Source organism: Thalassospira mesophila, assembly GCF_002115755.1.
Taxonomy (GTDB): domain Bacteria; phylum Pseudomonadota; class Alphaproteobacteria; order Rhodospirillales; family Thalassospiraceae; genus Thalassospira; species Thalassospira mesophila.
The window spans coordinates 57,672-115,342 of record NZ_JFKA01000005.1; the positions used below are offsets into that span (position 1 = coordinate 57,672).

General features: G+C 52.8%; 50 protein-coding genes and 1 tRNA gene (2 of these 51 cut by a window edge). 27 read left to right on the forward strand and 24 right to left on the reverse strand.

Annotated features, from left to right (window positions below):
* From TMES_RS12450 to TMES_RS12485, 8 genes are all read left to right on the forward strand, one after another.
* A protein-coding gene (locus tag TMES_RS12450) for an ABC transporter permease (RefSeq protein WP_085582998.1) crosses the window boundary here: on the forward strand, positions 1-356 show its final stretch. 505 nt of this gene lie to the left of the window's left edge; the window shows 356 of its 861 coding nt (coding positions 506-861); its start codon lies off the left edge, out of view; the stop codon is at positions 354-356.
* A gap of 451 nt (positions 357-807) precedes the next feature.
* Positions 808-2,109 carry a sn-glycerol-3-phosphate ABC transporter substrate-binding protein UgpB gene (gene ugpB, locus TMES_RS12455; RefSeq protein ID WP_085583563.1) on the forward strand — a complete coding sequence of 434 codons (1,302 nt, stop codon included), beginning with the start codon at positions 808-810 and terminating at the stop codon, positions 2,107-2,109.
* An 81-nt stretch (positions 2,110-2,190) separates the two neighbouring features.
* On the forward strand, positions 2,191-3,069 hold the full coding sequence (locus TMES_RS12460) for an ABC transporter permease subunit (RefSeq protein ID WP_085583000.1): 879 nt from the start codon (positions 2,191-2,193) through the stop codon (positions 3,067-3,069).
* A 14-nt stretch (positions 3,070-3,083) separates the two neighbouring features.
* Positions 3,084-3,938 carry a sn-glycerol-3-phosphate ABC transporter permease UgpE gene (gene ugpE / locus TMES_RS12465; RefSeq protein ID WP_085583002.1) on the forward strand — a complete coding sequence of 285 codons (855 nt, stop codon included), beginning with the start codon at positions 3,084-3,086 and terminating at the stop codon, positions 3,936-3,938.
* A gap of 71 nt (positions 3,939-4,009) precedes the next feature.
* Positions 4,010-5,080, forward strand: coding sequence for a sn-glycerol-3-phosphate import ATP-binding protein UgpC (locus TMES_RS12470; protein ID WP_085583004.1), 1,071 nt, complete (start codon positions 4,010-4,012; stop codon positions 5,078-5,080).
* Between the two features lie 167 nt (positions 5,081-5,247).
* The gene (locus TMES_RS12475) at positions 5,248-5,721 is read left to right on the forward strand and encodes a GAF domain-containing protein (protein ID WP_211275918.1); all 474 of its coding nucleotides are present in this window, start codon (positions 5,248-5,250) and stop codon (positions 5,719-5,721) included.
* Between the two features lie 69 nt (positions 5,722-5,790).
* Positions 5,791-6,342: a single-stranded DNA-binding protein gene (gene ssb, locus TMES_RS12480; RefSeq protein WP_085583008.1), complete on the forward strand. Its 552-nt coding sequence runs from the start codon at positions 5,791-5,793 to the stop codon at positions 6,340-6,342.
* Between the two features lie 208 nt (positions 6,343-6,550).
* Entirely contained in the window at positions 6,551-7,024 is a 474-nt protein-coding gene (locus TMES_RS12485) for an NUDIX domain-containing protein (RefSeq protein WP_085583010.1), read from the forward strand.
* A 69-nt stretch (positions 7,025-7,093) separates the two neighbouring features.
* On the opposite strand, the gene TMES_RS12490 is transcribed toward TMES_RS12485, so the two are convergent.
* The gene (locus TMES_RS12490) at positions 7,094-8,080 is read right to left on the reverse strand and encodes a histidine phosphatase family protein (protein ID WP_085583012.1); all 987 of its coding nucleotides are present in this window, start codon (positions 8,078-8,080) and stop codon (positions 7,094-7,096) included.
* A gap of 261 nt (positions 8,081-8,341) precedes the next feature.
* Positions 8,342-8,932, reverse strand: a complete 591-nt coding sequence (locus TMES_RS12500) for a YchJ family protein (RefSeq protein ID WP_245835388.1) — start codon at positions 8,930-8,932, stop codon at positions 8,342-8,344.
* A gap of 583 nt (positions 8,933-9,515) precedes the next feature.
* On the opposite strand from TMES_RS12500, the gene rpoH reads away from it, so the two are divergent.
* The gene (gene rpoH, locus TMES_RS12505) at positions 9,516-10,385 is read left to right on the forward strand and encodes an RNA polymerase sigma factor RpoH (RefSeq protein ID WP_085583016.1); all 870 of its coding nucleotides are present in this window, start codon (positions 9,516-9,518) and stop codon (positions 10,383-10,385) included.
* Positions 10,386-10,484: 99 nt separating this feature from the next.
* Here the strand turns inward: rpoH and TMES_RS12510 are convergent, their stop codons facing one another.
* Positions 10,485-10,937: an NUDIX hydrolase gene (locus TMES_RS12510; RefSeq protein WP_085583018.1), complete on the reverse strand. Its 453-nt coding sequence runs from the start codon at positions 10,935-10,937 to the stop codon at positions 10,485-10,487.
* Positions 10,938-11,210: a hypothetical protein gene (locus TMES_RS12515; protein WP_085583567.1), complete on the reverse strand. Its 273-nt coding sequence runs from the start codon at positions 11,208-11,210 to the stop codon at positions 10,938-10,940.
* A 198-nt stretch (positions 11,211-11,408) separates the two neighbouring features.
* Between TMES_RS12515 and TMES_RS12520 the strand changes: the two genes are divergently transcribed.
* Entirely contained in the window at positions 11,409-12,278 is an 870-nt protein-coding gene (locus TMES_RS12520) for a DUF502 domain-containing protein (protein ID WP_085583020.1), read from the forward strand.
* Between the two features lie 92 nt (positions 12,279-12,370).
* Here TMES_RS12520 and recG read toward each other — a convergent pair whose 3' ends face one another.
* Positions 12,371-14,458: an ATP-dependent DNA helicase RecG gene (recG, locus tag TMES_RS12525; RefSeq protein ID WP_085583022.1), complete on the reverse strand. Its 2,088-nt coding sequence runs from the start codon at positions 14,456-14,458 to the stop codon at positions 12,371-12,373.
* A 234-nt stretch (positions 14,459-14,692) separates the two neighbouring features.
* On the opposite strand from recG, the gene TMES_RS12530 reads away from it, so the two are divergent.
* Together TMES_RS12530 and mfd are read left to right on the forward strand one after the other, a co-directional pair.
* On the forward strand, positions 14,693-14,968 hold the full coding sequence (locus TMES_RS12530; protein ID WP_085583024.1) for an FAD assembly factor SdhE: 276 nt from the start codon (positions 14,693-14,695) through the stop codon (positions 14,966-14,968).
* Positions 14,969-15,065: 97 nt separating this feature from the next.
* The gene (mfd, locus tag TMES_RS12535; protein WP_085583569.1) at positions 15,066-18,470 is read left to right on the forward strand and encodes a transcription-repair coupling factor; all 3,405 of its coding nucleotides are present in this window, start codon (positions 15,066-15,068) and stop codon (positions 18,468-18,470) included.
* A 63-nt stretch (positions 18,471-18,533) separates the two neighbouring features.
* Here the strand turns inward: mfd and TMES_RS12540 are convergent, their stop codons facing one another.
* From TMES_RS12540 to TMES_RS12585, 10 genes are all read right to left on the reverse strand, one after another.
* Positions 18,534-19,208 (reverse strand): DsbA family oxidoreductase, encoded by a 675-nt coding sequence (locus TMES_RS12540; RefSeq protein WP_085583026.1) that lies wholly within the window; start codon positions 19,206-19,208, stop codon positions 18,534-18,536.
* A 26-nt stretch (positions 19,209-19,234) separates the two neighbouring features.
* Positions 19,235-20,455 carry a phosphopentomutase gene (locus TMES_RS12545; RefSeq protein ID WP_085583028.1) on the reverse strand — a complete coding sequence of 407 codons (1,221 nt, stop codon included), beginning with the start codon at positions 20,453-20,455 and terminating at the stop codon, positions 19,235-19,237.
* Between the two features lie 79 nt (positions 20,456-20,534).
* Positions 20,535-21,368 carry a deoxyribose-phosphate aldolase gene (gene deoC / locus TMES_RS12550; RefSeq protein WP_085583030.1) on the reverse strand — a complete coding sequence of 278 codons (834 nt, stop codon included), beginning with the start codon at positions 21,366-21,368 and terminating at the stop codon, positions 20,535-20,537.
* A gap of 98 nt (positions 21,369-21,466) precedes the next feature.
* Complete coding sequence (locus tag TMES_RS12555; protein ID WP_085583032.1) at positions 21,467-22,606, reverse strand: succinylglutamate desuccinylase/aspartoacylase family protein; 1,140 nt, start codon at positions 22,604-22,606, stop codon at positions 21,467-21,469.
* A gap of 89 nt (positions 22,607-22,695) precedes the next feature.
* Positions 22,696-24,885 carry a methyl-accepting chemotaxis protein gene (locus TMES_RS12560; RefSeq protein ID WP_085583034.1) on the reverse strand — a complete coding sequence of 730 codons (2,190 nt, stop codon included), beginning with the start codon at positions 24,883-24,885 and terminating at the stop codon, positions 22,696-22,698.
* A 72-nt stretch (positions 24,886-24,957) separates the two neighbouring features.
* On the reverse strand, positions 24,958-25,704 hold the full coding sequence (locus TMES_RS12565) for an ABC transporter permease (RefSeq protein ID WP_085583036.1): 747 nt from the start codon (positions 25,702-25,704) through the stop codon (positions 24,958-24,960).
* A gap of 2 nt (positions 25,705-25,706) precedes the next feature.
* A complete protein-coding gene (locus TMES_RS12570) occupies positions 25,707-26,399 on the reverse strand; it encodes an ABC transporter permease (RefSeq protein ID WP_085583038.1) in 693 nt (230 codons plus the stop codon).
* Between the two features lie 90 nt (positions 26,400-26,489).
* Entirely contained in the window at positions 26,490-27,287 is a 798-nt protein-coding gene (locus TMES_RS12575; protein WP_085583040.1) for a transporter substrate-binding domain-containing protein, read from the reverse strand.
* An 85-nt stretch (positions 27,288-27,372) separates the two neighbouring features.
* A complete protein-coding gene (locus tag TMES_RS12580) occupies positions 27,373-28,146 on the reverse strand; it encodes an ABC transporter ATP-binding protein (protein WP_085583042.1) in 774 nt (257 codons plus the stop codon).
* Positions 28,147-28,512: 366 nt separating this feature from the next.
* A tRNA-Ser gene (locus tag TMES_RS12585) sits at positions 28,513-28,602 on the reverse strand.
* Positions 28,603-28,834: 232 nt separating this feature from the next.
* Here TMES_RS12585 and TMES_RS12590 point away from each other — a divergent pair.
* The 9 genes from TMES_RS12590 to TMES_RS12630 all read left to right on the forward strand — a co-directional run bounded on the left by TMES_RS12590 (position 28,835) and on the right by TMES_RS12630 (position 38,050).
* Positions 28,835-29,593 (forward strand): YdcF family protein, encoded by a 759-nt coding sequence (locus TMES_RS12590; protein ID WP_158091235.1) that lies wholly within the window; start codon positions 28,835-28,837, stop codon positions 29,591-29,593.
* A 54-nt stretch (positions 29,594-29,647) separates the two neighbouring features.
* A complete protein-coding gene (locus TMES_RS12595; protein ID WP_085583046.1) occupies positions 29,648-30,655 on the forward strand; it encodes a lytic murein transglycosylase in 1,008 nt (335 codons plus the stop codon).
* Positions 30,656-30,695: 40 nt separating this feature from the next.
* A complete protein-coding gene (locus TMES_RS12600; protein WP_085583048.1) occupies positions 30,696-31,763 on the forward strand; it encodes a septal ring lytic transglycosylase RlpA family protein in 1,068 nt (355 codons plus the stop codon).
* Positions 31,764-31,888: 125 nt separating this feature from the next.
* Positions 31,889-33,064, forward strand: coding sequence for a D-alanyl-D-alanine carboxypeptidase family protein (locus tag TMES_RS12605; protein WP_085583050.1), 1,176 nt, complete (start codon positions 31,889-31,891; stop codon positions 33,062-33,064).
* Entirely contained in the window at positions 33,061-33,717 is a 657-nt protein-coding gene (gene tmk, locus TMES_RS12610; protein WP_085583051.1) for a dTMP kinase, read from the forward strand. Before TMES_RS12605 ends, tmk begins: the two co-directional genes overlap by 4 nt.
* Positions 33,714-34,817 carry a DNA polymerase III subunit delta' gene (locus tag TMES_RS12615; RefSeq protein ID WP_085583053.1) on the forward strand — a complete coding sequence of 368 codons (1,104 nt, stop codon included), beginning with the start codon at positions 33,714-33,716 and terminating at the stop codon, positions 34,815-34,817. Before tmk ends, TMES_RS12615 begins: the two co-directional genes overlap by 4 nt.
* A gap of 85 nt (positions 34,818-34,902) precedes the next feature.
* Positions 34,903-36,468 (forward strand): methionine--tRNA ligase, encoded by a 1,566-nt coding sequence (gene metG, locus TMES_RS12620; RefSeq protein WP_085583055.1) that lies wholly within the window; start codon positions 34,903-34,905, stop codon positions 36,466-36,468.
* Positions 36,465-37,283 (forward strand): TatD family hydrolase, encoded by an 819-nt coding sequence (locus TMES_RS12625; protein WP_085583057.1) that lies wholly within the window; start codon positions 36,465-36,467, stop codon positions 37,281-37,283. The genes metG and TMES_RS12625 overlap by 4 nt, the downstream gene beginning before the upstream one ends.
* On the forward strand, positions 37,280-38,050 hold the full coding sequence (locus TMES_RS12630) for an MBL fold metallo-hydrolase (protein WP_085583059.1): 771 nt from the start codon (positions 37,280-37,282) through the stop codon (positions 38,048-38,050). Before TMES_RS12625 ends, TMES_RS12630 begins: the two co-directional genes overlap by 4 nt.
* Before the next feature lie 38 nt (positions 38,051-38,088).
* Here the strand turns inward: TMES_RS12630 and TMES_RS12635 are convergent, their stop codons facing one another.
* From TMES_RS12635 to TMES_RS12650, 4 genes are all read right to left on the reverse strand, one after another.
* Positions 38,089-39,057 (reverse strand): ABC transporter ATP-binding protein, encoded by a 969-nt coding sequence (locus tag TMES_RS12635; protein ID WP_085583061.1) that lies wholly within the window; start codon positions 39,055-39,057, stop codon positions 38,089-38,091.
* A gap of 121 nt (positions 39,058-39,178) precedes the next feature.
* Positions 39,179-42,370, reverse strand: coding sequence for an efflux RND transporter permease subunit (locus TMES_RS12640; protein WP_085583063.1), 3,192 nt, complete (start codon positions 42,368-42,370; stop codon positions 39,179-39,181).
* 24 nt (positions 42,371-42,394) lie between these two features.
* Entirely contained in the window at positions 42,395-43,624 is a 1,230-nt protein-coding gene (locus tag TMES_RS12645) for an efflux RND transporter periplasmic adaptor subunit (RefSeq protein ID WP_085583065.1), read from the reverse strand.
* A gap of 522 nt (positions 43,625-44,146) precedes the next feature.
* The gene (locus tag TMES_RS12650; RefSeq protein ID WP_143589646.1) at positions 44,147-46,492 is read right to left on the reverse strand and encodes a hypothetical protein; all 2,346 of its coding nucleotides are present in this window, start codon (positions 46,490-46,492) and stop codon (positions 44,147-44,149) included.
* A 498-nt stretch (positions 46,493-46,990) separates the two neighbouring features.
* Between TMES_RS12650 and gndA the strand changes: the two genes are divergently transcribed.
* Positions 46,991-48,409 (forward strand): NADP-dependent phosphogluconate dehydrogenase, encoded by a 1,419-nt coding sequence (gene gndA, locus TMES_RS12655; protein WP_085583069.1) that lies wholly within the window; start codon positions 46,991-46,993, stop codon positions 48,407-48,409.
* Between the two features lie 231 nt (positions 48,410-48,640).
* Here the strand turns inward: gndA and TMES_RS12660 are convergent, their stop codons facing one another.
* Together TMES_RS12660 and TMES_RS12665 are read right to left on the reverse strand one after the other, a co-directional pair.
* Positions 48,641-49,276, reverse strand: coding sequence for a hypothetical protein (locus tag TMES_RS12660; RefSeq protein WP_085583071.1), 636 nt, complete (start codon positions 49,274-49,276; stop codon positions 48,641-48,643).
* 283 nt (positions 49,277-49,559) lie between these two features.
* On the reverse strand, positions 49,560-50,051 hold the full coding sequence (locus tag TMES_RS12665) for a MarR family winged helix-turn-helix transcriptional regulator (protein WP_085583571.1): 492 nt from the start codon (positions 50,049-50,051) through the stop codon (positions 49,560-49,562).
* Positions 50,052-50,364: 313 nt separating this feature from the next.
* Between TMES_RS12665 and ectA the strand changes: the two genes are divergently transcribed.
* From ectA to mazG, 5 genes are all read left to right on the forward strand, one after another.
* Positions 50,365-50,913, forward strand: coding sequence for a diaminobutyrate acetyltransferase (gene ectA / locus TMES_RS12670; RefSeq protein ID WP_085583073.1), 549 nt, complete (start codon positions 50,365-50,367; stop codon positions 50,911-50,913).
* A gap of 115 nt (positions 50,914-51,028) precedes the next feature.
* Positions 51,029-52,315, forward strand: coding sequence for a diaminobutyrate--2-oxoglutarate transaminase (gene ectB / locus TMES_RS12675; protein WP_085583074.1), 1,287 nt, complete (start codon positions 51,029-51,031; stop codon positions 52,313-52,315).
* 81 nt (positions 52,316-52,396) lie between these two features.
* Positions 52,397-52,798 (forward strand): ectoine synthase, encoded by a 402-nt coding sequence (locus tag TMES_RS12680; protein ID WP_085583076.1) that lies wholly within the window; start codon positions 52,397-52,399, stop codon positions 52,796-52,798.
* 88 nt (positions 52,799-52,886) lie between these two features.
* Positions 52,887-54,389 carry an aspartate kinase gene (locus TMES_RS12685; RefSeq protein WP_085583078.1) on the forward strand — a complete coding sequence of 501 codons (1,503 nt, stop codon included), beginning with the start codon at positions 52,887-52,889 and terminating at the stop codon, positions 54,387-54,389.
* Between the two features lie 160 nt (positions 54,390-54,549).
* Complete coding sequence (gene mazG, locus TMES_RS12690; protein ID WP_085583080.1) at positions 54,550-55,380, forward strand: nucleoside triphosphate pyrophosphohydrolase; 831 nt, start codon at positions 54,550-54,552, stop codon at positions 55,378-55,380.
* An 83-nt stretch (positions 55,381-55,463) separates the two neighbouring features.
* Here the strand turns inward: mazG and TMES_RS12695 are convergent, their stop codons facing one another.
* The 3 genes from TMES_RS12695 to hfq form a co-directional block, all read right to left on the reverse strand.
* The gene (locus TMES_RS12695; RefSeq protein ID WP_085583082.1) at positions 55,464-56,288 is read right to left on the reverse strand and encodes an inositol monophosphatase family protein; all 825 of its coding nucleotides are present in this window, start codon (positions 56,286-56,288) and stop codon (positions 55,464-55,466) included.
* Positions 56,289-56,317: 29 nt separating this feature from the next.
* Complete coding sequence (gene hflX, locus TMES_RS12700) at positions 56,318-57,580, reverse strand: GTPase HflX (protein ID WP_085583084.1); 1,263 nt, start codon at positions 57,578-57,580, stop codon at positions 56,318-56,320.
* A gap of 76 nt (positions 57,581-57,656) precedes the next feature.
* Positions 57,657-57,671 carry the end of an RNA chaperone Hfq gene (gene hfq / locus TMES_RS12705; RefSeq protein WP_007089557.1) on the reverse strand. 243 nt of this gene lie beyond the right edge of the window, so 15 of the gene's 258 nt are visible here — the last part of the coding sequence; its start codon lies off the right edge, out of view — the gene reads right to left on this strand; it ends in the stop codon at positions 57,657-57,659.

Genomic DNA, 57,671 nt, shown 5'->3' on the forward strand with positions numbered 1-57,671 from the left:
CAACCATCACCACGCTGGTGATCTCGGCCCGCTTGCGCAAATTTGACATCACCCTGGAGGAAGCCGCCCTTAACCTTGGCGCCACCCGGGCCGATGCCATTCGCACCATCACCATTCCTTATCTTAAACCGGCCCTGATCGGAGCGGCCATCGTGTCGTTTTTAATGTCGTTTGAAAACTTCAACACCACCCTGATGCTGGTGGGATCAGATGCGCCGCTTACAATTGCGATGTTTGACCGCCTTAAACAAGGGTCAACCCCCGCCCTTAATGCCCTGTCGCTTTTGCTGATGGTGGTATCGGGCGGGCTGGCGTTGATATCGGTTTTTGCCCAGCGGGACCGCAGTTCAAAATAGGTATCCGCAGGGCGATTTGTTCAAATTTTTGAAACTGAAAAGACTTATGTAAAGGCGGCTTTCGAGCCGCTTTTCATTTGTCGATTCGATTGCACGGCGTGTTGATTTTAATATTCAGCCTGAGTTTCAACGTTTTCGGCTGAAAAACAGTCCTTTTATTGCAAAATTCAGCCTGATTTTTGGGTGTTTCAAATTCGTGACATTTTGAAATCATTAAATTTTGGTAGTTGACGCGACATTTGAAACTTGATGTGAATATTTTTACTGACCATATGAAAATTTATGATGATTTATTCTATATAAATGAACCTTAATTCTGTCCTAAATAGAAGTTTCCGAAAACTGTCATTTGAGTGAACCGCCATCGCATTGGATAAACATGCGTGTTGTTTGGGCTGCGAACAGGGCAGCCAAAGCGAGCGATTTATTTTATTTGGGAGATCACGGAATCATGTTTCGCAAAACGCTGATGGCGGCTGCAGCGTTGTTTGCAATGGCAAATACTGCCAGTGCAGCAACCGAAATTACCTGGTGGCATGCTATGGACGGCGCCCTTGGCGACGTCGTTAACCACATTGCCGACGATTTTAACAAAAGCCAGTCCGAATATAAGGTCGTTCCGATCAACAAGGGCGGCTACGAAGACACGATGACGGCCGGTATCGCTGCGTTCCGCGCGAAAAACCAGCCCAATATCATTCAGATCTTTGATGCCGGTGCGGCCACCATCATCAATGCCAAGGGTGCGGTTTATCCGGTTCAGGATTTGCTGGAAAAATACGGCACCGGGTTTGACATCAATGATTACATCCCCGGTGTTCGTTATTTCTATGCTGATTCCAAAGGCAAAATGATCGGCATGCCGTTCAACAGCTCGACCCCGCTTTTGTATTTCAACAAAGACGCCCTTGCCAAAGCCGGCATTCAGAACCCGCCGAAAACCTGGCAGGAATTTGAAGAAATGGCACCGAAGCTCAAAGCTGCCGGTTACGAAGGTTTTGCTGAATCGCACAGCCCGTGGATCTTCTTTGAAAACTTCATGTCGCGTCACAACCTGCAAATGGCAACCGCCAACAATGGTTATGACAGCACCGACGTTAAAATTCTTTACAACAATGATGACCTGAAAAATCATTGGAAGAAAATGAAGGAATGGAAAGACGAAGGTTACTTTGGCTATTACGGTCGCGCCTGGGGTGCGAACCAGGATGCGTTCCTGCACCAGAAAGCCGCCATGTGGCTGGGATCGTCAGGGTCGTTCGGTGGCCTGCGTAAAAGTGCGACCTTTGATTTTGGCACATCCACCCTTCCTTACTGGAAAGGCGTTGGTGACGCCCCGAAAAGCACCTTTATCGGTGGCGCGTCCCTGTTTGCTTTCTCGGGTCATTCCGACGAACAAAACAAGGGTGTTGCAGCGTTCTTTGAATTCCTGACCAAGCCGGAAACCCAGTATTACTGGCACAAGGAAACCGGTTACGTTCCGGTGACCACGGCTGCATATGAACTGGCTAAAAAAGACGGCTATTACAAAGAAAGCCCGGATGCCGAAGTTGGCATTCAGCAGCTTTCCGAAGAAGGCGGCAAGTGGACCAAAGGTTATCGTCTTGGCTTCTACGTTCAGATCCGCGAAGTGATCTATAACGAAGTCGATAAAATGATGAATGGCGAAGAAACCGTTGATCAGGCGTTTGACGTGATTGAAACCGAAAGCAACAAATTGCTTGTTCGTTTCCACGACACCTATAGCAACTAATCCATCCTTGCGGGGCAGGGCGGCATTTCAGGGCCGCCCTGTCTTTTTTGTTTTCCTGTTTGCGTCAGGCCGGGATCCGTTATGAAACGCGTTCAATTCGGGCACAGCCCGGTGCCCTACCTTTTTGTGGCACCCCAAATCATCATTATTGCCATATTTTTTCTTTGGCCCGCCGCCCAGGCGGTCCATCAGTCATTTTTGCTGGAAGACGCCTTTGGCATGTCTTCGCAATTTGTCTGGTTTCGCAATTTTAACGATGTTTTATCCAGTCCCAGCTGGCTGAAATCGGCCGGTTTTACCGTCGTATTTTCATCGCTGGTCGCTGTTTTATCGATTGCGATTTCGCTGTTTTTGGCGGTACGCGCCGACGAGGTTATTCGCGGGGCCAAGGTTTATAAAACCTTGTTGATGTGGGGCTATGCCGTGGCACCACCCGTTGCGGGCCTGTTGGGCATCATGCTGTTTAACCCGCTGATGGGTGACCTTTACATTCTGTTTAATAAAATGGGCCTGGATTTCAACCATATCCAGAACGGCAATGACGCCACCTTTGTTGTGGTGCTGATTGCTGTTTGGAAACAGGTCAGTGTTAACTTCATATTCTTTCTGTCCGGCTTGCAAGGCATTCCCAAATCCGTGACCGAGGCCGCCACACTGGATTGCAAAAGTGCAGGACGCCGGTTTTGGACCATCACATTCCCGCTTTTGGCACCGACCACATTTTTCCTGATGGTAATCAACCTGACCTATGCCTTTTTTGAAACCTTCGGGATTATCGATGTATCCACCAAGGGCGCACCGGGCGGGTCGACCGCAACGCTGGTTTACAAGGTTTATGTCGATGGTTTCCTGGGGGCCGATATGGGCGGCAGTTCGGCGCAGTCGGTGTTGCTTATGATCATGGTCAGTGTTCTGACCGTGTTTCAGTTTCGCTTCATTGAACGCAAAATTCATTATTAACGGGGGGTATCGTTATGTATCAGTCAAAATGGCGGTCCCTGACCAACCATATAATCCTGATTTTAGGCTCGCTTTTCATGATTATGCCGGTCTGGATTGCCTTTGCATCCTCGACCCACACCCGCGAGTTTCTGTTTCAAAACGGGTTGCAATTTATGCCCGGCGGGCATTTTTTCGACAATTACGGTAAAATCCTGTTTGATCAAAGTGCGACCAAGGGCCGGGTCACTGCCTTGCAAATGCTGTTTAACAGCATGGTTCTGGGGCTGGGTTTTGCCATTGGCAAGGTCATCATTTCCATGATGGCGGCCTATGCCATTGTTTATTTCCGTTTTCGTTTGGCGATGCCGTTATTCTGGGTGATTTTCGCCACCCTGTTGCTGCCGCTTGAGGTGCGCATTGTGCCGTCTTACGAAGTGGTGGCAAAGCTGGGCCTGCTTAACAGCTATACCGGCCTGATCCTGCCGCTTATCGCATCGGCCACCGGCACATTTTTCTTTCGTCAGTTCTATCGTTCCGTGCCCGACGAATTACTTGAAGCTGCCCGTCTGGACGGGGCAGGGCCGTGGCGGTTTTTCATCGATATCCTGGTGCCTCTTTCCGTTACCATGATCGCGGCGATCTTTATCATCATGTTTGTGGTGGGCTGGAATCAGTATCTGTGGCCGCTTTTGATGACCACCGATGATCAGCTTTACACCATCGTGATCGGCATCAAGCAGGTTTACAACTCGCTTTATGAAGGCGGGCAGATCCCGCAATTTCCCAAGGCTTTTGCCTTGACAATCATGGCGTCGATCCCGCCGGTTCTGGTGGTGGTAATATTCCAGCGCATGTTTATCCGGGGGCTGGTTGAAACTGAAAAATAATATTTATTTCAACCCATTAAACCCCAAACCTAACCAAAATATATCAGTCCCGGTGACGACAGGATAACAAGATGGCAACGTTAAATCTAAAGCAGGTCGAAAAGACCTACGCCCATGGATACAAGGCAATTCACGGCATAAACCTTGAAATTGCCGATGGTGAATTTGCAGTTCTGGTCGGCCCGTCGGGCTGTGGCAAGTCAACCTTGCTGCGCATGATTGCCGGGCTTGAAACCATTTCTACGGGCGACATTTCGATTGAAGACCGGGTGGTTAACACCATCGCCCCGGCCGACCGCGATATTGCCATGGTGTTTCAGAACTATGCGCTTTATCCGCATATGTCGAACTATGCCAATATGGCTTATGGCCTTAAAAACCGGGGCTACAGCAAGGTCGAAATAGACCGGCGCGTTCGCGAAGCCGGGACCATTTTGCAATTGACCGAATTGCTGGACCGCAAACCCCGGCAATTATCGGGCGGACAACGCCAGCGTGTCGCAATGGGCCGGGCAATTGTACGTGAACCCAAGGTGTTTTTGTTTGATGAACCGCTGTCAAACCTGGATGCCAAACTGCGTGTCGATATGCGCCTTGAAATCAAAAACCTGCAACAGCGCCTTGGCACCACATCGGTTTATGTCACCCATGATCAGGTTGAAGCCATGACGCTGGCGGATCGTCTGATTGTGATGAATGGCGGGGTGGCCGAACAAATCGGCTCGCCGATCGACATTTATAACGCCCCGGCGACACAATTTGTCGCGGGTTTCATTGGCTCGCCATCCATGAACTTCCTTTCCGGGCGGGTTTCAAACGATCGCAGCCATGTGGTGCTAACCGACGGTACCCGGCTTGCCCTTGATCATAATGTCGCGGAAAATCGTGACGTGATTGTCGGCATTCGCCCGGAACATCTCTCCATTACCACCCCGACAAGCAGCAGCATTGCCGCCAAGGTGCGCATAACCGAAAGTCTGGGGGCAGAAACCCTTGTATATCTGACATTTGGCAGCAAGAACGAAGCCATTACCTTGCGAATGCAGGGTACCCATAAATATGCCGCTGGCGATGAATTAACGCTTTATTCAAATCCGGCGCAAATCCATTTGTTCGATCAGGCCAGCGGTCGCCGGATCTGATCGCACGCACCATATCTATCTGAAGCGATCAGCCACCCGCCATCTGCGCGGGTGGTTTTCTTTTGGGGGCGGCCTGATCGCTTTGGTTTGTCGCAAATGCGATTTTGTCCTTGTTTCTGCCATGGCGAAACGTTAGTTCCATGCTTAAGCAAGACAGGAGAACGACATTGAACGCCGATCAGAAAAACGCGCTTTATGCAGACGCCACCAAAGAACTGGCCAGCATTACCGAGGGCGAAACCAATGTGACGGCATTGATGGCAACGGTAAGCTGCGTTCTGGCGGAAAAGTTCGACTATTATTTCTGGACCGGGTTCTATATCGTTGATCCAATCAAACAAAATGAATTGGTGGTTGGTCCGTATCAAGGGACACTTGGCTGTTTGCGCATTCCGTTTGGCCGTGGGGTTTGTGGCACCGTTGCCGCCACACAAAAAAGCTGTGTGGTTGACGACGTACATGCCTTTCCGGGGCATATTGCCTGTGATAGTCGTTCCAACTCGGAAGTCGTGGTGCCGGTGCTTGACCGGACCGGGGCATTGATTGCCGTTTTTGATGTCGACAGCGTTGAAACCGGGTCATTCGATGACATTGATAAAGCCGCGCTGGAAGCTATAATGGCGCAGGTTTTTGCGCGCTGACCGCTTATATTTAATTCGCCGGTTCTGAAACGGAATCGCAAGCTAACAACGAACTTTGGAAGATAACCCATGGCAGGCAGTGTCAATAAAGTCATTCTCGTTGGTAATCTGGGCCGCGACCCGGAAATCCGTTTTACCCAGGCTGGCAAGAAAATTGCCAATTTCAGCATCGCGACCTCGGAACAATGGCGGGATCGCCAGTCCGGTGAACGTCGCGAACGCACCGAATGGCACCGGATTGTTGTTTTCAGCGAAGGCTTGGCCGACGTTGTCGAGCGCTTTGTTAAAAAAGGCAGCAAGCTTTACATTGAAGGCGTTCTGCGCACCCGCAAATGGCAGGGGCAGGACGGCAAGGATAACTACACCACCGAAATCGTCCTTGAGGGCTTTAACAGCACCCTGACGATGCTTGACGGCCGTGGCGAAGGTGGCGGTGCCAGCGGCGGTGGCTCGTCGTCGGGTGGCGACTATGGCGGCGACAGCGGCAGCAGCGGCGGTTATGGCAATGACGGCGGCAGCGATGCCGGGTGGGGCAACGCGTCACCGCGCAGCGGTGGCGGTGCGAGCGGCGGATCGGCACAGGGTGGCGCACCGGACCTCGATGACGATATCCCGTTCTGATCCTTGAACCAATGATCCGTCGTGATTACCGGGCATAACAATGTCCGGCTCAGGGCCACGCATTATTGACAATGACAAAGGCAGTGCCAGCGATGGGTGCTGCCTTTGTTTTTTAGCGTTGCAAATTTGATGATTGTTGATATGAAAATTTTAAAGGTTCAATTTTACTACGCAATCTGAAAAACATCCCGGTTGAGGAGACGCATATTTGATCGGTCCGATTTTTGGCAACCCGGAACCGGGCAAGGCATATGACATTCAAGATTGCGCCTATGCCGTTATTCCCGACGGAAAAGGCATGCTTGGCGTTGTGAAAACCCCAAAGGGAATTATGCTGGTCGGGGGCGGGGTTGAACGCGGGGAAACCGGGCAGGGTGCGCTTTGCCGTGAAGCCATTGAAGAAACCGGCTGTCCTGTCAAAATTGTCTCGCGCCTCGGCATTGCGACGCAATATGTCAATAATCGCACCAAAAACAAATACCGCCTGAAACGGGCCGTTTTTTTCATTGCCGAAATTCAACACCAAACCACAGCGCCCATTGACCTGGACCATGAATTTATGTGGATGCCTGCCCTCAAGGTCGTCGACAGCCTTGTTCGGCCCTTTCATCGCTGGGCCGCGCAGCACAGTCTTGAAATTGCCATTCGCAAAAGCGGTATCATGGACGATTTTAATTATTGAGCGCGGGGCTGATCCGGGAATTCTGCCCGTTTTTGTATCGGAATGCGCTCCGGCGAGACGATGCTTTCGTTATGATTTCGTGTCGAGCGTTTCGGGCTGAATTTTAAATCCCCGCAAGACCTTGCGCAGGCCTTCTTCTTTTACGGTTTCAATTGCCTGTGCCAATGACACCCATTTGCGGCCGCGATGGGATTCCTCCCATTCGTGATCGGGCAATAATTGCTCGACCTGCATGGCAAAAACCTCGACAGAACACCGCGCCCCCCATTTCAGATAATGGTACTTGCCCACCGGTGGCTCCAGCGTTTTGCCCAAGCACCCGGCTTCTTCGCGCGCCTCTTTGGCCGCACTTTCAACAGCGGTTAACCCCGGGTCAATTGCGCCTTTGGGAATAACATAATGTTTGCCGCCGCTCGACAGGGTCATCAATATTTCAATATCGCCGTCTTTGCCAAAGCGAAACGGGATCACCGACGACTGGTGATAAAAATAGGCCGGGCGTTTCCGCTTTTCCTTGCCGTCCAGATCAGGCCACGGAAAATCCTGCGCAACCGATGCAGCATCCACCAGGTGAAGAATGCGCCCGGCGGCGGGGGAAATATCCGCCCAGTCCCCGGTAATCTCGATCATAACCATCGATGCCGGCTTTAACGTCGGGAACAGGCGCTTTTTTCGCATGTCGGCCCCGGCCAGCAGGGCAGGAAGTTCACTAATGCCGGGGTTATGACCCACAATCAGCACATGTTTTGCATCGTCATCAAGCGCGGCAATCGCGGCAAACAACGTGGCCGCGGGTGCATTGTAAAAATCGGCATTGGTGGTGATGTCGGGCTTGATACCAGGATACAGCGTTTTATGCAGTTTTTGGGCAGAATGAAGGGTGCGTTCCGCCGGAGATGCAATAATCCGGTCCGGATGAAGCCCTTTTTTATGAAGAAACGCCCCGATGCGCTGAACGTTAAGTTTGCCTTCTTCGGTAAGTGGACGGCAAAAATCGCCCCGTGCATCATAGGTGACGGTTTCACCGTGCCGCAATAGGGTGATCAAACGTTTCATTCAGGCAACCTTGAAAAATAAAAAACACATCCCCGCATAAAGACGACGCCGGGATGCCGGGGTGTTCAAATGATATGGTTATAAAAAATCGGGTTAAAATGCCCTTGGTATCGGGGAAGGAAAGTTTTGCGACCGAGGCACCCGTGAAAGGCGCCGTATTGCATATATCTATCCCATAATCCATGAAATATTTGTGACCGTGCATTGCAGGGTCATCCCCGGGCCAGTCAGGACACGGTTGCTCGCATCAGAAATTCGCCGTTAACCGCCACAGCATTTCTTGTACTTTCTTCCTGATCCGCACGGGCAGGGATCATTGCGCCCCACCGTCGGCGTTGTGATCGTTTTGCCTGCCAATGATGCCTCAGGCACAGGGGATGCAGGTTGCGTTATTGTCGCGTCATTTAGCGACGGAGCCGATCTTGTGCTCTGTAATGGATTAACGCCGTCAATATACAGCCATTTGCCATTTTTGCGCAAAAACCGCGATTTTTCATGCTGGAAGCCAGCCTGACCATTTTCGATAAAGCGGGCGATAAACTCCACATAGCCAACATTGTCTGTTGCGCTGCCCGCATCGGTTCGAACAATTTCAAGGCTGGTCCATCGTGTTTGCTGCCGTGCGATGTCATCGAAGTTATAAGTGGCGGCCTTTTCGGCGGGCACAGTGTGCGCCAGGTAATGCCCAAGCCCCAAGGCGAAAGCACTGTAACGTGATCGCATCAATTGTTCGGCTGTGGCCGGTAGTTGGGCATTGTCATGGAATGGCTTGCAGCACTGGCCATAGGGCCGTTCTGTGCCGCACGGGCAGGCGGACACAATGGATGATACTGGCGGGATGATGCGCGGCATAAGGGGGCCAAAATCCGAATTATGGGCTGCAGAACATGCAGAAAAACCATGGAGCCGCCAAGGCTTCACAGCGTTGTGAACATAGAGTGATTGCACGATAAAGCAAATTGCCTTTTTTTAGCCTTATATCGTTTCTACCGTGACGATGCGGGAAAAATTAATACCCGACTACTTCAGTTGGGTATGATTGATAAAATCTTGATATACTGCCGGAATACACAAGTCATGATCTGCTTTTTTATCTTGACGGAATTACTCAGGATTAGATATATTAGCTTTAAAGCGGGTGGGGGCCCATTAGGCACCGCCGGATTTTAGTCCGGCCAAGGTTTGGCGGACGTAATGTCGATTTGCTTCAAAGTAAGGATGAGACACATCATGAACACCCAGTTTTACCTCAGGCGTCCTCTTCCATAGGCCACATTCGGAATGGCCACTTGCACACCCCGTGCTATTGCAGCCGTTCCTGCCTGTGAAGTGTTTCAATCAAACATGATTGGGAGTGCGCACGCTTTAATACCGGAATTGACGCGTACAGATACGACAATACCGGTTTGCGTCGGCCTCTCAGGAGGATAAGACCATGAGCTCTATCAAATTACCTGCCGTCCCCCAGGATGACGGCTTTTCAGGGTATCTTCGCCAGGTATGGAAATTCCCGATGCTGACGGCAGACGAGGAATATATGCTGGCCCGGCGTTATGTCGAACATGAAGACACCGATGCCGCCCACAAAATGGTCACCAGCCATTTGCGCCTTGTTGCCAAAATCGCCTTCGGGTATCGCGGCTATGGCCTGCCGATAACTGATCTGGTGGCAGAAGGTAACACTGGCCTGATGCGCGCAGTGCAAAAGTTTGACCCCGAACGGGGCTTCCGCCTGTCGACTTATGCGATGTGGTGGATCCGTGCTGCTGTAACGGAATACATCCTGCACAGCTGGTCGATGGTCAAACTTGGTACCATGGCCGCCCAGAAGAAACTTTTCTTCAGCCTGCGTAAGGCCAAGAAACAGCTAAACATCTATGACAACGGTGAATTGACCCCGGAACAAGCCGGGCAGGTTGCCGAGCGTCTGGGCGTGACCGAGAAGGAAGCGCTTGATATGAACCGTCGTCTGGCGGCGCGTGATTTCTCTCTCAACACGCCGATGCCAAAAGACGAAGGCATGGAATATCTTGATACGCTTGCGTCGGACTCACCGTCTCCAGAAGCGCTGGTGGCAGATTCCGAAGAAAAAAGCCTGCATAATGGCATGTTGAAAAACGCACTGGGCGAATTGCCAGACCGCGAACGTGAAATCATTCTGGCCCGTTTCCTTAGCGACGATCCGATCACGCTGGAAAAGCTGGGCGAACGATTTGGGGTTAGCCGCGAACGTGTTCGTCAGCTTGAAGCCCGTGCTTTCAAGAAGTTACAGGAATCTGTTCTGACACAACATCAGGCTGCCTAACGGCAAAATCTATCGTCTGATTATCAGACACATATCAAGGGTGGCATTTCGGTGCCGCCCTTTTTTAGTGCGCTATGTTTGATTACCCTTGGCCGATACTCAAGAATTTCGCTGTTGTTGCGATGTTTTAATAACCTCGATGGTTTTGGCCCATAAACCATATGGCTCAAGGTTGTCCGGGTCCGCCCAAATGGCGGCATCAGCGTCATCTCCGGGGACGGGGTCCGTGCTGTGTGGGGTGGCATCGGCACTGAAATCAAGCAGGGTATAATGATAACGCGGCGCGTCCGCGGCATCGCCGGGAACGATCAGATCAACAATTTCAAGGAAACGGATATTTTCAATCTGTATCGATGTTTCTTCAAACACTTCGCGGATCAGGCTTTCAATGACGGTTTCGCCCAATTCCTGGGCACCGCCCGGCAGGCTCCATTCCCCGGCCTTGGGCGGCTTGCCACGGCGGATTAGTAAAACTTTGCCGTCACGCCACACCACCGCACCAACGCCAATGATCGGGCGGGCGGGGTTTTGCCGACCTGCTTTATCTGTCATTTAGTTTGCACCATCATCTTTATCGTCATGGTCTATATCCGGATCTGGCAAATCACTTACCATTTTCCCGGTCATTTCGTGCGCCTGAATAACCGTGCGGCCCAGAAACTGTTCGTCTGACTGCGGGCGCAACGACATGACAAAATCGGTGGCTGGCGCAGTGTTGGCGGCAAACTGCCGGGCCGCATCATAATCTTCGGCCCGAATGATGGCGGTACTGATGCGAGCAGCACCGTTATCGTCGTAAATATATTCAACAATCCAGACCTGCAAAACGGCTCCAATTCGTTGGCTATGGTTTGTTTGGTTGCGCTGCAAAAGCGCTTGCTGCTATCACTGTTCTAAATATGCAGGCTGCGCCCAGCGTAATATTCGGGGAACGACTGTCGCAGCATCGCCATATTTTTTCGGGCAAACTTTAAAGACATATTTGCAGTGTGTTAACGCACTACAACCTATCAAAGGTGATAAATGAACGCCAAGCGTGATGATGCTCCCGATACCAATAAACCGTTACCAACCCCACCGATACCGTCTTTAGGTGTTGTTGCCCGGTTGCGAACGTACTTTTTGACGGGGGTTCTGGTTAGTGCGCCGCTGGCAATAACCTTTGGCCTGGCCTGGTGGTTTATCGAGTTTGTCGATGGGTCGGTCATGCCGCTCATTCCGGCACAATATAATCCCGAAATATATCTGCCCGAGGCGTATCAAAGTTACGGCATTCCCGGCTTTGGCCTGCTGGTCATCGTCATTGCGATTACGCTGGTGGGCTGGCTAACCACCAACTTTGCCGGACGCGCGCTGATCAAGATTTACGAGCGTGTTCTCGGTCGCATTCCTGCTGTGCGCAGCATCTACGGGGCGATCAAGCAAATCCTTGAGACCGTGCTGGCAAACCAGTCAAACGCGTTTCGTCAGGCTGTATTGATCGAATATCCGCGTCGCGGCATGTGGGCGATTGGCTTTATCACCGGTGAAACCAAGGGCGAAGTCCAGCATCTGACCGAAGATCAGGTCATTAATGTATTTTTGCCAACCACACCAAACCCGACATCGGGTTTCTTGCTGTTCGTGCCCAAACGCGATGTGGTCGTGCTTGATATGACGGTGGAAGAAGCCATAAAAATGGTGATGTCGGGCGGTATCGTCACCCCGGTGGATCGCCGCCCCAAGGACCTGCAAGATAAACCCGTTGTCTCGGCCAAAACCTATGAAAATGTCGATTTGCTGCGCGAAAAAGAAAACATCCCCGTACTTGTGACGCGCCCCGGCACGGACGCAGAGCCCTCAGGCAATGCCAGTACGGCCAGCAGCCAAAACGACAAAACTGAAAACGCATAAAGCGATGTGATCCATAAAGCACACGCAAAAAAACAGGGCAGGGACATGATGCGTCCCGCCCTGTTTTTGTTTTAGCGACATGGCGTAATTTGCTAACCGGAGCGAAAATACCGGACCGCTTCGTCGCGCTCGAACAAATATAACAAAAAGCGCAAGGATTGCCCGCGCGGGCTTTGCAAATCCGGGTCGCGATCAACAATCAGGCGGGCATCATCCCGGGCAATGGCCAGCAAGTCGCCATGCAAATCGAGATTGGCCAGCCGATAGGCCTGAAGGCCGCTTTGCCGCGTTCCTAAAACTTCACCGGCCCCGCGCAAACGCAAATCTTCCTCGGCAATGATAAAACCGTCTTCGGTTTCACGCATGATTTTAAGCCGCGCCTTCGACATTTCGCCCAAAGGGGCCCCATAGAGCAACAAACAGGTTGAAGCCCCGCTACCCCGGCCAATACGACCGCGTAGCTGGTGCAATTGGGCCAGACCAAAACGTTCGGCATGTTCTATGACCATAATCGTGGCTTCTGGCACATTCACGCCCACCTCAATCACCGTGGTCGCCACAAGGATCGACAAATCGCCATGGGCAAACCTGTCCATGACAATATCCTTGTCCTTGCCTTTCATCTTGCCATGAACAAGGCCAACCCGGCCTTCACCAAACTGGTCTACCAGAATACGGTGGCGTTCTTCTGCGGCCTGTAAATCGATGATTTCGGAATCTTCGACCAGCGGGCAAACCCAATAAATCTTGGCCCCCTGGCGCATGGCACGGCCAATACCGGCTGTTACATCCTCCACCTTGTCAATCGGCAGCACGCGGGTATCAACCGGCAGGCGTCCCGGCGGTTTTTCGTCCAGTCGCGATACTTCCATATCGCCAAATGCGGTCAGGGTCAGGGTGCGCGGGATGGGGGTTGCTGTCATCACCAGCACATCAACCGCTGTTCCCTTGCCTGCCAGCATCAGGCGTTGATGCACGCCAAACCGGTGTTGTTCATCGACCACGGCAAAGGCCAGGTCGTGAAAGGCAACACTGTCTTGAAACAGGGCATGGGTGCCAACCGCCACGGCAAATTCGCCACTGGCCAATCCATCAAGAATTTTCTGCCGTGCCTTGCCTTTGTCGCGCCCGGTCAAAAGCGTGCAGGTCACACCGATTTTTTCCAGCATCGGCGCAATGGTTTCAAAATGCTGGCGGGCCAGAATTTCGGTTGGCGCCATCAAGGCCGCTTGTCGCCCGGTTTCAACGGCATTTAACATGGCCATCAAGGCCACAACCGTTTTACCCGAGCCGACATCACCCTGCAAAAGCCGTAACATACGGCCGGTGCTGGCCATATCGTCATTAATGTCTTTAAGTGCGCGTTGCTGTGCTCCGGTCAACGAAAAGGGCAATTGTTCGCCCAGTTGGCGGCGCAACCCGCCATCGCCAGCAATGGATCTGCCGCCCAGCTTTTTCATCTTGGCCCGGATCAAGGTTAATGCCAGTTGATTTGCCAGCAATTCGTCATAGGCCAGTCGGTTGCGCGCGGCATGGTCGGGTAACAGGTCGCGGTCGTCTTCGGGTTTGTGAACCTGAAACAGCGCTGTTTTAAAATCGGGCCAGCCGTGGCGCTTTTGCAAAGCCGGATCGTGCCATTCGGGCAGGTCCGGCACATGGCTTAACGCACTTTGAATGGCTTTGGTCAGGGTTTTGCCGGTTACCCCGGCTGACATCGGATAAACCGGCTCTACCGTTTGAATGGCATCACGTTCGGCTTCGGTGCCGATGCGGTCAGGATGGGTGATTTGGTATTCGCCGCGATAATGGTCGATCTTGCCAGAGATGATCCGTTTTTCGCCCTCGGGCAGCACCTCGTTAAGGTATTTTCCCCGGGCATTAAAAAACACCAGCGTGACAAAGCCGTCATCGGTGCGGCAAATAATGCGATACGGGCGCCTGCGGTCTGGCGAGGGTTCATGGCGTTCGACAAAAACGTCCAGCGTCACAATGGCCCCGTCGATGGTCTCGGTCAGGGGTGGTGAAAAGCGCCGGTCAATCAGCCCGGTGGGAAGATGCCATAACAAATCCACCAGATGCGCACCGCCAATCAACCGTTCAACCAGCGGCTTTAACCGCGGGCCAATGCCGGGCAGGCTGTCTATTTCAGCAAAAAGCGGGAACAGGATTTCCGGACGCATACGTTTGACACTTGGCTTCAAAAATGGAACATTAGCAGAACAAAGACTTGTTTCTGTTCGGTATACAGCATATTTTCGCCCTCGCAACCATCGAGTTGGGCCGAAGGGACAAATCCAGCCCTTCACAGCATGGACCAATTTCGGAAATTGCCTTACAACGCTAGGCCATTGCCGGAAAGCGACATTGTGCCATATGTGGACATGCCCGCAAACAGTGACAGGAGAATAAGGCCCATGACTGATCATGACAATGAACTGGAATTGCGGCGTAAAAAACTGCAATTTCGCGGGGCCCATCGCGGCACCAAAGAAAACGACATTCTGGTTGGCCGTTTTATGGATGCCCATCTGGCAACTCTGAATGCCCGCCAGCTTGACGAATTTGAAGCCTTGATCGTCGATATCCCCGATGCCGACTTTTTTAAATGGGCGACTGGCAAGGAAAAAGCGCCAGCAGCCTATGATACCGAAGTTCTGGCTATGATTAACGAACTTAGCAACGCCCGATAAAGCATTGAATAATATCAAAGACATCGTCACACGCACCGACCGCGCCCGGTTAGGGGGGGTCCCCGAAGGTTATGATGCCCTTTTGCTGCGCGAAATTATGGATGCGGCAAAAGACAACCGCACCATCATGCATATTGCGCGCGACGACAAACGCATGGCGCAAATGGCCGAAGGCTTGCATTTTTTTGCCGGTGAGGTCGAAATACTGACATTCCCGGCATGGGACTGCCTGCCTTATGATCGGGTATCGCCGGTTGCCGATGTTACCGCGCGCCGGGTTGAAACCCTGACCATTCTGGCCGACCCCAAACAGCCGGTCGGCGAGTTCGGGCGAATTGTGCTGACAACGGCGGCGGCTGTTATGCAGCGCGTGCCGATGGTTGATGTGATGCATCGTGGCAAATTAACCCTGACAACCGATCAGGAATATTCCCGCGCCGATCTGACCGCCTATTTCGAGCGCATGGGCTATGGCCGCGCCGAACAGGTGATGGAACCAGGCGATTATGCGGTGCGTGGCGATATCGTTGATATTTTTGCCCCAGGCATGAAAGAACCGGTCCGGCTGGACTTTTTTGGCGATGAAATTGAAAGCATTCGCCGGTTTGATGTTGAAAGCCAGCGCACGGTCGGGCGCATCAATGAAATATCCCTGTTGCCGGTTGGCGAGATATTTCTCGACCCCGACACGATTTCGCTATTTCGCAGCAAATATCGCGAATTATTTGGCAATGTTTCGCAAACCGACCCACTTTATGAATCAATCAGTTCCGGCCTGAAATATGGCGGTATGGAACATTGGTTGCCACTGTTCCACGATGGGCTGGATACTATTTTCACCTATCTGCCCGATGCCATTATCAGCCTGGATCATCAGGTGGGCGAAGCGATTGATAACCGCATGGAAATGATCGATGATTATTTTCAGGCGCGCCAGAACATCAAGGGCGGCGGGCTTGCAGGCGATAGCGTTTACAAGCCGGTACCGCCCGAACGCCTTTACCTCGACCATACCGAATTTTCCCGCAATCTTGCCGGGCGGCTGGTGCTCGATTTATCGCCCTATGTCGAAGAAGAAAATGCCGAACGCGGCATTTTTGACATGGGCGCGCGCAAGGGCCGCGATTTTGGCGATATTCGCGCCCGTGCCGATGTAAATCTGTATGACGAATTGCGCGATTTCATTTCGGCCCAGCGCGGTAAACAGCATCAGGTTGTGATTGCATCCTATTCGGATGGCTCGCGCGATCGCATGGTGTCGCTTTTGCGCGAACACGGGGTCGGCAAGGTTGTTACAGCCGAGTGTTGGGAAGACATCACCGATGATCTGACCTTCGAGCATTGCGCGGTTGTGATCCTTGATATCGAACATGGCTTTCGCCGTGAAGGCCTGTGGTTTTTAACCGAACAGGATATTCTGGGCGACCGCATGAGCCGCCCCGGCGGACGCCGCCGCAAGGCCGAAAACTTTCTGCGTGAAGCATCGGAAATTGCCGAGGGCGACCTTGTTGTTCATATCGAACATGGTATTGGTCGTTATCTGGGTTTGATGACAGTCACAGCCGGTGGTGCGCCGCACGACTGTCTACAACTGGAATATGACGGCGGCGACAAGCTGTTTGTGCCGGTTGAAAATATCGAAGTTTTATCGCGTTATGGCTCGGATGAAGGCTTGTCGATCCTTGATCGCCTTGGCGGTGCCGCGTGGCAGGCGCGCAAGGCCAAACTGCGTGAACGCATCCGCGATATGGCCGACAAGCTGATTAAGGTCGCGGCCGCCCGCCATTTGCGCAAGGGCGAAGCCTTAACCGTGCCCGAAGGGGCCTATGACGAGTTTTGCGCCCGGTTCCCCTTTACCGAGACCGAAGACCAGGCCCGCGCCATTGAAGATACGCTGGGCGACCTTGGGGCTGGCAAACCGATGGACCGGCTGGTGTGCGGCGATGTGGGATTTGGCAAAACCGAGGTTGCGCTACGTGCGGCCTTTGCCGCCGTCATGTCAGGCAAGCAGGTTGCCATTGTCGCCCCGACAACATTGTTGTGCCGCCAGCATTACCTGAATTTCAAGGAACGGTTTGATGATTTGCCGGTCCGGGTTGAACAGCTTTCGCGTCTGGTAACCGGTAAAAATGCCAAGCTGGTGAAAGACAACCTTGAAAGCGGGCATGTTGATATTGTCTGTGGTACCCATGCGATATTGGGGCAGGGCGTAAAATTCAAAGATCTTGGCTTGCTGATTGTCGATGAAGAACAGCATTTCGGTGTTAAGCACAAGGAACGCCTGAAAGAACTTAAAACCGATGTTCATGTGCTGACCTTAACCGCAACACCCATTCCGCGTACTTTGCAACTGGCCCTGACCGGGGTTAAGGAACTGTCGATCATCGCGACCCCGCCGGTCGACCGTTTGGCCGTGCGGACCTATATCACGCCCTATGACCCGGTTGTGGTGCGCGAAGCCATTTTGCGCGAACGCCATCGTGGCGGGCAGATTTTTTATGTCTGCCCGCGGGTATCCGACATTGGCCGGGTGGCAAAGGAACTTGAAACACTGGTTCCCGAAATCAAGTTTGACATTGCCCACGGGCAAATGGGCGCACGCGACCTTGAACAGGTGATGACCGACTTTGTTGAACGCAAGTTTGATTTGCTGCTGGCAACCAACATCATTGAATCGGGCATTGATGTGCCCAATGCCAACACCATGATTTTGCACCGCGCCGATATGTTTGGTCTGGCCCAGCTTTACCAGTTGCGTGGGCGTATTGGTCGCTCCAAACAGCGGGCTTATGCCTATCTGACGTTGCCAAACGGCAAAAAACTGACAGCAACGGCAATGAAACGTCTTGAAGTCATGCAAACGCTGGACAGTTTGGGGGCCGGATTTAACCTGGCATCGCATGACCTTGATATTCGCGGGGCAGGGAACCTTCTGGGTGAAGAACAATCTGGGCATATCAAGGAAGTCGGGATCGAACTTTATCAGCAAATGATCGAGGAAGCCGTGGCCGAGGCCAAAGGTGAAATCGAGGATGCTGCCGATGCCGGTTTTGTCCCGCAAATCAATATTGGTATGCCGGTCTTGATCCCGGATCGTTACGTGCCCGACCTTGGCGTACGTTTGGGGCTTTATCGCAGGTTGTCCGAATTGCGCACGCGCGAGGAAGTGGACCAGTTTGGTGCCGAAATGATCGACCGTTTTGGTAAATTGCCCAAGGAAGTCGAAAACCTGCTGGATGTTGTAACCATCAAGCTGTGGTGCCGGGCGGCGAATATTGAAAAGCTGGATGCCGGGCCCAAAGGGGCCTTGATCACGCTTCACAATAACGAATTCCCCAATCCTGCTGGTTTAATTGGCTTTATTCAGCAGCAAGTAGGCGTGGCACGGCTGCGGCCTGATCATAAAATCGTTTATACCGCTGGCTGGGATGGCCCGATGGATCGGCTTGATGGTGTTAAACGCCTGATGCGTCGCCTGTCGGAAATTGCGGCACGCGCCTGACCTGAAACAGAAATGGCGGCACCGGAAACGGGCCGCCATTTTTAAATTTCAACACCGGTTTTTTTACTGCGAAATCAGGATATCTTCCTGGCGGGCAAGGCGGATCATACGTTGCAAAATACCGGGTTCTTGCGCCCCGGACAACGCATGACGGCCGTTAAACAGGAAACAAGGCACACCGCTAACACCCAACTGGTGGGCAAGGCGGCTTTCCTGCACAATAAATTCGTAATCCATGTCGCTGTGCAAATAATCGATAATTTCACTGCGATCAGCCCCGTGACGCATGGCAATATCGACCAGCACATCAACATCGCCAATATCACGGCCGCGCAGAAAATAGGCCGCAAAAAGATCTTCAACCAGGGCATTGCCGACATCAGGCCGTTCGGCAGACATTTTGTAAATCAGGCGGTGCGACAGGGTTGAATCCGGTGTCACGGCGATGGCATCAAAGTTAAAATCAATACCAACACTGGCACCCGCCGCCGCGATGGAATTATAAACGCGATTGGCACTTTCGATGCCGCCAAACTTGGTCGAAAGATACCATTTACGGTCAACCCCGCCCTGCGGCATGTCGGGGTTAAGCAAAAATGGCCGCCATTCGATTGGAAAGTTCGACAGTCCTTCGGTATTCAACGCTTTTTCAAGCCGTTTTTTACCGATATAACACCACGGACAAACCGTATCGACGATGGCTTCAACGCGCAGGGCGGAAAGCTGCATGAGTGTCATATCCCTCTTTGTCCGTGGCGGTTAACTTAACCGTGTAAAAACGACGTACCTGTCGCAATGGTGATGCCCAAATGTTCGGCCACTGTCTGGCCTATATCGGCGAAAGTCTCGCGTGCCCCAATCGGGCCGGGATCAATCGCCGGGCCAAATGCCAGTATCGGCACGACTTCGCGGGTATGGTCATTTCCGCGCCATGACGGGTCGCAACCGTGGTCGGCGGTGATAATCACCAGGTCGCCCGGTTTCAGGGCCGCACGTAATTCCGGCAGGCGGGCATCAAATTCTTCCAGCGCATTGGCATAGCCCGGCACATCGCGACGATGGCCAAATTCCATGTCAAAATCGACCAGATTGGTAAAGACAAGGCTGTTATCAGGCGCCTGGTCAATTTCCGTCATCATGGCATCAAACAGGGCCATGTTACCCGCCGCCTTAACCTTTTTGCTGATCCCGCGCTGGGCATAAATATCGGCAATTTTGCCAACCGAAATAACCTTGCCGCCCGCATCGCTAAACACATCCAGCAAGGTCGGGCGGGGCGGGGGAACCGCCAGATCGCGCCGGTTGGCGGTGCGTTTAAAGTCCGCAGGGGAAGACCCGACAAACGGGCGGGCAATAACCCGGCCAATATTATAAGGCTGGACCAAAGTGAAAGCGGTTTCACAAACTTCCATCAAACGATCAAGGCCGAAATGCGCCTCGTGGGCGGCAATCTGAAACACGCTATCGGCTGATGTGTAACAAATAGGCATGCCGGTACGAATATGTTCTTCGCCCAGCCTGGCAATAATATCGGTGCCAGGTGCATGGCAATTGCCCAAAATGCCGGGAATTTTGGTGCGTTTGATCAGCTCATCGGTCAATTCAGCAGGAAAGGTCGGCACATCGTTGGGGAAATAACCCCAGTCAAAATCAACAGGAACACCGGCAATTTCCCAATGGCCACTGGGGGTATCCTTGCCGCGTGAGACTTCACGGGCAAAACCATAGGCCCCGATGATGGCGCCGCCATGCTCCAGCCCCGGCGGGATTTGCCCGGTGACATCACGCGCCGCTTCGCCAAGGCCCAAGGCGGTCATGTTGGGCACACGCAACTTGCCTTTGCGAAAATCGGTGTCAGCCAAGCCTTTTGCACACAATTGCGCAATATGACCCAGCGTATCGGACCCCACATCGCCAAATTTGTTGGCATCCGGGGCGGCCCCGATCCCAAAGCTGTCAGCAACAATTAAAATGGCGCGTGCCATGGAAAATCCCTTCCTGGTATTCTTGTGTGCGGCCCATGCCCAAAAACACGGATCGCTGGCTCACAAATAGGTATTCGGGTTAATAGTTGCCAGCATTTGTCGATACCGGGTCGGTATTTACACCGCAAACGGCCAAAAGATCGGTCAAAACACCGCTGGCCCCAAAACGGAACGTCGCCGGTGTCGCCCAGTCCGGCCCCATAATGTGGTCGGCAATGGCCAGATACAACCCGGCATCCGCCGTTGTTTTAACCCCCCCCGATGCCTTGAACCCACAATCGAAACCTTGTTCTGCCTTGGCATCGCGAATGGCCGTGATCATGGCAATGGCGGCTTCCGGCGTGGCCCCGGCTGGTACTTTCCCGGTCGAGGTTTTGACAAAATTGGCCCCGTTGGCAATTGCCAGACGGGCGGCATCGTAAATGGTTTGCGTATCGGGGAATGCACCGCTTTCAAGAATAACCTTCAACGTCATGAAGGGTCCACAGGCCTGCCGGGTGGCGGTTATAACCTCGGCGGCACTATCTATATTGCCCGCCAAAAACGCCCGATAGGGCAAAACAACATCAATTTCATCGGCACCGGCAGCAACGGCATTGGCAGTTTCATCGGCAACGCGCTGGGCGTTTTCCCCACCGTCGGGGAAATTAACCACTGTGGCTGTTTTAACGCCACTTTGGCCAAGCGCCTTCCACGACGTTTCAACAAAAGGTGCATAGACACACACCGCTGCGGTATTGCCAACCGGGGTTTGGGCTTTGGCACACAGGGCTTCAATGGTTTCGATAGTGTCGTCATCATTCAGGCTGGTCAGATCCAGAACAGAAATGGCCCGCCTGGCTGTTGCCACATTGACAACGACAGATTTTGTCGCCGTTTCAATTGTTTCCGCTATGCTTTTAGTGTCGAACATTATGATCGCCCTGTGATGTGCCGTAAACAGGCAGGGCCCGAACAACTGTCCGGACCCTGCAAATCAGATATTCTAGCTATCGCTTCCGCCCGCAACCGTCAACGCGCAGTTAGCAGATTGCCACTTTTGCCGGGCAAAACATTTGGCCCCGCGACCGAGCATAACAACCCGCCTGGCACCACAAGCCGCCCACCAACACGGGCATACATAAAGCCATCTGTGCGGCTGCTAAACGGTGTTTTTTCACCGGTTTCGGTGTCAAGAACATATCCCAGTTCCTGACCAGCCTTGACCATGCCACCCGGCTTTGTTGAAAACACGATCATGCCGCCATGGGTTGCTGTCACACGGTCCACGCCAGCCAAGGGGGTTGCATCGCATTTGGCAACGGGCAGGGGGCCGGGGTCGCCCGCGATCACGCCGCGCCGTTGCAGAAAGCAAAACAGGTTGGCAGCATCTTCGGCGGCGTAATGGTCATACACATCCTGTTCACCGCGCAATTCGATGGTGGTTGCCAAGGTTGCCATGGGAATGGGAAACGCTTCGCCATATTCACGGCGCATCACCACCCATGGCAGGCTGAAGGCTTCGTCAAACGGGTTGTCACCGGATTCTTCGGCGATCAGGCAGGCACCTGCACCGATTTGGGCGTTTAAATCGGCGGCATCGGGCCAACTGGAATCGCTGGTGTAAAGATGCATGGCGGCTTCCCAGTCACAATGCAGGTCCATCACCAGATCGGCATCAATTGCCAGTTCGGCCAGGGTAAAGCGCAAATCTTGCAAATCGGTCATAGGACCGGATGATGCCCGGCGCTCCTTGATCAGGCGGCGCAGTTCGGTGCGGATAATGGCAACATTTTCTGTGCCGTTCTGGCCCAGTTTGCCTTTTACCGCAACAATCAGCTCGTCGCACAAATCGGGGTAATGCCGGTTAAAGTTTTGCCCGGTTCGCATGTCAAACCGGCCCAGCGGCTTCATATCCACATACTGGGTAAAGCCGATCGGGTTGGCAAACGGGACGACCACAACTTCGCCAAGGATCTCGCCTTTGGTTTCGGCATCAGCCAGCAGTTTTTCAAGATGGTGCAACACCAGCACACCGGGCAGTTCGTCAGCATGCAGGGCGGCCTGAAAATAGGCTTTGGGCCCTTTGCCGACTGTTCCATAGGTGCGCACGGTCAGGGCGCGGGTGGTGCCCATTTGGGGGCGAAGAAGTTCAATGCGCTGTTGCTGCATTTCATACCTTTAGGTTAGGGGGCCGGTCGTTGGTGGCGCCGACATGTTGAAAATAAATCGAGAGCAGATAATAGAGATTACAGATTAGATCAGTTGCGCCGAACGCCGGACAAAAAACCATCCACAGCTGATTTCAGGGAAACACCCTGCTGGCTTAGCTCGTTAGAGACGCGCGCAACCTCGCGCGAGGCAACATCTGATTCTTCCGACGCACGGGCCACGCCGTCAATTGACGAAATAACAGACTGCGTTCCGCGCGCGGCCGATGTTGCACTTTGTGAAATTTCGGCGGTCGCACTGCCTTGTTGTTCGATGGCCGTCGATATGCTGCCGGTCAGAACACTAAGTTCGCCAATCGTTCGGGTAATGGTTTCAATCGCCTTGACCGCTTCGGCAGTCTCACCCTGTACCTCGGCAATCTGACGGCTGATTTCCTCGGTCGCCTTGGCTGTTTGCGAGGACAGGTTTTTTACTTCCCCGGCAACCACGGCAAAACCCTTGCCCGCATCCCCGGCGCGTGCGGCCTCGATCGTGGCGTTCAGGGCCAAAAGATTGGTCTGTTCGGCAATGCCGCTAATCAGGGCAACAATTTCACCGATTTTGCTAACCGATTGATCAAGGTCGAGGATTTTGCCATTGGCGGCCTCGGCTTCGGCCACGGCTTCCTCGGATCTACCAAGGGCGGTTGACGAACTGCGGCCGATTTCATCAATCGAGGACGAAAGCTCGGTCGTGGCTGTCGACACCGTGGTGACGTCATCGGCGGCATTTTGCGAATGCCCCAGGGCCTCGCCACCCAGCGAGCGGGTTTTTTCGGCGGCGGACATCATCGATTGACCGGCATGGTCCAAATGGCCCATCGACACATTCAATGTGGTCAGAATATTGGTGATTTCGCCTTCAAATTCCTCTGTAAGGTTTTGAAGACGCTGGCTATGTTCAAGCTGCTCGGCTTTCTTTTCTTCTTCCTTGCGCCGCATGGTGCGCCGTTCCTGAATGTTGCGTTTAAACACAGCCAGGGCACGGGCAAATTCGCCAATTTCGTCGGTGCGGTCGGTGGATGGAATTTCAGCTGCCAGATCATCATCAGCCAAACGGACCATGGTGGCGCGAACGTCGTCAAGCTGGCGGATAACCCGGCGGACAATAAACTGCCCGACCAGCCCGATCACCACCAGAATGGCAATCGCGCGCAAGATCATGGAATTGCGCAGGTTTGCAATCGGCGCCATAATTTCGCTAACGCGGGCTTCGGCAATCATCGCCCATGTTGTCCCGCCATATTGAATAGGCTGATAGGCGGCAACCTTTTCAACATTGTCGGCATCGCGATAGGTCATAACCCCGGTTTCACCCGCCATTGCAGCCGCCACCGGGGCGGTATCGTGGCTGACATTCAGCACGGGCTCGTTACCACCCTCCGCCGCATTCATCTGACGATCGACCGTTCTTAACAGTTTGTCCGGCCCGACCAGATAAATCGACCCGGTGTCGCCCAAACCGGCAGGATCGGCGGTGACGTCGTTAATTTCTGAAACCGGTTCCTCGACCACCAGAAAACCGCGTACATCGCCTTTGTCGGCAATGATGGGGGCCACGATAAACCGTGAAATCATATCCGGAACGTTACGTAAAAAGTCACCAAAGGCGACCGGGGTGTTCGCCGGATCTGCCATCACACCTTTTAGCAACGAAGACAAGCCGGGATAGGGGAACTGGGCATCGTTGATATTGCGGCCAAATTCATCGCGTTTGTTAACGGTATAAATCACATCCCCGGTCAGCGAAACCAGCATCAGTGAGCGATATTGCCGTTCTGTCGCAATGCCGCGCAAATCAACGTGAAAACGGTTATGATAGCGGGTGTAAGGGGTGCGTTCTTCGGGTTTGGTCAGTTCGGCGCGCTTGTCGGCAGGGTTGGGGTTTTCATCAATAAACAACCGCCGCAGATTTTTTTCCCGTCCGTCGCCTTCCAGGGCCCAGCCCGAGGCAAAGCTGTCATTGGCTTCCTTGATCTGCAAGCTGCTTGCCAGGCGTTCTACCGACTGGTTTTCAACCCGGAACAACCGGTTCAATGTCGAGGTGCGCGCATCAAGTAACGCCGTCAGCTTGTCGGCCGACAGGCTGCGGATATCGTTCGAGGCCAGCCAGTAATCGGCAGCGCCAAGAACAAGAATGGATATCAGCGAGCTGATCGCGACAAGCAAAGGCAGTTTGACGGCCAGTCGCATGTTTTTACGCGGGCGTGCAGACGCACCAGCGACGGATGAACGGGTCATGATCGTTGGTAACCTTTAAAGTGCGACCGGCGGTAAGGCACCGGTCGCTGTCGATGTGGAAACAGATGGGTATCAGGCCTGAACACCGATTTTAACCGTCGGTTTTTTATCGGCCTCGCGGACTTCGTTGCGGCGCAGATATTTTTCAATACCTTTGAAACCAAATGTCAGCACGTAAACAATGATCAGGTAAATGATCCCGGCCGAAATGAAGGCTTCATAGGGCAGGGCCGTACGGGCCACAATTTTGCGTGCCGCCCCGGTCAATTCCATCATTGTTACGGTGGACGCCAGCGAGGTGGCTTTCAGGGTGAAAATGACGTCGTTGGTGTAAGCAGGCCAGATAATTTGCCACATGCGCGGAAAAATGATCCGGCGATAGGTTGTGGCTGGCGTCATGCCACAGGCACGCGCCGCCTCGACCTCGCCACTGGGCACGTTATTGATGCCACCGCGCATTATTTCAGCAACATAGGCCGCTGTGTTCAGGATAAAGGTTAACAGGCAATACCAATAGGGATCGCGCAAATACTGCCACGTCCAGCTGTCCTGAATGCCATCGATATTGGAAACAAGCTGTCCGACGCCGTAATACATCATGAACAGCTGGGCGATTAGCGGCGTTCCGCGAAACAGGTAGATAAACCCGAAAGGAACCGCCTGTACCCACAAGTTTTTCGACGTCCGGGCGATGGCAAGGGGAATGGCCAGCAGGCTTCCGAAAGCCACAGCGATCACGAGCAACTGCAAGGTGAGCAGCAGCCCGTCATACAGCCAGCCGTGATATTTGCCCAGCACATAGATCAGATCTTCAAACATGTCTATGCCCTCGCAATACCGCGGGAAGCCCGCTTTTCAAGACGGTTAAACGCGAAAAGCGACACGGTGGTAAATGCCAGAAACATCAGCATTGCCACCAGATAAAACGTAAACGGGGCTTTTTCCGTGCCTGCACCAACCGCGGCCTTGCGCAAAATTTCTTCAACGCCGACCACAGAAATCAACGCCGTATCTTTGATCAGCACCTGAAACAGGTTATTGAGGCCCGGCAAGGCAAAGCGCCACAATTGCGGCAGCTTGATGCGACGGAAAATCTGGGTGGGGGTCATGCCCGTGGCAATCGCAGCCTCGATCTGGCCTTTGGGAATGGCCAGCATGGCCGCGCGAAAAACTTCGGAGGCAAATGCCCCCTGAACCAGCGCCAGTGCCGCAACCCCGGACCAGAACGCCGGAATGTCAACGCGGGTTTCTGCACCGCTGATCATTTCAGCGATGTTCTGGACCGCAATGGTGCCGCCAAAATAGATAAGTAAAATAACCAGAAGTTCGGGAATGCCCCGGATAATAACCGTATAGCTTTCACCAATGACGCGCAGGGCTTTAAAACGCGACAATTTTGCCGACGCCCCTAACAGGCCAATAACAATCATAAAAGGCAGAACAGTCAGGCACAACTGAATGGTGACAATTCCACCATCAAGCATTTGCCAGCCGCGGCCATATAAATCAAACATGATCTCTCCCGCATGCCTTGATGCCGGTTATAGAAAAGCCCGACAATAAGGGAAGGGCGACACCATGGTGTCGCCCTGTTTCTGAACCGATCACCGCGGATGAAGGTTGATGGTCTCGAAATATTTCTTGTTCAATTTTTCATAAGAGCCATTGGCCAGCATTTCGGCCAGTGCCTTGTTGAACAGTTCTTTCAGGTCCTGGTCTTCTTTGCGCAGACCAATACCGGCACCTTCGCCAAACCATTCAACCGGGGCAAAGGTATCGGAAACGAAACCATAGCCTTTACCGGCATCGGAATTGACCCATTCCAGCAAAACGCCGGAATCAGCCAGGGTTGCATCAATGCGACCAGCCGTCAGGTCGAGCAATGCATTGTCCTGGGTGTCATACATGCGGATTTCAGTATTGGGGAAATTGTCTTCAAGGAAGTTTGCGTGGGTGGTCGAACGCTGAACGCCGATCACCATGCCATCAAGCGCACCTTCGACAACTTTGCCATCTTTGTAGGCTTCGATTTTCATGCCGTCTTTGCCAACAAAAACAGCCGGGGTGGTGCAGTAATAGTTACTGAAATCGATCGAACGTTTGCGTTCATCCGTGATCGACATCTGAGCGATGATGGCATCATATTTTTTTGCCAGCAGACCCGGAATAATCCCGTCCCAGTCCTGAGCGACGATTTCGCATTCAACGCCTGCAGTTTTGCAAAGTTCGTTGGTGAAATCGACATCAAAACCCTGCAGTTTGCCGTCTTTATCGACAAAGTTAAACGGAGGGTATGCACCTTCCGTAGCAACCACAACCTTGTCCCAGGCGGCACTTGCGACAGATGCGCTAAATGCAATACCGACAGCTGCGACCGCAGCAGCCTTGATCCAATTCTTCATTCATAGTCTCCCTTGTTGTAACGAGAAGACAGCTTATGCTGCATTTCCCTGTTCCGGCCCGCCACCGCTCGCCGGAATGTCCAGATCAGTAATCGCGCTGAAGAAATTGCTTCATGCGTTCTGACTTTGGATTTTCGAAAACCTCTTTCGGGTCCCCGGCTTCTTCGACAAGCCCCTGATGGAGGAACATGACCTTGTTGGACACACCCTTGGCAAAGCTCATTTCATGGGTCACCACCAGCATGGTCCGGCCTTCTTCGGCCAGATCGGTCATAACCTTTAAAACTTCCCCAACCAGTTCCGGGTCAAGTGCCGAGGTCGGCTCGTCAAAAAGCATAACTTCGGGCTCAATCGCCAACGCACGCGCAATCGCCGCACGCTGTTGCTGACCACCGGAAATATGACCGGGATAATAATCGCGGCGTTCATACATGCCGACCTTGTGCAAAAGGGCGTCGGCACGCTCAATTGCCTGTTTTTTGGGAACGCCCAGCACATGTACCGGGGCTTCAATAACGTTCTCAAGAATCGTTAAATGGCTCCACAGATTAAAGCTCTGGAACACCATCGCCAATTTGGTACGGATACGCTGTAACTGTTTTTTGTCGCCGGGTTCCTGGCTGCCGTCGGCCAGCGCACGCATCTTGATCAGCTCGCCATGGACAAAAACATGTCCGGCATTGGGCGTTTCAAGAAGGTTGATGCAGCGCAGGAAAGTGCTTTTACCAGACCCGGACGATCCGATAATGGAAATTACATCACCGGTATTGGCGGTCAGATCAATGCCTTTGAGCACCTCGTGATCACCAAAGCTTTTGTGCATCCCTTCGACTTTAAGGGCGGGTGTTGCTGTGCTCATAACGTAAAAAAGAGCCCCCTGTTTGTATTTTTCGTCTTGTAATGACGTTTGAAAAGGGGAGCCAGGCAGCATCGCCACCATAAAATGATTCCCCCGAATATCATCTTGCCTGCCAATAATGGCGCGTGATGACCCCGTATTTCTACTGATTTTTTACATATCTATGAAGAAAATGGTGTAACCCGCACGATATGCCGCGTCGCTTTGCTGGTTTTGGCAAAAATTCTGCGGGCATACGGGATTTTACGCAACAAACTGTCTGCCCAAATTCAGTGCAAAAAGAATCCATGACTAAAACATGATCATTTTTGTCGCCGAAAGATTCGGAAACCAACAAGGAATTATGTGATGACTTGGCGGGAAAGGTGGCGGAGAGACAGGGATTCGAACCCTGGGTACCCGTAAAGGCACGCCGGTTTTCAAGACCGGTGCATTCAACCACTCTGCCATCTCTCCGCAATGTGGTCTGTTTGGTGCGGCCCTTCAATAAGGGCACGACGGGGTGCTGTCAATATATGTTATTGCTTCCATGGCCGATAAAATTACATTTTGGGGCCAAGGCCCTGCGCTGGTACTGAAGCTGGGCTACGGACATGGCCCGGCATTGCCGGTTGATCGAAAAACGGGGGACACATTGTTTTTTATATTTTCCAAGATTGCGGCTTTCTTTTTGCAACCTGGAAACCTCGTGACGCTGGGGTTTGCCACGGCCCTTGTTTTGGTACTGTTTAAAGCAACCCGGCGTGCTGCCCACGCGCTATTGGTGGTTATTGCCATGATATGCGTCGGGGTCACAGTATGCCCGGTTGGCCAATACGGTGTGCAAATTCTTGAAGACCGGTTTCCCCGCCCGACACTCGAATCCATTCATGGCGAAAACATTGCCGGCATCATCGTTCTGGGTGGCGCCGTTGACGGAGAACAATATATCGAACGCGGACTGGTTGAGTATAATGGCTCGGCTGACCGGATTTTTGGCATGCTGCAACTGGCAAATCACTATCCTGCTATACCCGTTATTTATAGCGGGGCCGACGGCGCCCTGGTGGCGCGCGGTTTTAACGAGGCCGATGCTGTGCAGGCGGATATGATCGCGCGCGGGATTAATGCCACCAACATTGTGTATGAAAATCAATCCCGCAACACGGCTGAAAATGCAGCGCTGAGCTATCAGTTGGTGATAAAAAACTGGCCGGAACGCGCACAGGGAAAATGGCTGCTGATAACCTCGGCACGGCATATGCCGCGTGCAATGGGTGTGTTTCGGCAATATGGCTGGTCAATTATCGCCTGGCCGGTGGATTATATCGCGCCAGCGCACCGCCATTTAACAGATATTAACGTCTCGCATTCTATCAAGATGCTGGACAATGCGTTGAAAGAGTTTGCTGGCCTGACTGCCTATTACTGGACAGGGCGAACCTCAACGTGGTTTCCGGCCCCCTGACAGGGGGTAAATAAAGCAAAACGAATTTATTCTGACAAGGACAGGGCGAACAATATGAAAATTCGGACACTCGGTACTGTTGCCACGATTCTTGGTGCGCTTGTGATTGCAAGCCCCGTATTGGCCGCGCCCGCAGATGCCCCTTTGCCCGCCTTCACGACAGAAGGGTTCAATAAATGGCTGGCAGATTTTAAACGCGATGCCCTTAAAGATGGCATTACGCAAAAAACACTCGATGAGGCCTTTGCCAATACCCAGCCGATTCCGCGGGTGATTGAACTCGACCGCAGCCAGCCTGAATTCAAACTGACCTTCGAGCAATATTTGCAGCGTGTTGTGCCGCAGTCGCGCATTGACGAAGGACGGCGCAAATTTGCCGAAAATCGCGACATTATTGAAGCGGCTGCCAAAAAATACGGTGTGCCTGCGCATTACCTGACCGCATTCTGGGGCATTGAAACCGGTTTTGGCAAACATACCGGCGGGTTTTCCGTGATCGATTCTTTGGCAACCCTGGCCTTTGAAGGCCGCCGGGCGGATTATTTCCGAGGCGAGTTGATCAAGGCGCTGAAAATTATCGATGCCGGGCATATCTCGGCCGCCGCGATGGAAGGCTCGTGGGCCGGGGCCATGGGGCAGGCGCAGTTTATGCCCTCAACCTTTATGGCCTATGCCACCGATGGCAATGGCGATGGCAAAATCGATTTATGGACCCAGAAGGAAGACGTCTTTGCATCGGCGGCGAATTATCTGTCGTCGGTCGGCTGGAAAGAAGACGAACGCTGGGGCCGCAAAATCAGCCTGCCCAAAGGGTTTGATGCCAGCAAAGCCGGGCGCGATGTGCGCAAGCCGATTGCCGAATGGCAGAACATGGGCGTTCGCATGCCCGATGGCAGCAACCTGCCAACTGCCGATATGAAGGCCGCCATTGTGCTGGTAAATGACGGTGCCGGACCTGCTTATATGGTTTATAACAATTTCAATACCATTATGCACTGGAACCGCTCGACCTATTTTGCCATAGCGGTTGGTACACTTGCCGATGCCATTGCCGGTCGTTGATCGGTTACGTGACGATCCTGGAATGACAAGGAAAAACTGGATGCCCAAATCAGCTCTCCGACCGGCTCGCCCGTTGTGGCGCCTTGGCTGTCAAGTGACAGGGGTTGCCACCATACTGGTGATGCTGGCTGGCTGTGCGGAAACCCAGCTTGCCGTTCACAGTGTGAAACGGATCGGGGCGCAAAACCAGACATCCGCCCCGGCTCAGACCGGCGCTTATAAAATTGGCAAGCCCTATGAAATTGCCGGGCAATGGTATTACCCTGCTGTCGATTACGAATACCGCGAAACCGGCATTGCATCGTGGTACGGGCCGAAATTTCACGGAAAATACACCGCCAATGGCGAAATATTTGACCAGAATGAAGTTTCGGCCGCCCACCGGACATTACCATTGCCCAGCATTGTGCGGGTGACCAACCTGGAAAATGGCCGGTCACTGAAAGTTCGGATCAATGACCGTGGGCCGTTTGCGCGAAGCCGCATTATTGATATGTCGCGCAAGGCCGCCCAGCTTTTGGGGTTCGAGCAAAAAGGAACCGCCAAGGTCATGGTTGAGGTTCTCGAAGCCGAAAGCCAGCAGGCCGCCCTGATTGCGCAGGGTAAAGGTGGATCTGTCATGGTCACAGCGGCGGAAAAAGAAACCGTCACCGCGGCCCCAAGGGCATCGGTCGAAACGGTGTCGCTTGATGCGCCGCAAAGCAAGAAGGCGCCAGGCGATTTTAATGACAGCCCGGCACCCGCTTTGGCCAAACGGGCGAAATATGATCCTGCGTCAGTCACAAACGACGCTGCCGTCACCGCACAGGCCAATCCTGAAGTAAATGTTTCAGCCGTGCCGCCAAGTGCAATTTATGTTCAGGCCGGTGCCTTTTCCGTTTATGACAATGCGCTGAACCTGCGAAATCAGCTTTATAATCTTGCACCGACCAAAATCGAGCCGATCGATGTAAAAGGGACGACATTTTATCGGGTCCGCCTGGGCCCGATGGCAACCGTACCAGAAGCCGATGTTTTACTTGAACGGGTTCTGGCATCCGGCCAAACCGGAGCACGGGTGATCGTGGAATGCGCCGGGGCAGGGGGAAACACACCTGCCGGGTGTTAATTTGACCGGGGATAGACGGGTAAAGACGTGGTTGCACATTTTTGCCCAATTTGCGACATAGGACAGCCCTGTTGGCCATCGGCCAATCCTTCGGGGACGAAATAAATCAACAGGACAAGGACGTTATGAATTTACTTCCGTCAATTCCGAGCAAAGCCACATTCAATCGGCTTTTGGCCGGGGCAGTGCTTCTGGGGACAGCGATGGCGGCAACTGCCAGCCACGCACAGTCAATCGAAACCATCGCGCGTGAAGCCTATCTTGTTGATTATGACACTGGCGCAGTTCTGCTAAACAAGAATGGCGACGATCTTGCCGAACCGGCCTCGCTGACCAAAATGATGACGATCTACATGCTGTTTGATCGCATCAAAAATGGTAGCCTCAGCCTGAAAGACACCTTCCATGTCAGTGAAGAAGCATGGAAAAAAGGTGGATCGAAAATGTTCGTCGAGGTTAATTCCGACGTTTCGATCTATGATTTGATCCACGGGATTATTGTTCAGTCCGGTAACGATGCCGCCATTGTTGTGGCCGAAGGCATTGCCGGTACCGAAGATGCCTTTGCCCATGAAATGACGGAAAAAGCCCGCGAAATCGGCATGACCAAGTCGGTATTTAAAAACGCGACGGGCTGGCCGGCCGAAGGCCACATGGTCACCGCACATGACTTGTCGGTGCTGGCGCACCGGACCATTCACGATTTTCCGGATTTGTATAAATTTTATAGCGAACCGGTCTTTACCTATAACGGTATTCGCCAGCACAACCGCAACCCGCTTTTGGGTACCAGTGCCGGTGTTGACGGCATGAAAACCGGCCATACCGAAACCGCTGGTTTTGGCCTGACGGCAACGGCGAAACGCGATGGCCGCCGTTTGATTCTGGTGGCCATGGGCATGCATTCGATGCGCGAACGTCGCACCGAAGGACAAAAGCTGCTTGATTGGGGTTTCCGCGAATTTGACAATTACCATCTGTTCAAAAAAGATGATGTTGTCAGCTCTGCCGATATCTGGCTGGGCGACACCGGCAAGGTCGATCTGGTTACCGATCAGGACATCACGCTGACAGTTCCGCGCAAGGATCGCAAGGATATGAAGGTTTCTGTCGTTTATGAAGGGCCGATCCCGGCACCAATCAGCGCAGGCCAGCAGGTTGCGACCTTGAAAGTTCAAATTCCCAATCAGGATGCCCAGTCTTTTCCGCTTTATGCCAAAACCGGTGTTGAACGGCTTGGCCTGGTCGGGCGCATTGGCGCGGCGATCAAGTATCTGGTCTGGGGAGGCAGCAACGGGTGAGTACCCCGGACGGAATTTTTATCAGCTTTGAAGGCGGAGAAGGCAGTGGAAAATCCACCCAGATCCGCCTTTTAGAGCAATGGTTTCGCCATCGCGGTCGTGACGTTGTTGTCACCCGCGAACCAGGCGGGTCACCGGGTGCGGAGGAAATCCGCGCCCTTTTGCTTACCGGGGATCCGGGCCGCTGGGATGCCGTAACCGAAGCACTTTTGATGTTTGCATCACGGCGCGACCATGTTGAACGCACCATCCGCCCGGCACTGGCACAGGGGCAGGTGGTGTTATGCGACCGCTTTGCAGACTCGTCCGTGGCCTATCAGGGCTATGGCCACGGGTTGGGGGCCCATTTTATTCGTCAATTGTGGAAACTGGCCATTGATGATTTTAAACCCGATCTGACATTAATGATGGATTTGCCGCTTGAAACCGGGCTGGAACGGGCAGGGGCACGTTTTGCCAATGTCAGTGCCGCCGAAGACCGGTTTGAAAAAATGGAACTGGCGTTTCATCGCCGCTTGCAGCAGGGATTTCGTGAAATCACCGCCGCCGAGCCACACCGCTGTCGCGTTATTGATGCCAACGGCGATATTGAAACGGTCGCCGCCCGCATATCGGCAACTGTCGAACAATTTTTGACAAGTCAACCCGCATGAGCACAGACGATGACGAGGATCGGGGGTACCCGACTCCTCGAAAAAACCACCAGCTAAAGGGCCACGACGCCGCCGAACAGGTGATTGTTGACGCATGGAACAGCAAACGCATGCATCACGCATGGTTGCTGTGCGGGCCACGCGGCGTCGGCAAGGCGACCCTTGCCTATCGCATGGCGCGGTTTGCCCTGTCGCATGGCGGTGAAAATGCCGGGGGTGGTCTGTTTGGAGACGTACCGACCAGTTTGTATGTCTCGCCCGACGACCCGGTTTTTCGCCGTATCGCCGGGGGCGGGCATGGCGATTTGAAGGTGATCGAACGCCTTTACGATGAAAAGAAAAAACGCCTTCAGGGCGAAATTGTTGTGGAAAATGTACGTGCCGTTGGCAACTTCATGTCCAAAACCTCGGCCGAGGGTGGGTGGCGTGTGGTGATTGTCGATGCGGCAGATGAACTTAACCGCAATGCCGCCAATGCCATTTTGAAGGTTTTGGAAGAACCGCCCGCAAATGCGATGATGATCCTGATCGCCCATCAACCTGGAAAATTGCTGCCGACCATTCGGTCGCGCTGCCGTCGGTTGAATTTGGGCACGCTTGATGATGAGACTGTCGGATCCCTTCTGGCGCAATATTGCCCGGATATGGAAACAGCCGACATTCACGCCCTGACCGGACTGGCCGATGGCAGCATTGGCCGGGCGTTGCAATTGCACGACGTGGGCGGGCTGGAACTGTATACCGAGCTGGTGAACCTGATTGCGACCTTGCCCGACACCGATGTTGCCGCCCAGCACAAATTTGCCGAACGGTTTTCGCCCGCCGATCGCGATGAAGCCTTTGTGACGGTAACGGCGCTGTTAAACTGGTGGCTGGCGCGTATGATCCGGTTTGCGGCAACAGGAACGGCCCCGCGCGAGGTGGTAAGCGGTGAATTGCCTGCCATGCAACGCATGGCTGCTGCGCAACCGCTTGATCAATGGCTGGAGGTGTGGGAAAAGATCACCGACCTGATGTCAGCGACGCGCGGGCTTCATCTGGACCGCAAGCAGGCGCTTTTAAATGCGTTTTTCATGCTTGAAGCCACCATTCGAGGCTAGTGCGGCTGGGCTGATTTAAATATATATGACCGGACGGCCCGCAAGGGCCGTTTTGCGTCATGCTTTAATACGAAGGATTGCGATCATGACCGGGCAAAAACCGCCCTTCTACATCACCACGCCGATCTATTACGTCAATGACAAGCCCCATATCGGCCATGCCTATACCACGCTGGCTGTTGATGTGATGGCGCGGTTCAAACGTCTGGACGGTTTTGATGTGATGTTCCTGACCGGAACAGATGAACACGGTCAGAAAGTTGACGCATCGGCGGCTGCCAAAGGCATTGATCCGCAAACCTTTACCGATCAGGTTTCGCAAAATTTCCGCGATCTTGCTGTGCATATGAATTTTTCCAACGATGATTTCATCCGCACCACCGAAGAACGCCACAAAAAGGCCTGTCAGGCATTGTGGAACACTTTGGTGGAAAAGGGCGAGATTTATCTGGGTTCGTATGACGGCTGGTATTCCGTCCGCGACGAGGCGTTTTACGCCGAAAAGGAACTGATCGAAAAAGACGGTCAGAAGCTTGCCCCGACGGGGGCGCCGGTCGAATGGGTGTCCGAGCCCAGCTATTTCTTCAAATTGTCGGAATGGGGCGACCGCCTGTTAAAATTCTATGATGATAATCCCGATTTCATCGCGCCCAATTCGCGTCGCAACGAAGTTATCAGCTTTGTCAAAGGTGGCATGCACGATCTGTCGGTGTCGCGCACCAGCTTTAAATGGGGTGTGCCGGTTCCTGGCAATGAAGACCATGTGATGTATGTCTGGGTCGATGCCCTGACCAACTATCTGACCGCAGTTGGCTACCCTGATGTTGACCCCGAAAAACTGGCCAAATACTGGCCTGCCGACCTGCACATGGTGGGCAAGGACATTGCCCGTTTCCATGCGGTTTACTGGCCCGCTTTGTTAATGGCAGCAGGGATTGCGCCGCCCAAGCGGGTCTTTGCCCATGGCTGGTGGACCAATGAAGGCCAGAAAATTTCCAAATCAACCGGAAATGTCATTGATCCTTATGATCTGACGTCCAAATACGGGTTGGATCAAACCCGTTATTTCCTGTTGCGCGAAGTGCCATTTGGTAATGATGGTGATTTTTCCCATCAGGCGATGGTCAACCGCATGAACAGCGAACTGGCCAATGACCTTGGCAATTTGTGTCAGCGTGTTTTGTCCATGATTGGCAAAAACTGCAATGCCAAGGTGCCAACACCGGGCGAGTTTAGCGATGCCGACAAGGTTATTTTGACCAAGGCGCATGACCTGCTGGATGCTGTTCGTGTGCAGATTGACGTACAGGCATTTAACAAAATGCTTGATACCATCTGGTTGCTGGTTGGGGATGCCAACCGGTATGTCGATGAAATGGCACCGTGGGGTCTTAAAAAGACCGATCCGGCGCGCATGGAAACAGTTTTGTATGTGCTGGCAGAAGTCATTCGCCATGTTGGTATTCTGGTTCAGCCGTTGATGCCGGAATCTGCTGCGAAAATTCTCGACCAGTTGGCCTTGGGCGATGATGAACGCGGGTTTGATCGTATTGGTGCGAAACATGCTTTGGTCGCCGGAACGGACCTTCCCAAACCGGCCGGTGTTTTCCCGCGTTATGTTGAACCGGAAACAGAAGGAGAGAAGGCATGAATGTCGCCCTTGTCGACAGCCATTGCCATCTGGACTATCCCCAGTTTTCTGACGATTTTGCGGGCACCATGGCGCGTGCCCGCGATGCGGGCGTTGGCATGATGGTGAGCATTGGCGTGCGGATGACGACCTTTGATCAGGTGCGCGCCATGGCTGAACGTGCCGATAACATTTATTGCACAGTGGGGGTTCACCCGCACGAAGCGGGCGAAGAAGGGCTATCGAGCCCCGATATCCTGATTGAAAAAGCCAAAGACCCGAAAGTGATCGGCATTGGTGAAAGCGGGCTGGATTATTTTTATGACAATGCCCCGCGCGATGCGCAGCAGCAAAGTTTCCGCGCCCATATTGCGGCGTGCCGCGAAACCCAGTTGCCGCTGATTGTGCATACCCGTGATGCCGATGACGATACGATGGATATTTTGGAAGAAGAATATGCCAAAGGCGCTTTTCCCGGCGTTATCCATTGTTTTAGTTCGTCGGCCGAGCTGGCGCAGCGGGCTTTGAAGATCGGGTTTTATATTTCCTGTTCGGGAATTATCACCTTTAATTCGGCCAAGGCCATTCGCGATGCCGTTGCCGATGTGCCGCTGGACCGTTTGATTGTGGAAACGGACTCACCCTATCTGGCACCGGTGCCCAAACGTGGCAAATCGAACGAACCTTCATTTGTGGCCCATACGGCGGCAAAACTTGCTGAAATCAAAGGTGTTAGCACCGATGAAATCGCCCGGATCACGACGGACAACTTCTTTGCCCTGTTCACCAAGGCGGACCGTTCGCGCCTGAGCGTTGTGGGAGCAGGCGAACAGTGACGAAAATAACCATCCTTGGCTGCGGATCCTCAAACGGGGTGCCTTCCGTTGGTTTGGGGTGGGGGGCGTGCAACCCGGATAATCCTAAAAACCGGCGTTTGCGCAGTTCGATCCTGATAGAAGAATCCGGACAGAAAATTCTGGTCGATGTTGGCCCGGATTTTCGCGAACAGGCACTGGCCGCCGATATCAAACATATCGATGCCATCCTGTTTACCCATGCCCATGCTGATCATGTTCATGGCATCGATGATCTGCGCTGGATCAACGTTGCCATGCATCGGCCAATTGACATTTATGCCTCCGCCGAGACGATCCAGACACTGGAACAACGCTTTGCTTACGTGTTGCAACCGCTGGCTGACGGTGTTGATTTTTATTACAAACCGGTGCTGGTGCCCCATCAGATTGACGGGCACCTTGATATCGGCGGTGTGTCGGTCAAGGTCTTTCCCCAGGATCACGGTTTTTGCGAAAGCCTGGGGTTCCGGGTGGGAAACTTTGCCTATTCAACCGATGTTGTGAACCTGCCGGACTATTCCCGTCAGTTTTTATATGACCTTGATGTCTGGGTGGTTGATTGCATGCGGTTAACACCGCACGCCACACATGCGCATCTGGAAAAGGTTATGGAATGGGTCGAAGAATTTAAACCACAACAGGTTTATTTTACCCATATGAGCATCCAGGTAGATTACGATCACATCAACGATATGACGCCCCGCCATGTTGGCCCGGCTTATGATGGCCTGGTGATTGAAATTTAACAGCGCCTAAACGCCTTAAATTCAGAACGGTACGGAACTTACCTCATCCAGCGTGCAATCATTTTATGTTGCACATTGGCCTGTGCCGCCACCCGGTAATAAGACAGCATTTCGCGCATCGGGTCTGACAGGCGGTCAAAGCCGGAAATAAACGCAACCACGATCCCGATGGTGGTTTGACCTTCGATCACCAGATATCCCCCGACAATCAGCACAATAAGCGGCGTTGCTCCGTTTAAAAAATTGATGATCGCCTTCATGCCAAACTTTAAAACAAAGGTCATCATCCGGTTACGGTAAAGCAGATCAATGCGATCGGGCAGGTTGGTTTCATCAAGGTCAATATCGTCATGGGGCAGGTGGGTCAGATCGTCGCTGACACGGCGCATGGTATTAACCCGGCGAGCGATCAGGATATTGATGCGTTTTTGCACCAGCGGCACCAGCAAAACCTGTGGGATCAGGGCCGCAAGCCCGATGGTGGCAACCAATGGCGCCTTGGTCATCATATAACCCAAACCAAATACCAGCATTGCTGTATTCACCACCGGCTGAGACAAACATTCGCCAACAAAGCCCCCTAACTTATCAATTTCTGCGCCGATGATGGAAACGACCTTGCCGTCTTCCTCGTGGGCCTGCTTGCCTTCATGTTCTTCGTGCAACTGGCTAAGATGCAGGCGGTTATAGCGAATGGAGCTTTCGCTTAACCAGCCCTGATAAAGCCGCAACAGATATTTGCAAATGCCGTGCAGGACCAAAACCCCGCCATAGGCCGCCGCCAGTTTTAACAGCAAATCAAGTTTGCCATCCGTAATTGCATCATCGACCAGCCGTCGTTGCAGTTCGATTGGCAACATGCTGAGTGCCGCCACAATAACCGCCAGCAACGACACCCATATTTGGTGGCATCCGCTCATCCGCCAGACATATCGCCATAACGAGGTTGCCGGTGTTTGATCCCCGGTTGCTTCAGGCTTGCGGGGCCGGATCATTTTTAGGGGCATCAACGGGTGCTCTGCTGAAAAACGGAATGGCGAACAGGATTTAGATCCTTGAGCTTAAACGAAAAAAGCCCCCGGATGATCCGGGGGCTTTGGCAAGTTTTTGTCACGTTAACGTGATGAATTATTCATCGGCGTGTGAAACCACCGGAATATGTTCGTTATCGTGGCCATGCTGGGTTAACGGGCGGTTACCCGTTAAACGCCGCATCATCACATAGAACACCGGGGTCAGGAACAAGCCAAACGCCGTAACGCCGATCATGCCAGAGAACACCGCGATGCCCATAGCCTGGCGCATTTCGGCACCAGCCCCGGTGGACAGAACCAGCGGCACAACCCCCATGATAAACGCCATCGACGTCATCAGGATCGGACGCAATCGTAACCGGCTGGCCTCGATTGCAGCTTGCATTGGCGTTTTACCGCCAAATTCAAGTTCGCGGGCAAATTCCACAATCAGGATTGCGTTTTTGGCCGATAGCCCCACCAGCACCATAAGACCGATCTGGGTAAAGACGTTGTTATCCCCCCCGGAAATGTACAAACCGGTAAAGGCAGACAACAGCCCCATTGGCACAATCAGAATAATGGCGATTGGCAGTGTCAGGCTTTCATACTGGGCAGCCAACACCAGGAACACCAGCAAAAGCGCAATCGGGAAAACGATAGCCCCGGTATTGCCGGCCAGAATTTCCTGATAGGTCAGTTCCGTCCATTCATATGAAATACCTTGCGGCAAGGTTTCATCGGCAATGCGTTGCAAGGCATCCTGCGCCTGACCCGACGAATATCCCGGAGCAGGGTTGCCGTTAATATCGGCCGACAGGAAACCGTTATAATGCATTGCCCGTTCCGGACCGAAGGTCGGTGTCACTGTCATCACAGCCGAAAGCGGAACCATGTCGCCGTTAGAACTGCGTACTTCAAGATCGCCGATATTGTCTTCATGGGCACGAAATGGTGCGTCGGCCTGAACACGCACACTATAGGTACGGCCAAAGATCGAGAAATCGTTGACATACATGCTGCCAAGATAGATCTGCATGGTTTGCAAAATATCACTAACCGAAACACCAAGCTGACGTGCCTTTGTGCGGTCGATATCAGCAAAAAGCTGCGGCACACTAACCTGATAGGTCGAATAGAGACCAGCCAGTTCCGGTGCCTTGTAGGCCGCGGCAAGCAGGGCCTGACGGGCATCATCAAGGGCCTTGTAGCCAAGCGATGCGCGGTCTTCGAGCTGCATTTTAAAGCCACCCGTTGTTCCCAGACCCTGAACCGGGGGCGGCGGGAAGATAACGGTGAAAGCCTGCGGGATCGAGGCAAATTGCTGGTTTAACTGCCCGGCAATTGCACCGGCACTCAGGCTTGGGTCTGTGCGCTGGTCAAACGGTTTAAGGGTGGCAAAAACGATGCCGGAATTCGAACTGTTGGTGAAGCCGTTAATCGACAAACCAGGGAACGACACCGCATGTTCAACACCGGGATGGGCAAGGGCAATGTCACCCATTTTACGAATAACATCTTCGGTACGGTCCAGGGTTGCGCCATCGGGCAACTGGGCAAAACCGATCAGGTACTGTTTATCCTGTGTCGGCACAAAGCCGCGCGGAATTTCACGAAACAGGCCAAATGTCAGGGCTATCAAGCCCAGATAAAGCCCCATCATGATGGTTTTGCGGGTGACGATACCGCCAACCCCTTTGCTGTAGCCACGAGATCCCTTGTTAAAGACCTTGTTGAACCCGCGAAAGAACCAGCCAAGGCCCTTGTCGAGAATACGGGTCAAAAGGTCTTTGGGTTCGTTGTGGCCCTTAAGCAACAATGCCGCTAAAGCAGGGGACAGGGTAAGCGAGTTTACCGCCGAAATAACGGTTGAAATGGCAATGGTTAAAGCGAACTGGCGATAGAACTGCCCGGTAAGGCCGCTGATGAAGGCCAGCGGGACGAACACCGCCACCAGCACAAGGGCAATTGCCACAATCGGCCCGGAGACTTCGCGCATGGCACGATAGGTGGCCTGACGCGGGGAAAAGCCCAGTTCGATGTTACGTTCAACGTTTTCGACAACCACGATGGCATCGTCCACCACGATCCCGATCGCCAGCACCAAACCAAACAGGCTCAGCGCATTGATAGAAAAGCCAAACAGATACATGACGGCAAAGGTACCGATCACAGATACTGGCACCGCCAGAACCGGGATCAGGGAAGCTCGCCAGGTTTGCAGGAAAACAATCACCACCAGAACAACCAGAATGATGGCTTCAAGCAGGGTATGGATCACCGCATCAATCGAGGAACGAACGAACTCGGTCGTGTCATAGACAATCTGGTAATCAACACCTTCGGGCATATAGGTTTTGATTTCCTTCATCGTCTCGCGCACGTTATCGGCGATTTCGATGGCGTTGGAACCAGGGGCTGCAAAAATGCCCAGACCAACGGCGTCCTTGTTATCAAGCAAGGCACGCAAGGAATAATCCGACGCGCCAATTTCGATCCGCGCCACATCGCGCAGGCGCGTTACCGAGCCATCGGGGTCGGATCGAATGATGATATTGCCAAATTCTTCGGGGTCTTCAAGGCGCCCCTGTGCGTTAACCGACAATTGCAAATCAAGGTCGGGCGCAGAGGGCGACGCCCCGATCACCCCGGCAGCGGCCTGAACGTTTTGCGAGCGAATTTCAGCAACGATGTCGCTGGCTGAAAGTCCCTGTTCGGCTACTTTTTGCGGATCAAGCCAGATCCGCATCGAATAGTCGCCGCCACCAAACGCATTAACATCCCCCACACCCTGAATACGGGCAAGGCGATCCTTGATGTTGAGAATGGCGTAGTTGCGCAGATAGTTCATGTCGTAGCGCCCGTTGGGCGATACCAGATGCACAACCATGGTCAGGTCGGGTGAACTTTTGATCGTGGTCACACCCAGATTGCGTACTTCTTCAGGCAGGCGCGGCTCGGCCTGCGACACCCGGTTTTGCACCAGTTGCTGGGCTTTGTCGGGGTCTGTGCCCAGGGCAAAGGTTACCGTCAGGGTCATCAAACCGTCAGTGGTGGCCTGGCTGCTCATATACAGCATACCCTCGACACCATTGATCGATTCTTCAAGCGGTGTGGCAACACTTTCGGCAACAACCTTGGGGTTGGCACCAGGATAATTGGCCCGCACCACGACAGATGGCGGTACGACCTCGGGATATTCGGACACTGGCAACAGCGGAATGGAGATAACCCCACCCAACAGGATAAGCAGTGACAGCACCGCCGCGAAAATCGGGCGATCGATAAAAAACTTCGATATGTTCATGTTATTTCTGTCCCCCAACCCTGATTAAGAGCGGGAATCTCCCTTGGCTTCGCTGCCCGCTTCAACCATGGATCGGCGGTCCATCGAGACGATTTCGGGCGCGACGGTCATTCCTGGCCGGATATGTTGCAGGCCTTCAACAACAATGCGATCACCGTCTTTCAGGCCCTTGGTTACAATGCGCAACCCGTCCTGTTCGCCACCAAGGCTGATTTCACGGTATTCGACAACGTTCTGAGGATTAACAACCAGCACGTATTTTTTGTCCTGATCGGTGCCAACCGCGCGTTCTGCGACCATAATCGCACTTCCGGCACTGGCTTGCCCCAATTCAAGGCGGGCGAACTGCCCCGGGACCAAACGACCGTTTTTATTGTCAAACACGGCCTGTACGCGAATGGTGCCACTGCGCGGATTGAATTCATTATCAATCATTTGCACGTGACCCTTAATGGTATCAGGGCCGATAAATTCGCTGTTTAACTGAACCGGAATCTGATGCACGGCATCGACTGACGGTTCTTCATTTTGATGCATGGCCAGCAACAAGGCCTGTTCATTGACATCAAAGGTTGCATAAATCGGATCAACCGAAACAAGCGTGGTCAGGATTTCGGAATTGGCACCCGCGGCCACCAGGTTGCCCGGTGTTAAGCGGATATCACCCACCCGGCCTGAAATAGGGGCGCGGATTTCGGTGTAACCAAGGTTCAGTTTGGCCGAACGCAACTGTGCCTGTGCTGATCGCAGGTCTGCTTCGGCATTTTGTTTGGTTTCCTGACGCTGATCAAGAATTGTGCGGGTAATAACCCGGGTTTTCCAAAGTTCGTTGCCACGATCAAGTTCGGTCGTGGCCAGTTTCAGGCGCGACTGGGCCGAAAATACCTGTGCTTCAACACGGGCAACCTCGGTTTCAAACGGGGCAGGGTCCAGCGTAAACAACAAGTCACCAGCCTTAACCAGTTCGCCTTCACGAAAATGAACAGCTTCAATCGCACCGGCAACACGCGGGCGAATTTCAACCCGGTCAATGGCTTCAAGACGGCCTGAAAAGCTCGTCCAGCGCGTGATTTTCTGATCATGAATTTCAGCAACGGTTGCGGGCACAGCAGCCGGTGCCGGTGCCGCCGCCGGGGCTTCTTTCTGTTCTTCTGCATGAATGAACGGGACGGGAACAAGCCCGGTCGCGCCCGCGGCGACAAACGCAATCGCGACGGCGCCAACCGCATATCGTAATTTGGATTTCGATGACATCACGTCTCTCCGGATTTCCATTGGGCATTTTGCAATGCAACTTTGTTGCGACAATATGCGCGTGAGGCAGTTTGCAATAGCTGGCAATTCCAACACTTAGCGTTCCAAATTAAGAACGAACCCAATTTGCAGCGGCAGATCCATTGATCAGGCCGTTACCAAAACGGGCCTAAAATGCCGCACTGCAATGTAAATGATGGAAATTCCCGCTTTGAAAAACTGGGACATTGACATGAAATATAAGGGAGGATGCCCGATACCAGATAGACTGATCGTCTTGTGTTTTTGCACAATCGCGCAAATTTTTGGCGATGCAGCACAAATCTCCAAATCTTCTCAAACATGATCGTTCTATTTGAATGAAAATACGTTTCTGGCAAAAGCCATCGTGGTTGACGCAACGATACAATGCCCAAAACACCTTGTTGCTGTGTTTCAGAACAGACGCACACCATGAACAAGAAATGCGAGGGCGACAGGCACCCTCGCACGATTAGCTGCTGTTCGGTATCAAATAACCCGTCAGGATAAAGGCATGACGTCAATGGAGATCATGTCGGGCAAGGCGGTGCCATAATTGATATTGGTCGAAAAACTGCCCTGATCATCATAGGGATACCCGTAAACCAGTCCGTTCAGGCTGATGCCAGTGGCGGGGTTCAGGTTCCAGTTTTGATGCAAAAATGCTGCATAAAGGTTTGATTTAACACCGTCCGTTTTTGACCAGCCGGGATAAAACACAAACGGCGCATCAGATATTGGCTGCTGCACCATACTGTTTTTGTCGATGAAGCACACAGCCGGGACATCTGCAGTATTGGCGACGGTGCCGACCAGACCACAATTTCCCACGCTGCCCTGCCGATAAATATTTACCCGACCATAAAGGGCAGATGATTGCGGCAGCCATGACAACTTCACTTGTGACGCTGTTGGCAATGTAATGCTTTGCGACCAGGACAGCGCCGTTTCCACCCCGTTTGGCAAAACCCCCGACAGGGAATAAGTGTAAGTTCCTTCAGGTAAGGTATTGTTATCACTTGCAACTGGCGTTGCCGCTGCGCCGAATTGATACAGGCTGATATATTGCATGGCATCAAGTGCAAAACTGTATCCCGTGGCAATACCGCGATTAAAGGCAGAAACAACGACATTTTCCAGCGCGGGCAGGGCGATGGTTGCCAGGCCGGGAAAGTCAGAACTTTGTGCTATGGCGTCCGGATCGCTTGAAGATGCGAAAACCCCCGTACACCCAAAAACCATTGCCGACGGGCTCCAGGATAAATTAGCCAGCCATGAAGGGGCCTTGGGAACCTGATAGACTGTGTCGCTAAGGGGCAGGGTTAGCTGTGTCAGGTCGGTATTTTCGGAAAAATACGGGAAATAGACATAAACCACAGCCCCTTGATATTCCCCGGTCTGAAGGCTTTGCGATGGCATCAGGTTGGTCTGCGACAAATCATTTTCATCGAAAGCATTACCGACCAGTTGTAATGCCAGATAGGTCTGGGTGCCATCGCCCCATTGCCACGTCAGGCTAATAGGGTGGGATGTGCCATTTTCATCGGTGAATGACAGGTCAGGGATCGCCTCGCCAGTTTTTGGCGTCACCGACACTACTTTTCCCATCCACAACGTGCCGTGATTTCCGGTTTCTTGCGCAAACTGGTGAAACGAAAACAACAACGATTGATAGTGATCGAAAAAGGCGAATAGCGGCGCGTCAAACCAGGTTGATAACGCGCTAAACCCATAGGACGAGGATTTTGGGGCCGTGCCTGAACTGGCAGAAACATCGTCAAAAAAACAATAATCGGGTTGGGCATTCCAGTCGCTGATCGACATCGATTTCACAAGCGTAAAGTCATTGCGCGCGGGGGATGCCGGAACATTGGACCCGGCTTTTAACGGCGCGATCGATGCCCGGTAAAGATTAATCCCGGTCGCGGCGGGATTAATCGGCTTATATTTTACAGGCGCACCAGCAACTTGCCAGCCGATCTTAATGCCTTGGGCTTGGGCATCCCCTGCCGTATTTAATAAAAACCCGCCAAACGCACCGGGAAACGACGCTGCTGTTTCACCAAAAGGCGTGGTTTCCGATGCCATATAAAAGTAGCTGTGGTCGGTAAAGCTTCCACCGGCCGTAGGTGGGCCAGATGGTGCCAGAAAAGACGGTGCGACAGGGGTTTTAACCGCCTGCAAAATGTCTTGAGGGGCGATCAGTCGCGCAGGGTTCTGCCCAAGGCATTCCGAAAACGGGCTTGTTGGCGGAAACAGGTTCCCAAATCGGGTCATCAGGTCTGGCGTGGAAACGGGTGAACCGACCTTGGCCAAGGGAAAGGGCGCTGTCGGTATACTTGTTACCGTAAAGGTAAAACTGATCTGGTCTATATTGGAAATATCAACATCAAGCGTCGGATTATCCGTTGCCGTCGCGGCAATATAATTAAGCTCAAAGATACCAAACCGGTCAGAGGCGTTACTCCCGGGCGTCGGTGCGGCCGGGACGCCCTGATTAACCGAAATCCCTGTTGCCGGACCAACAAACATAACCACAAGCCCGGAAGCGAGGCTTTGATCGGTGGGCAAGGAAACGGCCACGGTATTGTTTCCCGCTGTCAAGATCGGGGTATTAAGGCAAGCCGTATTGTTGCTGGCCCCGGAGGTCGCAAAATCGACATAGGCGCCAGTGGCCGCGTCCCAATAGTGCCATGTGTTATCGGTCGCGGATTTTTTACCGAATATGACATAAGAAAAACCAAGGCTTACAACAGACGCGGGCAGGGTGAACATTAATGCCGGGAATTTTGGAACAGCTGATACTGAACCGGATGCCTCTGGTGTTGAGTGACTATTTTCTTCCATAACCAGCTTCCTTTATATGACACGCATTGCGAACACGGAAACCAGAACATCAACTAAAAGCATACATGGCAACAGCAGCATCATGCGCCTGAAAGGGATCTTTGAACTGAATTGGAAATGACAGAAAACCTCATGTTTTTTCGCGTGGCACCTGTCCGGCCTTTCGGCCTGTTGTCCTTAACATTCAAAATCAGTCGTACAAACAGGTGCGAAAAGACGGCCGGCAAGCTATATTAACCGTGCGTAACGCTGTACAAATTGTTCCTTGCCGTTCTATAGAATGACGATGGCGGTGTTTATGTGTGAAGTCAGGATGCGAATGGATGTTTATCAGCCAGCCAGTTTGGGGGCGCGTGTTTGAAAACGGTGCAAATTGCGGCGCCACTTGCTCATAGACGCTGTTTTACAATTATCCCGGCTCAGGTCTCACTGTGGGCGGGCAGCAAACAGAAGCTGCCCGGCCCTGGATCCCACTAGATTAAAAACAGGAATTTACATATGTCGGAACAGCCTCAGGTAGGTCTGATTGGTTTGGGAACGATGGGTGCTGCCTTGTCGCTCAATATTGCGGAAAAGGGGCACTTTCTTGCCGTTTACAACCGGACAGGCAGTGTCACCGATACGTTTGTCCAAACCGCAGGTGATCTTGCGCCGCGTCTGACACCAACAAAAACTCTGGAAAATTTCGTTGCCGCTATCAAGGCGCCGCGCGTGATTATCCTGATGGTTCCGGCCGGTCCGGTAGTTGACGATCATATCGACGCTCTCAAACCGCTTTTGGGGCCGGATGATTTGATCATTGATGCAGGCAACGCCAATTTCTACGACACCGAACGGCGCGCCAAACGGGCACAGAACGAAAAATTCGGTTTTATCGGCATTGGTGTGTCGGGCGGCGAAAGTGGCGCACGGCATGGCCCGTCGATCATGGTGGGCGGAACCGAGGCGGATTGGGCGCGTGTGGCACCGATGCTTGAAGCGATTTCAGCAAAATATGATGGCACGCCCTGCGCGTCGCTGATGGGGCCGGGCGGTGCGGGCCATTTCGTCAAAATGGTTCATAACGGCATTGAATATGCCGATATGCAAATGATCGCCGAGGTCTATAGCCTCATGCGTGATGGCATGGCTTATAAAGCGCCGCAGGTTGCCGATGTTTTTGAAAATTGGAACAAAGGACGTTTGGCGTCCTACCTGATTGAAATTTCGGCCAAGGTTGCGCGAGCTGAAGACCCGATTTCGGGCAATGCCATGCTTGATGTCATCCTTGACAAGGCCGGGCAAAAAGGCACCGGACGCTGGACGGCGATTGAAGCTCAGCAGCTTGCCGTGCCGGTCCCGGTTATCGAGGCCGCAGTTGCCGCGCGCAACCTGTCGGCACGCCTTGACACGCGTCAGCGTGGTGCAGAGTATTTTGGCGATGCACAGAAAGCACTTGAGGGCGAGGGGATTGCCGCAAAAACCCTGGAGAAGGCCCTGATTGCAGGGAAAATTCTGTGTTATGCGCAAGGGTTCGAAATGCTGGCTGCCGCAGCCACCCATTTTGGATGGGATCTGCCAATGCCAGCCATTGCGCGTGTCTGGCGCGAAGGCTGCATCATTCGTTCGGATATGCTGAACGATATGGCAACAGCACTCACCAATAACCCCGGCGACAACCTGATTTTTGCTGAACCGTTTTCCGGTTTGCTAAAAGACTGCGAAGCTGCTTTGCGAGACACTGTGATTGCCGCAACCAAAGCAGGAATTGCCGTGCCCGCGCTGGCAGCAGGGCTTTCGTGGTTTGATTCCATTCGAACCCGACGGACATCAGCCAACATGATTCAAGCCCAGCGCGATTATTTCGGTGCGCACGGGTTTGAACGGGTTGATGGCAAAAACGAACCGCACGGTCCGTGGGCGGGTCACGAAGACTGAAGATCGGGATCGGAATCAGGATCAAAAACAGAACCTGTTCCTTGGATAGAATGTAACGGGATGGCGGCATTGGGTAATGTCGCCATCCTTAATCCTTGTTTGCCGATATGGTTGGCAGGCGACTTGGACAAGCTGATCGGACAACCGAATTTCAATTCACATCTTGGCTCTATAATATATATTATGACAAATAATTAGAAATAAAGTCATCAATGCTACAACAACGTTTCCTCACAAATAACGGCTGTGCAAACCTTCCATACGCTTGCGTTCGCGTCGTTTGTTGCACTGGCTCGTCTCGGCGTCATGCGGGTGAATGGCGCCTTCGTCATTAATATCAAAGGTTCGGCTGGCACCGATCACACCGTTTTCCGAGCTGTAAACGCCAACGACCATAATTTCAAAGGAAGTGCATTTAACTCCGTTTTCATCAAAAATACCGGTGCCGACTTTATGACGACTTTCATCACGCTGTTCTGCGTCGCGCTGGGCGATCAACCCTCTGATATCGCCAATATCCAGCGACGATCCTGCCGCCAGCGGTCCTTGAAATGTTCCATAGCGGTTGGTATCAGCCTGATCATCGTCCTGTGTTGGTTCCCAGTCACTCACCAGATACCAGTGTTCATTTCCATCGCTTTGCAGCCCAACCAGAATAACCTCAATATGCACGCTTTCCTGGCTCATATTGCTGACCAGAAAGCGGGCCCGTAACGACTGCCCGCGGGTCTGGTTGATCAGAATTTTGGGGCGTCTGGTGCGCCGATATTGCGACATTAAAATCTGGGCATAAACAATCCAGACACTTAACGTGGCAAAACTGATCCATATCTGCAGCAAGGAATTGTGATTTTCGATCCATTCCACCGGGAAATCCTTTGCGACATAAGGCTCCTGTAAACTGGCGGTTCTTGCCCCTGCCCGCCAGACCGACCGGCACGAACCAGAAAATGCCAAACAATGATGCCTTAACGTCGCGGGCCTGTTTGCAGTTCCATAACGGCTCAAAATCCCCGATTAGAGATCTTATTTATTGGCCACATGGCGCACGGGCCACGGGCGGGGATTTTCACTTTTCATTTACAAGTCTGCGGCCCGGATAAACAAAAAATGTATAAACCCGACACAACCAATTGAAATAATGTAATTTTTATTTAGAAGTATCGCCGTTTTTTTCAACAATCACTTCATGATCCAGTAACGGTGCCACATCAATATCGCCCGCATCCATCATGGTGGAAACACGCTGAAGGGCGGCCACAAGGAAACTTTGTTCCCAATCCTCAAGATTGCTGAATTTTTCGGAAAAACGGTCATGCAAGGCCATGGGCGCGCGGGCCAAAACACCGTGGGCCGCCTCGGTCAGGCGCACGTAAACCTTGCGTTTATCGGCATGACCACGTGCCCGATGAACCAGCCCCATAGATTGCAGCTTGTCGACCAGTGCCGTTGTCGATGCCTGGGCCAGGTTAACCTTGGCCGCAATTTCGCCAACGGTCATTTCGCCGGAATCCTCCAGCGATTGTAACACCAGCAATTGCGACGTTTTTAGCCCGGCCAGCTTGCCCAAACGTTTGGCATGAATATCGCTGGCGCGCAAAATACGTCGAATTGAAATCAGGGCGTCGTGAAGTCTGTCCATGAGCAGGTTCCGCAGGGCGATCAACAATTTGTTCTTATAACGTCTCAAAGCCCTGTCAGACAACGGTTTTTCGACATTTCCATCGACCGTCAAAACAAAATTATATCGAATGCTATGTTTTTATGACGGAAAATAGCTTTGAAAATGAATTTGTTCCGATCCTTCTGTTAAATTAATTTTACGTTTAACTACAAACACTTAATAGAAAACATCATATTTATTCTGCCGACCACCTTGATTAAAATGCATCGATAATCTATGTTTCGCCTCACTGAGCTAAATCGATTGACGAAACAATTAGGCAGATAGAACGATGAAAGTTGCCACAAGCGACGGCAAATCACCCCGCAAGGCCAACCTGGTCATTCGGAAACCAAAGTCCACAGACGGGGCTGCGGTTAATGAACTGATTGCGTCTTGCAAGCCGCTTGATGAGAACTCTGTTTACTGCAACCTGCTGCAATGCTCGCATTTTGCACCGACCTGTGCGCTGGCCGAACTTGACGGCGAAGTGGTCGGGTTTGTGTCTGGCTACCTTGTTCCAGAAACGCCGGAACGGCTGTTTATCTGGCAAGTGGCGGTCTCTCCCAAGGCGCGCGGCCTGAAACTGGGCAAGCGCATGATCCTGGATATTCTTGACCGTCGTGTATGCCACGATGTCAGTGAGCTTCACACCACCATCACCACATCGAATGCACCTTCTCAGGGAGTGTTCCGTTCGGTCGCCCGTGAACTTGAAGCCGATGTAAACCGCAAGGTTCTGTTTGAACGTGAAACCCATTTTGATGGCGCGGCCGCCAGTGAAATTCTGTGGAAAATCGGCCCGTTTGAACGCGACGATGTCGAACGCGTTGCTGCCTGAAGTTTCATAGTAAGAAACCTGTTGAAAACGCCGAAATTCCGGGAACAATACCGGGTCTTCGGCGTTTAATTTGACAGATGAAATTTTATGCTCTCCCCAAATGAAAGAGAGAATTATGACTGTATTTGATCGCCTTGAATCGGAAGTTCAGAGCTACGCCCGCTCCTTCCCCGTTACCTTCAAAACCGCAGAAGGTTCATGGCTGACCGATACGAATGGCAATCGTTATCTGGACTTTCTTGCCGGCGCCGGTAGCCTGAATTATGGCCATAACAACCCGATTTTGCAGGAACGCCTAATTGATTATATCAAGGCTAATGGCATTACCCACGGGCTCGATATGCATACATCCGCGAAGGAAGAATTCCTGGGCGCGATGGAAAGCAAAATCTTCAAGCCGCGCGGTATGGAATACAAAATCCAGTTTACCGGCCCAACCGGCACCAACGCCGTTGAAGCCGCCCTTAAACTGGCGCGTCGTATTAAAGGCCGCGGAAACGTTATTTCCTTCACCAATGGCTTTCATGGCGTCACGCTGGGGTCGCTTGCGGTTACGGGGAATGAGCATCATCGTGGTGCGGCGGGCGTATCACTTGACAATGCCGCCTTTGTGCCATTCGACGGTTATATGGGCAATGGTGTTGATACCACTGACTATCTGGATCGCGTGTTAAGCGATAATTCCAGTGGTGTGGCCCTGCCCGCCGCCATTATCGTTGAAACCGTTCAGGGTGAAGGTGGCTTGAACGCCGCTGACTTTGGCTGGCTCAAAAAGGTCGAAACCCTGTGTCGCAAACACGATATTTTGCTGATTGTCGATGACATTCAGGCCGGTTGTGGCCGGACTGGCACCTTCTTCAGCTTCGAACCTGCTGGTATCAAGCCGGACATGGTAACCATGTCCAAATCGCTTTCGGCATACGGCCTGCCCTTTGCTGTTGTGCTGATCAAACCGGAATATGATGTCTGGCATCCGGGCGAACATAACGGCACCTTCCGTGGCAACAACCATGCCTTTGTAACCGCTGCAGCGGCGCTTGAACATTTCTGGTCGGATGACAAATTTGCCAAAAGCGTTCAGGAAAAAGCCGAATTCCTTGGCCAGCGTCTTGAAGAAATTGCCACCCGATATGGTGATAATGGCAGCATCTATCGCAAGGGTCGCGGCCTGATGCAGGGCATCTGCTTTGAAAGCGGTGAAATTGCCGGCAAGGTGACGTCTGAATGCTTCACCCATAATCTGATCATTGAAACCAGTGGTCCGGAAGATGAAGTTGTCAAATGTCTGGTCCCGCTGACCATTTCGATGGAAGATCTGGCACACGGCCTTGATGTTCTTGAAATGTCGACCGCCAAGGTGATGGGCAAGAATGTCGTGACAGCCAAGGTTGCTGCTGAATAAACTTTTCTGCTCTGGCGACATTCATCCATTGCCGCCAAAGCATTTGAACCAACAAAATACAAACAGATCAAAGAGTTAAAAATGATTGTTCGCACCCTGAAAGAATGTGAAGAAACCGGTCGTCGTGTTGTTGCAGACAATTGGGAAAGCACTCGTTTGTCGCTGGCCGATGATGGGATGGGGTTCTCGTTTCACATCACCACCATTTATGCCGGTACCGAAACCGAAATTTGTTATGCCAACCATTTTGAAACGGTTTACTGCATTTCGGGTAACGGCGAAGTCGAAACCATTGAAGACGGCAAGAAATACAAAATCGTCCCGGGCACTGTTTATATCCTGAACAAACATGACCGCCATTATCTGCGCGGCGGCAGCGAAGACATGGTCGTTGCCTGTGCGTTTAACCCGCCCCTTAATGGCCGCGAAACCCACGACAAAAATGGCGTGTATCCGTTAGATGCAGATGCTCTTGCCAGCTAATGACGTAACGGGACGGGGCGGTGTATCACGTCGCCCTGCCCGACTTTTGCAAGAAACGTTCAAGGAAACGGCCCCCAAAGGAGGCACCATGGTTTCAGCCCGTAAAAAAGCGGATGCCGGACATAGCGTTCACAAAATCGGCGGAACGTCCATGACACAGGTTCAGGCTGTGATGGACAATATTCTGGTGGGTGACCGCGACGAAAGCGCGCTTTATAATCGTATTTTTGTTGTTTCAGCCTATGGCGGCTTTACCGACTTGCTGCTTGAAAACAAAAAGACCGGTGAAGCTGGCGTTTATCAGCTCTATGCCGGTTCGGAAACCGACTGGGCCTGGGGCGATGCCTTAAACAAGGTCGCCGATAAAATGTGCGCCCTGAATGAAGAAATTTTCCAGGATCAGTCTGAACTGAAACTGGCCAATTCCTTTGTCCAGGAACGCGTTGAAGGCACACGCAGTTGTCTGATGGACTTGCACCGTTTGTGCAGCTTTGGCCATTTCAAGCTGGAAAAGCATTTGCTGACCGTTCGTGAAATGCTCAGCGCCATTGGTGAAGCCCATAGTGCCCATAACACCATGCTGCTGTTGCGCGGCAAAGGTGTTAACGGGGTGTTTGCCGACCTGTCTGGCTGGCGTGAGCCCGAAGCATCGACCCTTGATGAGCGCATTGAAAGTGTGTTTGCCAATATTGATGTTAAAACCCAGATGCCGATCGTTACCGGATATGCCCAGTGCAGCGAAGGTTTGATGAGCATTTACGGGCGCGGTTATAGCGAAGTAACATTTTCGCGTATTGCCTGCCTGACCGGTGCGCATGAAGCGATCATTCACAAGGAATTCCACCTTAGCAGTGCCGACCCGCGCATTGTTGGCGAAGATGCCGTCCGCCCGATTGGCCGGACCAGCTATGATGTCGCCGACCAGCTGTCAAACATGGGGATGGAAGCCATTCATCCGCGTGCGGCCAAAGGGTTGCGTCAGAATGGAATTCCCCTGCGCATTGCCAACACGTTTGAGCCCGAGCATCCCGGCACCGTCATTGATGATGACTGGCACCCGGAAGACAGCCGCGTTGAAATTGTGACCGGCATCGCAACAGCCTTCGAGATTGAGGTCTACAACCAGGATATGGTTGGTGTGCCGGGTGCTGAAGAAGAAGTGCTGAGCGTTCTGAAGCGCTACAAGGTTCCGACTGTTACCAAGAACCTGAACGCCAACACGATTACGCATTATGTATCGGCACCGTTAAAGCAGATCCGTCGCTGTGTTGAAGAAATTGAAGGCAAACAGCCCGAAGCAACGGTTAAAACCCGCAAGGTTGCCATTGTTTCGGTCATTGGTGCTAATATTGACCAGCCCGGCCTGTTTGCCCGTGCTGTTGGCATCCTTGATGATGCCGGCGTTGAATTGCTGGCAAGCCATTCACCCAGCCGCCGCGTTGATTTGCAGTTTGTGGTCACGGAAAGCGATTTCAAAAAAGCGATCGTTTCCCTGCATCGCGGCCTGATCGAGGGCAAAAAAACGGCTAAATCAGACGATACCAAAGAAACCACGTCGTCAAATAATGTCGGTGAACTGGCTGCGGCCTAACCGGCCCGGTTACGGGAAAACACCCCATCAAAAAGGCCTGCAAATTAAATTTGCGGGCCTTTTTCTGTGTCTACCTTGAAGTCGGTCGCCGTTCGCGCTACCAGCATAAACGCCGCCTTTAATCAATATTCATGCCGTCCACCCAAAACGGAGCTTTCCAATGTCATCCACTGTGCCAACCCCGATGGATCAATTACTGCAGGTCATGCAAAAACTGCGCGATCCGAAAACCGGGTGTCCGTGGGACATTGAACAGAATTTTGCAAGTATTGCGCCTTATACAATCGAGGAAGCATACGAAGTTGCCGATGCCATTGCGGCAAATGATATGCCTGAACTGCGCGAGGAACTGGGTGATTTATTGTTGCAGGTGGTTTTTCATTCGCAAATGGCGGCCGAGGAACAGCTTTTCACCTTTGACGATGTCGCCCGCAGCATCACCGATAAAATGATTGCGCGCCATCCGCATGTTTTTGGTGATGTTGATGCCAAAACACCAGACCATGTCAGCCAGAACTGGGAAAAGCTGAAAGCGGCCGAAAGATTGCGCAAAGCTGATGTCAAAGGCCACGAACAAACTAGCGCGCTTGATGGCGTGGCGTCGGCCCTGCCCGCCCTGATGCGCGCCGAAAAATTAACCAAACGTGCCGCCCGCGTTGGCTTTGACTGGCCTGATATTGAACAGGTATTTGACAAACTAAGCGAGGAAATTGGCGAGCTTCGCGAAGAACTTACGGCAAATCCCGACCCGGACCGGCTGGAAGATGAACTGGGTGATATGTTGTTTGTGATGGCGAACCTGGCGCGAAAAATAAATGTCGACCCGGAAGTGGCCCTGCGCCGGACCAACTTAAAATTCACCCGCCGGTTTCAGTTTATCGAAAAAGAACTGGCCCGGAATGGCAAGACCGCAGGCCAGTCCAGCCTTGAAGAAATGGACACGCTGTGGGATGCCGCCAAACGCCATGAACGTGGCGAAAACATCGATTAATCACAATATCTTGCCTGCTACTTTTGCGGTAATAATTATGGTCGCATCTAGCAAACACGCACATTCCGGTTGCGGCTGGCGCGCTATTTTTTGAAAACGGCCAGCAAAAGCTCGTTCAACTCGTTCCACAATTCAGGTGTGGCGGCACAAATCAGGGCGGGGCCATCGCCCTCGGCGCGGTAATCGTTTATCGAATGATCGGCGGAAATATAACGCGCAATCCCGCCTGCTTCACACACCAGCAAGGTGCCCGGTGCATGGTCCCATGGCTTTAGCGTGCGATAGGCACAAAAATCATAATCGCCTTGGGCGACCTCCTGATACTCGGCACCACAACAGGAATAATGGGACACTTTTTCAAAAAAATCATGATGTCCATGGGCCTTAATCAGCCGGTCCCGAACATAGGATATGAGAAATCCCCGCGCATTTTGGGCCGATAAGGCATTTTTCCGCACGCTCACGGCTTGGCCGTTATGAAATGTGCCACTGCCCTGCTCTGCCACGGTAACATCGCCGGTAATCGGGTCAACAATCCAGGCAGCAACCGTTTTGCCATCGCGATAAAGGGCAAGCATGGAACGAAACGGTTGACGATGATGGGCAAAGTTTTTGGTGCCATCAACCGGGTCAATAATCCAGATCGGATCACTACCGGCAAACACCCGGCCTTGCAATGCCGGGTCGTGATGGGCGGCTTCTTCGCCCAAGGCAACGCTGCCCGGCAATAACGCCGTCAAGCGTTGGGTCAAAACGCGCTCGGCCTCGGTATCGGCAATGGTAACGAGGTCAAGCGCGTGCGTTTTGATATCGATATCAGCGGCTTCAAGCTGCCCGAAACGCGGCGCAATTTCTTCGGCGGCGACCTCGCGGATGATAGCGGTAACCTTGTCTATATCCGGTGTCATCACTTTAAAATTCCTGCGTCGTTTTCGGGTTATACGGAATAAAGTTCCAAACCGTTTTTCTGGCACCAGTCGTCAAATTTACCAACACGGGTTTCATCAAGGCGGATTTGAATGCTGATACCATCATTGCCTTCAACACGATTCAACACTTCACCCTGTTGATAAAGCCCGGCCAGTGCCTTGCCATTGGCATAAGGCACAAGCACCTGAAACACCGGCATTTCTGCCGTTAACCGGTCTTCGATCAGCTGCAACAGGTTCTGGCAGTTGTCGCCTGTCAGGGCGGAAACAACCATGGTGTTTTCGGTGCGATTGCTCAGCTCGCGCACAGCCAGCCCGTCTTCCTCGTTAAGAAGATCGGCCTTGTTCAAGGCTTCAACAAGTTCGGCACCGTCAATTACCTGCTGAAGACCCAATTCCTTGAGAACTTCCAGCACGTCCTGCTTTTGGGCATCGGTTTCGGGCGAAGAGGCATCGCGCACATGCACAATCAGGTCCGCTTCGAGCACTTCTTCAAGGGTTGCGCGAAAAGCAGCGACCAGGTCATGTGGCAAATCGGAGACGAAGCCAACCGTGTCGGACAAAATCACCTTGCGACCGCTGGGCAGTTCCAGGCCGCGCATGGTCGGATCAAGGGTTGCGAACAACATGTCCTCAACAAAAACATCCGACCGGGTAAGACGGTTAAACAAGGTCGATTTACCCGCGTTGGTATAACCAACCAGCGCAACAATCGGGTAAGGCACCCGACGGCGCGCCTTGCGGTGCAAATCGCGGGTGCGTTTAACTTCTTCAAGCTCGCGCCGAAGTTTTGCCAGCTTGTCACCGATTAAACGACGGTCAATTTCGATCTGGCGTTCACCCGGACCTGCCAAAAACCCCCGACCGCCGCGCTGGCGTTCAAGGTGGGTCCATGTCCGAACCAGTCGTGACCGCTGATAACTCAGCAAGGCCAGTTGAACCTGCAAGCTGCCTTCACGGGTTTGCGCCCGGTTGGCAAAAATTTCCAGGATCAGGCCGGTACGGTCAATAACCTTGGCTTTCCAGGAACGTTCAAGATTACGTTGCTGGATCGGCGTTAGCTGGCCGTTGACCATAACCAGATCGGCTTCTTCGTCACGGATCCACTCGCCGATTTTCTCGACTGTGCCCGTACCAAAAAGGGTTGCAGGGCGCGGCTTCGCGATCGAGACGATTTGCGCCCCGGCCACGTCAAAATCCAGCGCACCCGTTAAATTTACGGCTTCATCAAGACGCGATTGCGCATCACGCCAGGCAGAAGCGGCATCCATACGTTTGGGATCCGGATGGATCACCAAGACGCGGGGGCGAGCGTCTTCGTCGTCCACCCCCGATGTCAGTGTTTCGTCAGCTATTTTCTTC

Coding starts and splice junctions, on each gene's coding strand:
- ugpB (WP_085583563.1), top strand. CDS start 808: ATGTTTCGCAAAACGCTGATGGCGGCTGCAGCGTTGTTTGCAATGGCA.
- TMES_RS12460 (WP_085583000.1), top strand. CDS start 2,191: ATGAAACGCGTTCAATTCGGGCACAGCCCGGTGCCCTACCTTTTTGTG.
- ugpE (WP_085583002.1), top strand. CDS start 3,084: ATGTATCAGTCAAAATGGCGGTCCCTGACCAACCATATAATCCTGATT.
- TMES_RS12470 (WP_085583004.1), top strand. CDS start 4,010: ATGGCAACGTTAAATCTAAAGCAGGTCGAAAAGACCTACGCCCATGGA.
- ssb (WP_085583008.1), top strand. CDS start 5,791: ATGGCAGGCAGTGTCAATAAAGTCATTCTCGTTGGTAATCTGGGCCGC.
- TMES_RS12490 (WP_085583012.1), bottom strand. CDS start 8,080: ATGAAACGTTTGATCACCCTATTGCGGCACGGTGAAACCGTCACCTAT.
- TMES_RS12500 (WP_245835388.1), bottom strand. CDS start 8,932: ATGCCGCGCATCATCCCGCCAGTATCATCCATTGTGTCCGCCTGCCCG.
- rpoH (WP_085583016.1), top strand. CDS start 9,516: ATGAGCTCTATCAAATTACCTGCCGTCCCCCAGGATGACGGCTTTTCA.
- TMES_RS12510 (WP_085583018.1), bottom strand. CDS start 10,937: ATGACAGATAAAGCAGGTCGGCAAAACCCCGCCCGCCCGATCATTGGC.
- TMES_RS12520 (WP_085583020.1), top strand. CDS start 11,409: ATGAACGCCAAGCGTGATGATGCTCCCGATACCAATAAACCGTTACCA.
- recG (WP_085583022.1), bottom strand. CDS start 14,458: ATGCGTCCGGAAATCCTGTTCCCGCTTTTTGCTGAAATAGACAGCCTG.
- TMES_RS12530 (WP_085583024.1), top strand. CDS start 14,693: ATGACTGATCATGACAATGAACTGGAATTGCGGCGTAAAAAACTGCAA.
- mfd (WP_085583569.1), top strand. CDS start 15,066: ATGGATGCGGCAAAAGACAACCGCACCATCATGCATATTGCGCGCGAC.
- TMES_RS12540 (WP_085583026.1), bottom strand. CDS start 19,208: ATGACACTCATGCAGCTTTCCGCCCTGCGCGTTGAAGCCATCGTCGAT.
- TMES_RS12545 (WP_085583028.1), bottom strand. CDS start 20,455: ATGGCACGCGCCATTTTAATTGTTGCTGACAGCTTTGGGATCGGGGCC.
- deoC (WP_085583030.1), bottom strand. CDS start 21,368: ATGTTCGACACTAAAAGCATAGCGGAAACAATTGAAACGGCGACAAAA.
- TMES_RS12555 (WP_085583032.1), bottom strand. CDS start 22,606: ATGCAGCAACAGCGCATTGAACTTCTTCGCCCCCAAATGGGCACCACC.
- TMES_RS12560 (WP_085583034.1), bottom strand. CDS start 24,885: ATGACCCGTTCATCCGTCGCTGGTGCGTCTGCACGCCCGCGTAAAAAC.
- TMES_RS12565 (WP_085583036.1), bottom strand. CDS start 25,704: ATGTTTGAAGATCTGATCTATGTGCTGGGCAAATATCACGGCTGGCTG.
- TMES_RS12570 (WP_085583038.1), bottom strand. CDS start 26,399: ATGTTTGATTTATATGGCCGCGGCTGGCAAATGCTTGATGGTGGAATT.
- TMES_RS12575 (WP_085583040.1), bottom strand. CDS start 27,287: ATGAAGAATTGGATCAAGGCTGCTGCGGTCGCAGCTGTCGGTATTGCA.
- TMES_RS12580 (WP_085583042.1), bottom strand. CDS start 28,146: ATGAGCACAGCAACACCCGCCCTTAAAGTCGAAGGGATGCACAAAAGC.
- TMES_RS12595 (WP_085583046.1), top strand. CDS start 29,648: ATGAAAATTCGGACACTCGGTACTGTTGCCACGATTCTTGGTGCGCTT.
- TMES_RS12600 (WP_085583048.1), top strand. CDS start 30,696: ATGCCCAAATCAGCTCTCCGACCGGCTCGCCCGTTGTGGCGCCTTGGC.
- TMES_RS12605 (WP_085583050.1), top strand. CDS start 31,889: ATGAATTTACTTCCGTCAATTCCGAGCAAAGCCACATTCAATCGGCTT.
- TMES_RS12615 (WP_085583053.1), top strand. CDS start 33,714: ATGAGCACAGACGATGACGAGGATCGGGGGTACCCGACTCCTCGAAAA.
- metG (WP_085583055.1), top strand. CDS start 34,903: ATGACCGGGCAAAAACCGCCCTTCTACATCACCACGCCGATCTATTAC.
- TMES_RS12625 (WP_085583057.1), top strand. CDS start 36,465: ATGAATGTCGCCCTTGTCGACAGCCATTGCCATCTGGACTATCCCCAG.
- TMES_RS12635 (WP_085583061.1), bottom strand. CDS start 39,057: ATGCCCCTAAAAATGATCCGGCCCCGCAAGCCTGAAGCAACCGGGGAT.
- TMES_RS12640 (WP_085583063.1), bottom strand. CDS start 42,370: ATGAACATATCGAAGTTTTTTATCGATCGCCCGATTTTCGCGGCGGTG.
- TMES_RS12645 (WP_085583065.1), bottom strand. CDS start 43,624: ATGTCATCGAAATCCAAATTACGATATGCGGTTGGCGCCGTCGCGATT.
- TMES_RS12650 (WP_143589646.1), bottom strand. CDS start 46,492: ATGGAAGAAAATAGTCACTCAACACCAGAGGCATCCGGTTCAGTATCA.
- gndA (WP_085583069.1), top strand. CDS start 46,991: ATGTCGGAACAGCCTCAGGTAGGTCTGATTGGTTTGGGAACGATGGGT.
- TMES_RS12665 (WP_085583571.1), bottom strand. CDS start 50,051: ATGGACAGACTTCACGACGCCCTGATTTCAATTCGACGTATTTTGCGC.
- ectA (WP_085583073.1), top strand. CDS start 50,365: ATGAAAGTTGCCACAAGCGACGGCAAATCACCCCGCAAGGCCAACCTG.
- ectB (WP_085583074.1), top strand. CDS start 51,029: ATGACTGTATTTGATCGCCTTGAATCGGAAGTTCAGAGCTACGCCCGC.
- TMES_RS12680 (WP_085583076.1), top strand. CDS start 52,397: ATGATTGTTCGCACCCTGAAAGAATGTGAAGAAACCGGTCGTCGTGTT.
- TMES_RS12685 (WP_085583078.1), top strand. CDS start 52,887: ATGGTTTCAGCCCGTAAAAAAGCGGATGCCGGACATAGCGTTCACAAA.
- mazG (WP_085583080.1), top strand. CDS start 54,550: ATGTCATCCACTGTGCCAACCCCGATGGATCAATTACTGCAGGTCATG.
- TMES_RS12695 (WP_085583082.1), bottom strand. CDS start 56,288: ATGACACCGGATATAGACAAGGTTACCGCTATCATCCGCGAGGTCGCC.
- hflX (WP_085583084.1), bottom strand. CDS start 57,580: ATGGATGCCGCTTCTGCCTGGCGTGATGCGCAATCGCGTCTTGATGAA.